Genomic DNA, 57,671 nt, shown 5'->3' with positions numbered 1-57,671 from the left:
ATTTTTTCAAAAGACAGCAAAAGAGCCGGTTCATGGCATCTAGTCATCAACCGGCTCCTCTGCCATGTAATTGCTATTATGACTTTATTACTGATGGATCACTGCGTTCTCCGCAGCTTTCGCGTTCTTCTTCGCTTCCTCGGTGTCGTACAGATGGCAGTATACAAAATGATCGTCACCTACCTGGTACTTCTGCGGAGCCTCCGTCTTGCAGCGCTCCATGCACTTCGGGCAGCGCGTGTGGAATTTACATCCGCTCGGCGGATTCAGTGCAGAGGGGATATTTCCCTCCAGAATGATCCGGTCTTTCTTTGCTTTCGGGTCCGGGATCGGAACAGCGGAAAGAAGTGCCTGGGTATACGGGTGAAGCGGGTTCTGGTACAGACTGTACTTGTCTCCCTCCTCAACAAAATTGCCCAGATACATAACACCCACACGGTCACTGATATGCTCCACAACACTTAAGTCATGAGCAACGAAAATGTAGGTCAGGTTCATATCCCGCTTTAACTGGTTCATGAGGTTTAACACCTGGGACTGGATGGAAACATCCAGCGCGGAAACCGGCTCATCGGCAATGATGAGCTGCGGCTGTACAGCCAGGGCCCTCGCAATGCCGATACGCTGACGCTGTCCGCCGGAAAACTCATGCGGATAACGGTTTGCATGGTAATCATCCAGGCCAACACGGCGTAAAAGCTCTACAACCTTTTGATCGGTCTCCTCACGGGTCTTTGTCAGGCCGTGGATGATGAGCGGCTCTGCCACGATATCACGGACTGACATACGCGGGTTGAGGGACGCGTACGGATCCTGGAATACCATCTGGACTTTTTTTCGGATCGGCCGCATCTGCTTTGGTGTGTATTTTGCGATTTCTTCACCATCCAGCACGATGGAGCCATCCGTCGGCTCGATCAGCTTACAGATACTTTTTCCAAGGGTAGACTTTCCGCATCCGGACTCTCCTACGATTCCGAATACCTCGCCGCGTCTTACCTCAAAATCTACATTATCGACTGCTTTCACATAGGACGGCTCTTTTCCAAGTCCGCCCTTTACCGGGTAATACTGTTTCAGTCCCCGGACAACTAATAAATTGTCTGCCATCAGTCCTTACCCCCTTCCTGCATACAGCGCCAGCAGCGGCTCTGATGCCCGTTTCCAAGATCCGTGAAGCCCGGCTCCTCCTCGCGGCAGCGGTCAAACGCGTATTTGCAGCGCGGCGCGAACTTACAGCCCTTCGGCATGTATTTCGGGTTCGGCACGTTGCCCGGAATGGACTCTAGCTCTTCCACGTGCTCTCCCAGCTTCGGAATGGAATTTAACAGGCCTTCCGTGTACGGATGGGATGGCTTGTCGAAAATGTCGTAAACAGAACCTTTCTCGACCACGCGGCCGCAGTACATAACAACGACCTGATCACACACCTCTGCCACGACACCGAGATCATGGGTGATGAAAAGGATAGAGGTTCCGATTTCTTTTTTCAGCTTGTTCATTAGGTCGAGGATCTGTGCCTGAATCGTTACATCCAGAGCTGTAGTCGGCTCATCGGCAATCAGGATTTCCGGGTTGCATACCAGAGCCATGGCGATCATGACACGCTGGCGCTGTCCGCCGGAAAGCTGGAACGGATACTCCTTCATCATCTTCTCCACGCGCGGAAGTCCGGTCATGCGCAGCATCTCGATGGCTTTCTCCTCAGCCTCTTTCTTGCTGACTTTCTGGTGCATGAGGATGGCTCCATGATCTGGTCGCCGATCTTCATAACCGGGTTTAAGCTGGTCATCGGCTCCTGGAAGATCATGGAGATCTTGCTGCCGCGCAGTTTTCTGCGTTCTTCATTGCCGATGTGTACAATGTCCTTGCCGTCTAAGAGGATCTCGCCCTCCTCAATCTTACCGGTGGTTCCCATTAACAGGCCCATGACAGAAAGGGCAGTTACGCTCTTTCCGCTTCCGGACTCACCTACGATACCGAGGGTGGAACCCTCTTTTAACTCAATGTCAACACCATCCACGGACTTGACAATACCGCTGTCCATGTGGAACCAGGTGTGCATGTTTTTGATTTCCAGAATATTTTTGCCGGAGGCATCTTTCGTTGTCTCCACTTTGATTGTTTCGCTCATATTCCTGCACCTCCTTAATCAGTCAGCTTCGGATCGAGTGCGTCTCTGAGTCCATCGCCCAGCAGGTTGAAGCTGAGTACGGTTAAGAAGATCGCAAGACCCGGGAACAGGGTGATATGCCAGCTGTTCATCATGTAAGTACGTCCGTTGCTTAAAAGCAGGCCCCACTCCGGTGTCGGCGGCTGGGCACCCATGCCTAAGAAACTTAAGGAAGACGCAGTCAGAATGGAAGATCCGATGGACATACTGTACTGCACGATGATGTCCGGGATCGCGCTCGGCAGGATATGGTAGAACAGGATACGCTTATCATCCGCGCCGATGTTCTTTGCTGCCTGTACGAACACGCTGTTCTTGGTTGCCAGGGTGTTGCCTCGTACCAGACGCGCAAATTTCGGAATGTTGAACACCGCTACCGCAATGATTACATTGGTCATGCCGCTGCCAAGGATCGCTACGATCGCGATGGCCAGAATGATACCAGGGAACGCGAACAGCGCGTCACAGATACGCATGATAACGGAATCAATGATACCGCCGTAGTAACCGCCGATCAGGCCCAGGAAAGAGCCGATCACAGCCGCGATGCTGACAGAGAACAGGCCGACACTTAAGGAAATTCCGGTACCGCAGATGATACGGGAGAACAGGTCTCTTCCGAATTCATCGGTTCCGAACCAGTGTGCCGCGGTCGGTGCCTGCATGATCGCGTTGTAATCGAAATCGTTAATCCCATACGGAGCAATGAATTTTGCGGTAAAGGAAAGCACTACTAAAAACAGGATGAAAACCAGAGCCACAATGGCGGTCTTCTGTTTCTTAAATTTGCGGACAAACTCAGAAAGCGGAGTGCTGATGTCCGTTTTTTCATTCAGGTTTTCTTCGGCCTGCTTCATTATTTTCTCTTTTGCCATCTTAAACTCCTCCTTTCTTAGTCAAGCTGGATTTCCGGATTGAGCACAGCATAAAGCACATCTACAATCAGGTTGATCACAACGAAATGTAATGAAAAGATCAGGATCAGGGACTGGATCGCCGGATAGTCACGGTAGTTTACGGACTCAACCAGCAGAGAACCAAGGCCCGGGAACGCGAATACAGACTCGGTTACTACGGAACCGCCAAGCAGGAAACCAAACTGCAGGCCGACTACGGTAACAACGGAGATCATCGCGTTGCGGAACGCATGCTTCCATACAACAACACGCTCTCTTAAGCCCTTTGCGCGCGCAGTACGGATGTAATCATCTTTTAATACTTCTATAATAGAGGATCTGGTAAAGCGGGCAATGATTGCCGCGATACTGGATCCCAGTGCGATCGAAGGTAATACGAGACTCTTCAGTGAATCCGCACCCGTGGTCGGGAACCATTTCAGATTCACGGAAAATACCATGATCAGCATAAAGCCAACCCAGAAAGAAGGAAGCGATATGCCGGACACAGCCAGTGTCATTCCTGTGTAATCCTGCCAGCGGCTTCTGTGTCTTCCGGACCATACGCCGAGAAGCACACCCACGATGGTGCTCCATGCGAGGGCCAGCAGGGTCAGTTTTGCCGTATTGGCATAGCGGTTGGAAACCTCCACCGCAACCGGACGCTTGGTCCGGAGAGATGTACCAAGGTCACCTTTCAGCAGACCCGTTACATATGTAATGTACTGTTCATGAATTGGTTTATCCAGACCCAGTTCTTCTCTAACTACCTGTACATCTTCCAGCGTTGCCTGCGGACCGGCTACCAGACGTGCCGGATCACCCGGGATCAGCCGTACGAAGAAAAATACGAAGGTTACCACAATAATCAGGGTAGGTATCACTCCAATGATTCTTTTACCTATGTACCTTAACATACACTCAACACCTTTCATTCTTTTTGGGGAGTACCCCCTGTTAATCGGATTCTTTTTCCTGCAAAAATGGTCCGGCGGATCAGATTTCCGCCAGACCACCTGTTTTGCAGTATATCATTCTGTCAGATCTGTTTCTTAGCTAAATATGGATTACTTTGCCAGCTTAGCGTTTCTTAAGTTCAGGCAGTTATCCGGGAAGACCTTTGCGTCCACCATCTTTGCGGAGCTGGCCCAGGTGTTGTTGTCGTTTGCCAGACATACAAGCGGGCTCTCCTCCCAGATGATATCCTGGGCTTTTGCGTAAGCCTCAGCTCTCTTGGCATCATCCGCGGTAGATAATGCGTCTTTTAAGAGCTGGTCAACCTCTTCGTTCTCATAGTAGCAGATATTGTAGCTTGCCGGCGGCTCAGATTCGATCGCCATTAACGGACGGATACCCCAGTCAGCATCACCGGTAGACGGGGACCAGCCGATCACATACATATCAACCTCTGCCTCAGAGCCAGGAACATTCACATCCTGGATCTTCTGGTTTACCACCGCGCTCTCAAGAGCGTTGATCTCAACGTCGATGCCGACCTGAGCCAGCTGCTGCTGTAAAAACTCACACTGCTTTAAGTTTGCAGTAGTAGAAGCACACATGATGCTGGTCTTGAAGCCATCCGGATAACCGGCCTCAGCCAGTAAGGATTTCGCCTTCTCGATGTCATATGCATATACATCGTTGCCCTTGTAGAACTGGACGTTCGGTCCGATGATGGAGGTTGCCGGAGTTGCCACACCGTTCTTAACAACTGCGCAGTAAGCATCCTTGTTGATCGCGTAGTTGATGGCCTGACGGACTCTCACATCATTAAACGGTGCTTTCTGGTTGTTCATCATCAGGTAACGTACTACGATACCCTCTTCCTGGCCAACTGCTACATTGCTGTCGCCACGCAGAGTCTCAATGCTCTCGGTCGGAACCGGCCAGATGAACTGAGCGTCGCCGGACTGCAGCATTGCGACACGGGTTGCGTTCTCAGATACCGGCTTGAAGGTAATGGTCTTGAAACCGGCATCCGGGTCTACTAAAGCGGTGCCGCCGCAGATATCTGCGTTATAGCCCCACCAGTCTTTGTTTAAAGCGATGGTAGCGTGCTCACCTGCTACCCACTCTACGAAGGTGTACTGGCCGGTACCAACCGGATTCTTAGCGCACTCCTCGTTGCCCTTTGCGATGACTGCCGGACTCATAACAACACAGGCCGGATGAGCCAGAGTCGGGATAAATGCGCCGAATGGATTTTCCAGGGTTACCTTCACGGTGTAATCATCAACGATCTCGGTCTCTTTTAAAACGTTGCAGAGTAGGGTCGTTCTCTTTAAGCCAAGGTTCTTATCCCCCCAGCGGTCAAAGTTTGCCTTTGCTGCCTCTGCGTTCCACGGAGTACCATCGGAGAACTGGATGCCCTCTCTTAAGTGAATGGTGAACTCGGTAGCGTCGTCGTTTGCTTCGTAGTCGGTAGCCAGCATCGGGATGATCTTCATATCATCATCGAAGCCGAACAGACCATCCATCATCAGTCTCTGAATACCGCCGGATAAGGTATCACTGGTATCCATCGGATCCATGGTAGTAAAGTCTACCAGCATTGCTGCGGTGATGTCGGTATCCTGGGACACGGACTCTCCCTCTGCCAGTTCTACGGCTGCGGTAGTTTCTGCTGCCTGTGACTCACCGGAAGCTGCTGCAGTGGTCTCAGAAGAACCGGAGCCGCCGCACGCGGTCAGTGCACCCATAGCTGCAGTCAGGAGTACAGCCAGAAGCTTTGTTTTTGTCTTCTTCATAAAATGATCCTCCTCTTCTTTTTTTCAAAGGTCTTTACACGTTTTTATGTTCCGCGTATATAAAAAAAGCATGGAACATACTTTCCCTTTTCGTGTATGCACCCTTGCATGGTTTTTATTTTACACTTTATCACATTACATTGTCAAACAGAAAAATGGTTTTTTTGATAAATATCCGCACTTCTTTGTTTTATTAATAGTTTAGGTTGTTTTATGCATTATTATGCATTATAATATGCCTATTAAAACCTTGATTCCAGTGAAAGGAGCATCTGTCATGTCTCACTCCAAACCGTCTGCCACCGTCAATCAGAAAAACAGTGTACTCATCATTTGCCTACATCCCGGCATCCGCCGGGAATTTCAGGACTATCTCTCTGCCCTGCTTGGCGAATATATCAGCTTTCATATCCTGGACCCTTACCAGATCCACGACCCGGCACAGATCCGGGACTATTCCTGCATCCTGTTTGCCAGCAGCCGTACCAGGGAAGCATTTCCCATTCCGGTACCGGAAAACATGACACAGCTTGTCTGCACCCGCACCTTTAACCCGGCTTCTCTCGATCGGATCATCCGGATTCCGCAGGGGGCCTCGGTCTATCTAGTCAATGATACCAAAGAATCTGTTCTGGATATTCTTGGCCAGCTCCAGGATGCCGGCATCACACAGTACCATTTTGTGCCTTTTTACCAGGGCTGCACCAGGACAGATGAATCGATCCAGTATGCCATCACCCTGGGTGAACCAAAGCTGGTCCCGGCCCATGTTCCCAATGTCATCAACATTGGAAACCGGATCATTGATATCTCCACGATCCACGATCTGTGCACCTGCTTTCACCTTCCTTCCAGCCTCACCAATCAGATCACCCGGACTTACGTCAATCGGATCCTTCAGATCCTACAGCTGACCGGAACGCATTACAGCAACTACGTTTTTTCCAAGCAGGTTTTACAGGCAGTGATGAGCAACCTTTCCGTCAGTCTCTGTCTTATGACAGATGAAGGCCGGATCAGCATGCTGAACCGTGCCTTCTGTCAGGACTGGGATATTCCGGAAACCGGATGCATGAACAGCATGTTTTCATCCTGGCTGCCTTCCCAGTATGCTTCCCACAATTTCTGTCAGAGTGCGGACTACCAGCTTGTCAGCCGCAGCGGTCTGCGACGCCAGCTCAGCGTGCTGCATCTTTCATTTCCCGGTCATAAAACGCTGTATCTGTTGAGCAGCCAGCCGGCATCTGCCTCTCCGGATCCGGATATTACCCCCATTGATATCCGTGATCCCTCCTCAGATTTTTACCGGCTTAACAGCGGTTTTGACAGTATCATCTCCGTCTCCGGCCGTGTCCTGAACATGCTGGAATACGCCCGCCGCCTGGCGCTCTACGATTTCCCGGTCCTGATCCAGGGGGAAAACGGAACCCAGAAAAAAAAGATTGCCATAGCCATCCACAAGACTTCCAGCCGCAGACAGAATCCGCTGATCATCTTCAACTCCCTGTATACCGGATTGGAGGCTGAGGAGCATCTGAGGCAGGCTGACAAGGGTACTCTTCTGATCGACGGTGCAGAACGACTTTCGCTCACAACCCAGGATACGCTCATCAGCATCCTGCAAAACACAATGACAGACCTTGATATCCGCATCCTGGCCACCACGAGTCAGGATCTGTATCAGAATGTTCTGGACGGAAGTTTCCGGGAAGAGCTCTTTTTCCTTTTAAATGCGGCCTCCATTGACACCGTCCCGCTTCGTGAACGCCGGGAAGATATTCCCATACTCATGGAACACTTTTTCCGCGAACTGTTTCACGATTCCAATATCCGTCTGAGAGATCTGATTTCTTCCAGTCTGATGAATTTTCTCATGAGCTACGAATATCCGGGGAATATCCAGGAGCTGTTCAACCTGAGCCGGTACTTTTTCTCTCTGTACTCCGCTCACCCACTGGTTCTTTCCCAGCTTCCTTCCTATATCCGGAACCGGGTCAGCCAGCCCTTCAGCGAAAGCAGCGCATTAAGAAATCAGGTGCTGTCTTTGATCGCTGAGACACCGAGAATCGGGCGCGGCGCCATTCTGACAGCCCTGGCCGGAAAAGATATTGCCGTCAGTGAGGGAAAACTGCGCGGACTGTTAAAAGAGCTGGCAGATGACGGGCTTATCCGGGTCGGCAGGACCCGAAGCGGCTGTGAGATCACAGAGCTTGGACTTGCATCTATCCGGCATTGATGTTATACTAACTGTCACATCTGACAAAGAGAGGTATTCTATTATGCTGCCAAAGATCGGAATTACAACCATAAATACCAAAAATCCCACATCCGGCGCACTTCTTTCCACGAACGGCTGGACTTACAACGATGCAGTAACCAAGGGCGGCGGGGTTCCGTTCCTGCTTCCTTCCGTCACAAATGAAGAGCTTTTAGATGCCATGACAGAGGCCTGCGATGGCTTCATCTTCAGCGGCGGTGCAGATATCACCCCCTGCTGCTACGGGGAAATGGCTCATCCGCTGGTAGGTGACACAAGTCTGATGCTGGACCGCAGCCAGATCGGACTGATCCGCCGTGTCATCAAAGCCAGAAAACCGTTTGTGGCTATCTGCAGGGGGCACCAGGTCTTAAATGTGGCCTGTGGCGGAACCCTGTATCAGGATAACAGTCTGCATGGGGAAGGAACCGCAAGACACATGATCCGGGATGACCGTGGTGATGTGAGCCATCAGGTTTCCCTCAAGCCAGGCACTACTCTCTATAACATGTTTGGTGAGCGGATCTGGACCAACAGCTATCATCACCAGAGCGTGAAAAAGCTGGGGGACGGCTTAAAGATTTCCGCGACGGCCGATGACGGCATTGTAGAAGCCATTGAGCTGATCGACTACCCGTACGGCCTCGGCATCCAGTGGCATCCGGAAGCTATGCTCCTGGCTTCTGATGATATGCTCCCGGTCTTCACCGGACTGATTGCGGCAGCCAAAAAAACGGCCGACAAATAATCCTGCTCAAATACCTTCAACGCCAAAAGCGGACTGCAGGCAGAAAAATCGTTTCTCTCATCCTGCAATCCGCTTTTTCTATACAATTTCTGTTGATTGTCTGAACGAATTCGTTACTGTTTCGAATCCTGGTCTTCAAGATACTCCGCCAGACTGTAATAAAGTTCTCCTGCCAGTCCGCGGGTCCGCTCTGCTGCTGTCATGGAATTTAAGATTGCTTCCTGTTCCGCTTCTGCAACGGCAAGAAACGCCCGGTTTATAATCTGCTCCGGAATAGCCTGAATGTGAAGCAGTTCCTCCTCGTCGTTGGATGGGATCCGGTTTGCTGTGGTAAATCCGATCATGACCTCACCGCTTCCATGTCCGGTATAGCCGCCCGTGCGGGCAATGCCTACGCCGGTTCTCCGAAGAATACGCTTCAGCTGACGGCTGGTCAGCGGAAGATCCGTAGCCAGAATACTCATGATAGAACCTTTGTCTTCTTCCGATGCTGCCATATCATCCTTTTCCTGCTTCCAGTCCAGAATCTCTGCACCGACAGCCTCTCCATTTAACACAAAATCCTCTGTTGCTCCAAAATTTGACTGGACCAGCACTCCAATGGTATATTCTGTTTCTCCAATACGGATTACACGGGAAGCAGAGCCAATACCACCCTTCAGGCCATAGCAGAGCGTTCCTGCTCCGGCTCCCACATCTCCCTCTTCAAAATCATCGGAGGCAGACGCAAAGGCACGGCGGACCTCTGCTGTTCCCACTGCCCGCTTTTGAATCTGATTAATGCGGCAGTCATTGCACTCGCCCACTACCGGATTGATGCTCATGGGATCCAGACCATCCTGCTTACACTGTTCCACCACGATATCCACCATGGCATCCCATACCTTTCCTACATTTAAGGTATTCGTCAGGGCAATCGGGGTCTCCAGCGTTCCCAGTTCTTCTATCTGAACCAGTCCGGCACTTTTTCCAAATCCATTGTGAACATAAGCTGCTGCAATATATTTCTTTGCAAATGCATTGTCCCCGCCGGGAAGGACTACCGTCACTCCGGTATGATTTTCTTCTGTTTTTACCGTGCAGTGTCCGACCTTTACCCCAGGCACATCCGTAATCTTATTTCGTTTTCCGGTCTGCAGGCGTCCAGGCACAAGGCCAAAGTCCCGGATTCGTTTTCTCTCCATGTTATTCTTCCTCTCTGCTTTTTATCAGGAACTGCCACAGCAGATCATTTCCCGATTTCACTTAAATATTTATCACGCAGCTTCTGGATCAGTTCCGGATTCTTCATACCGACAGCCCTTTTGTTTAACTCCATGGCACGCATGCTCGGATGGCTGGTACTGGTCACCAGGATCTCATCTGCGGTGTAGAGCTCTTCCAGGGTAAATGCACGCTCCTCTACCGGGATTCCCAGTTCACCGCAATAGCGGATGATGTGCTTTCTCTCAGTTCCCGGAAGAATCAGATTATCTAACGGATGCGTAATGAACACGCCATCCTTCACCATGGAAATATTCGAATGTGAACATTCCGTCACAAAGCCGTCCCGTACAAAAACAGTCTCATTGCAGCCTGCCTCAGATGCCTGCTGGGCTGCCATGACATTCGGGATCAGATTCAAGGTCTTGATATTGCAGTGATAAAAACGGGTATCCGGAATGCTGATCAGCCGGTATTCATCGGACATCTGCACACCGTTCCAAGGCTTGCTGTATACATACAGATTGCTGGAAACTCCCTCTCCCGGGAACAGATGATTGCGCGGAGAGGTTCCTCTGGTCACCTGCCAGTAAAGGAACTGGCAGCTGCTCTCTAACTTCTGAACCAGATCCGTCAGAAGCGCGCCGACTTCTTCTTTTGTATAGGGAAGTTCAATGCGAAGCATGGCTGCACTGTTGAACATGCGGTCCAGATGATCCTGCAGGGCAAAGATCTTATGATCAAATACCATTGCCGCCTCGTAAATTCCATCTCCAAAGTAGAATCCGCGGTCATTAGCCGGAATCATCATATCGTCAATTGCCGTAATTTTTCCATTATAATAAGCAAGGTCCTTCATCTTATCCATACTATTCTTCTCCTTATCTTCCGGCTCATGTCAGCTTTGCTGCACTGTCATTCTTCTACAGTACAGATTGCACTGTCATGAAATCCGCATATGTCTTTGCTGTAAGTATACAATGGAGATTTTTAAAAGTAAATAGTTGTGCCAAACGAACCTTGAAGCTTTACGGGCTTTAGCGGCTCAATGTCAGCGGCAGCGTGCGAACAGCGTAGATTGTGAGAAACATGACCAGAATTGAAGCATAAGTATTATGCTGCATGATGACTCTCCTCTTTGACCGGACGTAACATGGCTGCTGCCGCAGAGATCACGACAACCGCCGCGAGCACTTCTTTTTTTATTTGATATCAGGCCCGAAAGCCCGTTTCATTCTATCTCAGTCCAGACGGCAAGTTAGCCGACCGACCCAAAAAAAGGTCTATTTTTGAGAAAAGCTATAGGTGATAGTGACTTTTTTATCATTTTGTATTATAATTCCTATGGAAACATCGAAAGAAGGATAAACCATGACAAGCAAAGAATTATTATATGTAAAAACGGTAGCAGACGAAAAAAATATATCCCGGGCGGCCAAAAAGCTCTTCATTGCCCAGCCATCCTTAAGCCAGTCGATCCAGAGGATTGAGGATTCCGTTGGCGTACCCTTGTTCAACCGGACAGCCGGAGGACTCACACTGACCTTTGCCGGGGAACGCTATTACCACATGGCTGTCCAGGTATTAAAGATCTATCAGGATTTTGAAATGGAAGTCAGCGACATCAATAACCTGAAAACCGGCAAGATCCATCTGGGAACGACAAATCATTTGGGGACGCTGGCTTTGTCGAAAATTTTGCCTAGATTCTGTGACTTATGCTCTAATATTGAGTTGACCATATCCGAAGAAAATTCTTCCAGATTAGAGCAGATGCTCATGTCAGGTGAACTGGATTTTGCAATTATGCATACACCAGCAGACATTCGAACCCAGCCACAATTCAATTTTGACATTATGAGGCGTGATCCCTTCGTAATTGCGCTTTCTCCGACACACCCGCTGATTGAGAAAGCCGAGCCAAAGGAAGGTTACCCTTATCCAGTTCTGGATGTCCGTCTCCTAAAAAACGAATCATTTCTGATGCTCCACAAATCACAGCGTATTCGTCAGATTACCGATGAAGTACTTCAGTGTGCCGGAATCTTACGCCCCAAAATCCCACTGACACTGCGTAATTTCGAAACCGCTCAGCTCCTTGCAGCACAAGGTCTTGGTGTTACATTTGTACCATTGGAATATTCTCAGATTACATCAGAAGAATATCACCCTACGCTCTTATCCATTGATAATAAGTACCAAGCCTATTGGGATATGTGCATTACTTCTTTGAAAGACGGCTTCCTGTCAAAAGCAGACCAGCTCTTCATTCGCATTGCCAAAGAAGAACTGTCCTGAAGACGGCCTTGCCCGTCTTTTTACTTATTATTTTCCAATTTTGCTTAAATATTTGGTAATCTTTCCATTATAATATGCCAGATTTTTCATTTTCTCCATTGTTTTTTCTTATTTTCAATTTGACATTAAGTATACAATGCGGATTTCCAAAAGTAACTAGTTGTGGTAAACTAGAGGAGAATCATGCAGTAACATGCATCAAAAAAACGTTACACGCAAGAATATAATAGGGAGGCATCATGTTCTATGGAAAAAATCAAAATGACCACACCGCTTGTCGAAATGGATGGCGATGAAATGGCCGCAATTCTTTGGAAAGAAACCAGAGAGAAGCTGGTTCTTCCTTTTGTAGATCTCATGGTCGATTACTACGATCTCAGTATCCGCAACCGTGACCGTACCGACGACCAGGTTACTGTGGACTCCGCCAACGCTGCTAACAAATACGGTGTTTCCGTGAAGTGTGCCACCATCACACCAAACCTGGAGCGTATGCAGGAATATCAGTTAAAGAAAATGTGGAAAAGCCCAAATGCAACCATTCGTTCCATTATGGATGGTACCGTATTTCGCGCCCCAATCCTGATTAAAGGCATTGAACCGTATATCAAGACCTGGACGAAGCCAATCACCCTGGCCCGTCATGCGTATGGCGATCTTTACCGCGCTTCTGAAATGAAAATCGACCAGCCCGGCAAATGTGAACTGGTCTTTACTGCTGAAGACGGAACTGAAACCAGAGAACTGATCCATAACTTTACCTCTCCGGGCATTGCACAGGGTATCCACAATCTTGACGCATCCATTCGCAGCTTTGCGCGCTGCTGCATGACTTACGCGCTGGATGTCAAACAGGATCTAATTTTTTCTGCAAAAGACACCATTTCCAAAGTTTATGACCGGAACTTCCGCGAAATCTTCAAAGACGTCTTTATGAGCGAATTTATGGAAGCCTTTGAGAAAGCCGGAATCACATATCAATACTGCCTAATCGATGACGCAATATCCCGTGCCGTTAAAAATCAAGGCGGCTATGTATGGGCGTGCCAGAACTACGATGGCGATGTCATGAGTGATATGCTTGCAACTGCCTATGGTTCTGCCGCAATGATGACTTCCGTTCTGGTATCCCCAAATGGCAAATACGAGTATGAAGCCGCTCACGGAACCGTACGCCGCCATTACTACCGCTATCTGGAAGGCGGAGTAGCCTCCACGAATCCGCTTGCAATCATTATGGCCTGGGCCAGTGCTCTGGAAAAACGCGGAGAACTGGACCAAAACAAAGAGCTGGAAAACTTTGGCCGCCAGTTAAAAGCAACTGCAATAGAGACCGTCGAAGACGGTATTATGACCGCAGACTTAAAAAATGTCACAACGATCAAAAATCCACGGATTGTAACCGGACTTGTGTTCATTGCAACCGTTCAGGAACGGCTTATGGCACTGTACAAATAACAAAATATCGAATTACAATCAAACAGGAGGCTAATCAAAGAAATAATTAGCCTCCTGTTCCATTCAGATCATCTTACAAATTGAATTTTTGTTTCATCAGATCGATCAGAAAACGCTCTGCCCGCCCGAGATACATATCCTCCTTATACACTGCGTTGACACTCCAAAATTCCGGTGTCACTGAAAAATCATAACAATTGAAACGCTCCATTCCGCCAAGTGCATCTATTGCCCGTTGCGGAACAATTGCCACGCCCAATCCCGCTGCAGCCAATTGAACAGCTGAAATACAGCTGGATAGTTCTATCATAATCTTGGGATCGATGCCATATTGCCGCAACACAAGATCTGTCTTTTTACGAATCGCATGGCCTTTTTTAAGCATAACAAATGGAAGATTTGCCATCTTGCTCAGATTCACGCACCTGTTTTTCCTCTTACCTTCTGTCATATTCAAGACACTCGACTCATCAAGAAACATATCTTCTGTAAGCATGCTTTCTTCCGCCACCAGCAGAAGCTGCTCCCGATAAATAGATTCTGCTTTCAATCCAACCGGAAGTTCTCCCTGGCTGCGTGGAATTACGTAAAAGCTGATATCATCCCGCAGAATTGCCTTAAGAAGTTCATCGGACTTTGCCTCCATCACCTGCAATTCAATTCCAGGATACTGCTTCTTAAATTCCGGGATCACTGCCGGAAGCATATACCAGCCCGTTCGGTTGGCATACCAAAATTAATGCGGCCTTTTTCTCCAAGTCCTGCATCGATCAATTCCTTTCGCAGATTATCACTCATGAGCAGAATCTTTCTTGCTGTCTCCACATATTTCTCTCCAGCATATGTGATCGTAAGAGGTGAAGTTCCACGATCGAATAATTTCACGCCAACATCCTGCTCTACCTTAGAAACAATATGGCTCAAGGAGGGCTGTGATATATAAAGTTTGCGTGCCGCAGCCGTGATACTGCGGCAATCCGCAACCGTTGTGATATAGAGCATTTCGCGAAAATCCATACAATTCCTCCTGATGTATAAGGTTCTTCCCTGTCTTATCGGCTTTATTATATCTGTTTTTTTAGATTTTCGCAATGTTTGCTTAGCTTCGGTAATAATTGATCAGACAACCGGATAACAAAATTTTTCTCTCATCCTCTGTTAAAGTGTCTAATGTACAGAAAATTTCTTTTTTCACATCGCCGGTTACTGCATCCAATAGCTGCACCTTCACCGGATTTTTGCATTCCGAAATGACCTGTTCAACCTCCCGGACAAGCAGATAGCTTCCAACCGGGATTTCCAGCTTTTCTTCTGTTCGCAGAGGAAGAAGTCCCCAGTTGATCAGATTGGAACGGTAGCGCTTGGTTGCGTATTCATTTGCCAGATTCGCAAATCCGCCCAAAACCTTCTGACAGCTTGCCGCCTGTTCTCTGGAAGATCCATCTCCAATCTTGTCGCTGACCATCAGGCTTCCAAAGGTAATGTCCGAAGCTGGGCAGCCGAGTGTTTTTGTGAGTTTTCCAAGTAGAGCATCAAATTCCACATCTCCTGTCTGCACTGAGCGTGCCTGTCCGCTTGCAAACTGTTCTCTCCGCTTTGTTTCCAGTGACCGGATTTTTTTCGCACGCCCTACATAATCCGGATCACGGCTGATCATGGTATATTCCGAAATTTTTTCCGGATTTGACCGGAACGACGACGCCTCACCGGACGGAAGCAGTTCATCGGTAGTAAGCGAACCATGATAAGAGCCTGCTGTCTTTAACAGTAAATGCTTTGTCAATGGCTGCATCTTCGGCCAGTCTGCGATATTTGGCCCCATCGTCAGTTCTACGGTATCGTCACCCTTTTCGAAATTGTTAAATACCTGATTCTCATATATTTTTGCATCGAAATGGTGCTTCAGAGTCCTGTATTCTATATCCAGCTCGGTTGCTGCCGTCAGTTTACCGCCATTTCGCACGGTAGCCGCGATGGAACGGGCATCCATCAGGCAGGCACAGGCCATCTGCCCCTGTCCCGGTTTGGAACCCTCGCGGTTCGGGTAGTTTCTCGTCATATGCCGGATGCTGACCTGATTGTTGGCCGGAACATCCGTCACGCCAAAACACGGACCGCAGATGCACGGACGCAGCGTTGCGCCGCTGACTGCCAGTTCTCCGGCAATGCCCTGCTCCATCAGATCTGCCATAACAGGAAGGCTGGCCGGGTTGATACCCAGATTTAAACCACTTCCCGGAATGCCATAACCCTTTAAAATATCCGCCATAGCCACAATATTTTCAAACAGAGCGCCGCTGCATCCGCTGACCAGGGCCTGATCGACATAAAACTCGCCATTCCTCATATGAGACTGAATGGAGAAGGGCTCACCGTGATTTCCTTTGATCGTATTACCTGCCTCTTCCACCGCCTGGATGATCTCCGGCATCCGCTCTTTAAACTCGCGGATTGGCATGGCATTGCTTGGATGGAAGGGCAGCGCAATCATACATTCTACACTGGAAAGATCAATCTCGATCAGTCCATCATAGTACGCCCCTGTCTCCGGCTGCATTTTGCGGTAAGCGTCGCCGCGTCCATGACCTGTCAGAAATTCTTCCGTCTTTTCATCAGTACACCAGATACTGGAAAGTGCTGCGCTCTCGGTTGTCATGACATCAATTCCCATTCGGTATTCCATGCTCAGATTCAATACCCCGTCTCCGACAAACTCCAATACCTTATTTTTATTAAAGTTGTTCTGGAAGGTTGCCACGATCAGTGCCAGGGCCACATCCTGCGGTCCCACACCAGGTCTTGGTGTTCCGGTCAGCTTCACAGCCAGAACCGGCGGATAAGCAATATCATAAGTACGGCCAAGCAGTTGTTTCGCTACTTCACCGCCGCCCTCTCCAATTCCCATTGTGCCAAGTGCACCATAGCGGGAATGGCTGTCCGAGCCAAGGATCATTCTGCCGCCGCCTGCCATCATCTCACGCATGTACTGATGAAGGACTGCGCGGTATGGTGGGACAAAAATACCGCCATATTTTTTCGCGTTTCCAAGGCCGAATACATGATCATCCTCATTGATCGTTCCGCCCACCGCACAGAGGGTGTGGTGACAGTTTGATAATACATACGGCACTGGGAACTTTTTAATCCCGCTTGCTCTTGCTGTCTGCAGAATGTTTACATAGTTGTTATCCGGCGATACCAATGCATCAAACTTCAATTGAAGCTGATCCATATTATCACTGTGATTATGTGATTTTAATACCTGGTAAGCCATCGTCTTCGTTTTTCCTTCGGCCTGCAATGCTGCATCTTCTGTTGCAGCAAAACTGCCATCAGCAGAAAGCACAACTCCTTGATTTATTAAAGTTACCATTTCCTCATCCTCCGATTTTTGGTTAAAAAACTGCCGCAAAATGCTATTTTGCACACTTTGCGGCATTTTCATTTATCTGGAAAAGCTAACAATTTCTATTTTCGGATATACAGAGTTCCATCCATAATACGACGTGCAGTTCTCTGAACACCTACACTCGGCAATTTCAGTTCTCCATTTTCCTCTTTCAGTTCCGGAACCATGGTCATAATTCCACTCGGATGACCAATGCGTACACTTTCTGCATTGCCAACGCTGCGGAGTAGCTTTTCTACCACAGAGCCCTTCATCGCTGCTGCTACACTGATTGCGCTTGCAGAAGTCAAAGGACACGCTTTATGGCACTTAAATACGGAAATTACTCTTGCACATACATCCATATCTTCTGCATGAACCTCTGCTCCGGAAATATCAGTGTAGGATTTCGGAACAGTCACAAATCCAACCTTCGGTACCGCCGGGCTGTTTTCTGTAGCATCTTTTAAATCCTTTGCAAATCCCATTTTGCAGCACGCAACACCACGGATCTTCTCTAACAGATCAGATACCTCTTTATTTCCATTCACTTCTTCCGGAAGTTCTGTTCCTGTCATACCGATATCTTCCGCCTTTACCAGAACCATTGGATTGGATACATCCAAAATCGTTGCCTCGATTTGACCAAACCCAGGAATATCTAATGTTTCCACACAAGTTCCGGTCGGAAGCAGCTTACCGGTTTTTGCACCTGCCGGATTTAAAAACTTCACGTTCAGCTCCGCAGCTGTTCCATCTACACCGGCAATCGCACAATTTCCCTCCTGTGCAAAGGTCTTTGTCTCTGGATCGATCGGAACCGTCACATCGATGTATTTGTCCGTATTGCGGTTTAACATATGAACCGTGGTAACTGGCTCTGTAATTGCCACCATTCCTTCTTCCACTGCAAACGGTCCTACAGCAGCAGTCATGTTGCCGCAGTTTGATTTATAATCCACCTGATTCTTGCCAACAATGACCTGACCAACCAGATACTCTACATCAATGCCTGGTTCTTCACTTTTCCAGACAATGACAATTTTATTATTGGAAGAAACCGTGCCGCCCATGCCATCAATCTGCTTTGGATCCGGATTTCCCATTGCCTGAAGGAAAATGCTGTCCCACTCGTCCCGGTTTTCAGGAAGATCTTCTTTATGAAACATACAACCCTTGCTGGTACCGCCACGCATAAATACTGTCTTAAACGTTCTCATATTATTTCTCCTCCATTTCTTTTAACTGCTTCTGCAGGTGACGCAGCTGACCTCCGGAAAGAATAACCTCCAGTTCATTGTCAGACAATTCCAGTTTTGCCTTAAAGGAATTTCCCTTTGTCAGATCCTTGATCGTCACTTCTCTTGTTTTCATCTGATCCAGCAGACCATCCACTTCCAGTTCATCCAGCTGGTCCAATTTGTCGTAATCTGCCGGGTCTGCAAATACCATCGGAATAATGCCATGATTGATCAGGTTGCCTTTATGGATGCGCGCAATACTCTTTGCAATTACCATCTTGACGCCCAGATACATCGGGTTGATGGCTGCATGCTCACGGGAAGAACCCTGTCCATAGTTTTCTCCGCCGATAATAATGCTCTTGCCCATTGCCTTTGCGCGGGCCGCAAATTCCGGATCATAGCGATGATAGCAATACTGGCTCATAAGCGGAATGTTCGAACGCATACTGGAAAACTCCGCACTGGCCGGGGTGATATCGTCGGTTGTAATATTATCTACAGTCTTTAAGCTGATCTGTGCTTTTAAATGCTGCTCTGGCGCATCCGGGATTGGAAGTGGCTGGATGTTCGGTCCACGCACGATTTCGACCTTCTTTGCTTCTTCCTCCGGAAGCGGCTCAATGATCATGGAATCATCTACCGGGAACTCCTCCGGTTCTTTTACTTCTGCCAGAATAGCCAGATCACTTCCCAGAATATCCTCCGCGCTTGCAAAGGTACCAGTGATTGCAGTTGCCGCTGCACTCTCCGGGCTTACCAGATAAATTTCCGCGGTCGGATTGCCTGCTCGCCCCTTAAAGTTACGGTTCGAGGTGCGGACTGCAACTCCTTTGGTTGCCGGTGACTGTCCAATCGCACAACATGTCCGCACGCCAGTTCCAGAAGTCTTACACCAGCGTCGAGAAGCATATCAATATAACCGTCACGCATCAGAAGCTTGTAAATCTGTTTTGAGGAGATCGCACAGGTACAGCTCACATCTTCATTCACATGTCTGCCCTTGAATACCAGTGCTGCTTTTGCAATATCTGAATAGCTGGAATTGGTACAGCTTCCGATAAATACCTGCTGCACTTTTTTCTTTTCCACATCCTTTAACGCAATGACATTGTCCGGCTGATGCGGGCAGGCACATAACGGAACCAGTTCGCTTAAGTTCAGCTCCATCTCGCCGTCGTATTCCGCATCCGCATCCGGTAAGATTTCTGTGAAGTCTTCTTCTCTCTTCTCTGCTTTCAGGAATTTTCTTACCTGCTCGTCCGCCGGGAAAATGGAAGTGGTTGCTCCCATCTCCGCGCCCATGTTGGTGATACTGGCACGCTCAGACACGCTTAAGGTGGCTGCGCCCGGTCCCACATACTCAAAGACCTTTCCGAGACCGCCCTTGATGCCGACACGGCGCAGCATTTCCAGAATAACTTCCTTCGCATTGCAGCCAGGCTGTAAATGACCGGTCAGATTCACCTTGATAATCTGCGGCATCTTTAAACGCATGGGAACACCCGTCATTGCCGTTGCGATATCCATGCCGCCGACGCCGATACACAGCATACCGATGGAACCGCCGTGGGGAGTATGGCTGTCGCCTCCCATTAAGAGCTTGCCCGGAGCACCAAACCGAGCTACCTGAACTGCATGGCAGATACCATTACCCGGTCTGGATACATGGACACCATAGCGTTTTGCTACGGACTGCAAATATATATGATCATCCGGAGTTTTGTTGTCCAGATACAATAAGTTATGATCCAGATAGCTGACGCTGCATTCAGTACGGATCCGGTCCAGGCCCACCTGCTCAAAAGCCAGATAAGTCATAACCGCGTTGATATCGTGGGTCAGAGTCTGGTCTACTTTCAGAAGAATTTCCTCTCCCGGAACCATATCAGACGGTGCAGCCAGATGTGTAGATAAAATTTTTTTTGTAATGTTCATCCCCATGTGAATTCTCTCCTTTGCTTTTCCTTTTTTACTTTTTCAGCATTTTTGTAAAAACCTTACCTGTATGATTCATCTCAGCCAGTGTGTACTGCTGTATTTCAATTTTTTTCAGCGCACGCTCTATAACGTCTTCTGCTTCTTCCTGAGAAATAACACAGACTCCATTGACATCTCCGATTACAATATCTCCCGGTTTTACACTGACACCTCCACAACTGACTGGAACATTGATGGATCCCGCACCGCTCTTGGCTGCCGTACCGCAGGTAAGGCCCTTCGCATAGACAGGAAAGCCTGACTCCTCGCAGCCTTCCAGATCCCGGAAAGCTCCATCAATTACGACACCCTCTGCCTTTAAAAGACCTGCACAGATGCTCCGGTGATCCCCCCAATAGGAACAGTCGCAATTACCTTTCCCGGCAATTACCAGCACATCTCCTTCCTGAAGTTCCAAGATCGCATCGGAAACAATACTTCCCTCTCCGCTCGGTACATCGACAGTCACCGCCGGTCCGACAATTTTTTTACTGCCGATCCATGGTTTGATCCGGTAATCCATCGAATGATACAAACCTGCGCCATCGCAGATCTCAGGAGTTGTAAACGTCCGCAAACGCTCAATCAGCTCCCTGGATGGCCTGGTAAATTGTGTATATTTTGTCAATTTATTCATGTGCTATCCCCCTTCTGTATTTTCATTATAAGTCTTGATATTTCATAAGTAAAATACATGATTTCGCATAGATATCATATTCTTTTTTCTATAGAGAAAAGAGGGGCCATAAAAAAACAAACGGACATCTGCATTCTGGTCTATCCGTCAGATTACAAATGTCCGTTTTCCGTTTACTCGATTCCAAGCATTCTTCCCGGGTTTTTCTTTGTCATGACATCAATTTCTTCCTGACTGAATCCACTGTCATACAGATAATCAATATATTCTGCAATGGTATTGTACCATTCTGGATTCTGCATCTGTCCGCCATCTGTAGAAACAATAAAATGCTCACATCCGATTTCTTTCATATGAGCCACATTGTCCGGGAGATTTTTTTTATATACACCGCCACCAATTGGCTGAGCATATACCTTTTCCAAAAGAACATCGTAATCCTTCACGATGCGTTTTTCTTCTTCCAGACTCATACCAACAATGTGGAACTCCGGATGCGTTACAATGATTTTTTTCACGCCTGCATTTCTTGCAGCTTCTACCACAGTAAAAATTTCAGATGGTGAGATATGACCTGTTCCTAAAGCAACGTCATAATCCTTCACTAGCTCAAACACATCCTTTAACGGTTCTACGATTTTTCCATCCTTTACAACAGAGACGAAATGCTCTTTGTTTTCTTTTCTGCAATGATTTTCTGCTGTCATGGTTGGTAAAAAGATTTCCTTCGCACCTAATTTGATGGAAGCTTCTACGGCCCACGGATTGATACCACCAACCGGCAGATTCATAACCAGACTGCCAAACATCTGAAAATCTGAATCCGGATATTTTTCCTGCCGAATCTTATTGACCAATGTTGCGCGGTCTGCTGTAGGTACCATGTGCGATTTAATCACAATTGCTCTCACGCCACGTTCCACTGCAGCTTCCATTAACTGCAGATCATCCAGCTTTCTCTGGCGGATATCCGGTGCAGAATGAATATGCATATCAATAATTCCCGTCAAACGTCCCATAACCTTAGCCTCCGTAATTATGAATTTTATTTTTTTATGTAGCAAAGGCAGGGTCCGCGGATCAGACCACAAACTCTGCCTTTGTTATTTCTTTGTTATTTCTTTTTTAATACAAAACTGTACTTATGCTGCAGCCGCTTTCTTTGTAAAGCCTCCAGCCATCACATAGCTTACTGCACAAATAATGATACCTACAACAGAAGCGATCATGCTTGGTGTGAACATGCATACACCACCCAGGAACATAATCAAACGGATAATCATGTTCATATCTTTCTTCAGATAACCCGCAATGGAAATACCCATAAAGAATACACCAATCACTGCAGTTACCGTGCAGATTACGATATCGCTTACGCCACCATTCAGCATCAGAGCTTCATCATAAGCAAAGGTGAACGGAACCAGGAATGCCGGAATTGCAAGCAGTACGGAAAGGAATCCTGTCTTAAGCCAGTTGGAATCCGCAATACCGGATGCAAGAAATACTGCTGCACAAACCGGAGGTGTAATTGCACCAATCGTGGAGAAGTAGAATACGAACAAGTGCGCCACCAAATCCGGAAGACCGAGTGTGATCAGGGCCGGTGCAAGGATGGATGCTGCGAGAACATATGCTGCTGTCGGCGGAAGACCCATACCAAGGATAAAGCATACTACCATGGAAAGTACCAGACATGGGAACAGATGTCCCTGACCGATGGATACGATCATGGAAGATAATTTTACGCCAAAACCAGTCTGAGAAATCAGCGCGATAGAAATCTGGGCTCCAGCTAACAGGCCTGCCATGCTTAAAATGCTTCCTGCGCCTTCTGTACATACATCCATGCACAGTTTTCCTGTCTTCTTAACAGCATCTGCATCTTTTTGAATAAAGTAGCAGATTGCGGCAGTTGCAACACCAATGATGGTTGCCCAGAAAGCTGCTTTGGTAACTGTATAGCCCATAGCCAGGAATCCAACGAAAACACCAAGCGGGATAAAGATAATTGCAAGCTCAATCTTGCCAAGTTTTGCCTCCACACCTCTACCCTTAATGCCAAGGCGTTTACTGATATAATGAATTGCAACAAAAGCGCCAAGATAATACAGGATTGCAGGCAGCAACGCTGCTTTTGCAATGCTCATATATGGAACGCCAATCAGCTGTGCCATAATGAATGCTGCAGAACCCATGATCGGAGGCATCAACTGACCGCCGCAGGAACCCACTGCACTGATTGCAGCGGACCACTCTTTGTCGTAACCCTCATCCTTCATCATCGGGATGGTAAAGGTACCAGTAGCAACAACGTTTGCCATTGCGGAACCAGAAATCATTCCAAACAGACCAGATGCGATCAGCGCAACCTTGCCAGGACCGCCGGTTGCCTTACCGGTCAGCTTCTGAGCAATGTGAATAAAAGTCTGGGAACCGCCAGTGATAGAAAGAACTGCGCCAAAAATACCGAACATAGCCAGCATACCAGCAGACAGACCAACCATCTGACCCCAGATACCGTTTGTGGTATGATACAGCATCCAGAATACCTGATTAAATGTAAAGTTTTTATGTGCCCAGGTACCAGGGAACAACTGTCCTCTCATTGCATAGAACAGGAAGAAAATAGCCATGATCGGGAATGTAAGACCTACTGCCCGGCGGCTTGCTTCCAGAATCAGAATAACCAGAATAACTGCAAAAACTTTATCTGCAGTGCTGATCCACTGAGACGGATCCCACAGAATCTTGTCATAAATCGTAATCAGATATCCGGTGCAGACCAGGCAGAGAATGCAACATATAATATCATAAATCGGCACATGATCCATTGCTACACCCTTTTTGATCGGCTTGCGGATATAAATCATTCCAAGTACGAAGAACAGGTGCACGCTTCGCTGAACGATATCCGGGAATACGCCAAAACCTGCCGTATAGATCTGAAAAAGCACCAGTGCGACAGACATGAACGTAATGAAGTGTTTCCAGAATCCATTAAGTTTTCTCATGTTATCTCTCCTTAAAGTGGTCGCAGCTCTTAAAAAGAGCTGCGATCATTTATTTTTGGTATCAAATTGCATTACTGAACCGGGACATATTCCTCTGGAATTAACTCTTCTGGTACATCTACGCCAATCTCGGTCAGATACTGAACGGTGCCTGCATGTAACGGAATGGAGGAAGACAGAGTCAGCTCTACAAGATCGTTCTCTGCGCCAACCGGATATGCTGCCTGCCATTTTTCTTTTGCATCTTCGAATACAGCCTTACATACATTGTAACCATCCTGCTGGGAAACTGCGGTAGTGGTCTGACATCCCTGCGGAGTACCAACGGTATGTACGTCATGATCAACACCATCATAGGTGCCTGCCGGAATATCAACTTCAATCAGGTATGGATATTTCTCACGAATCTTTGCGATCTCGTCCTCGGAGAGGTCAATGATATCGATCGGGATAGATGCATCAAGCTGCATAACGTAGGAATCTACCACCGGTCCAAGTTTTACAGTACCAACGATCTCGCGGTTTGCATAAGCATCTGCGGAGTCACTCTGGCTTGCTGTGAAGTAATCCGGTGCACAGTCAAACAGGTCACAGATGTTTTTGAAAATGCTCTCTGCAGAAGTACCGGTACCGCCCGGACAGAACTTCTTACCCTTTAAATCAGCCAGTTTTGTGATTCCGGAGTCTTTGCTCACGCACATCATCTCGCCGGTAACCTCATAGTAGAAAAGCATACGGGAATCTTTGCTCGGCTGTCCTTCAAAGCTTCCGATACCGTTGTAGCTCTCATAGTCAGTAGCAGATACGGAGTTTCCAAGATCTGCGTCACCATTTCTCACTGCCTTGGTAATTGCAACTGCACCCTGTCCTTCAGATACTGTGATCTTGTACTGTGGGAATACGCTCGGGATACCTTCGCCAATGGATACCCAGAACGGATATAATGCAGAGCTTGACGGGCATGCCATAACGGTCCAAAAAACATCTTCTGCTTTTTCACCGCTTGCCGCAGCTGCTTTGGTTTCTGCTGCACCCCCGTTGGCAGCCGGTGCCTGAGTTTCAGACGAGCTGGAGCTTCCTCCACCACATCCGGTCAGAGCTGCTGCTGCCATTGCTGTTGCCATCATAACTGATAATGCTTTTTTCATGTAACATTCCCTCCACATTGTATAATTTGTTTGTTTTTCTTAAAAATTTGTATTTGCAACTTGTGACTTTATTATACTTTTTATGATGAACTTTTTCAAATACATAATTTCTATGAATGGTATAGTCAAAATGATATAAAGAAAACATTAATTTCTTTATTATTCTATATATTAGTCAATCGCAGCATAAAATTTTCAAAATCATACAGAACGAAGTTCCGATACCATCTCAATATTGTGCAGATATTCCATAGTTTCCTCTGCTTTTGTTTCATCCATGACTCGAAGCAAAATACCCTTGATCTTAGCGGTGAGCTGTTGTGTCGTAAGGGGATTATCCGTACTGCCCGAAGCGTCTGGTATGGTTGCCTCATGCCTGCTGCCGTCCTTTAAGTACGCCACGACCCGACATCCCCAATGATCCGGGTAGCGACTGGTAAATGTATCATCCGTAATTACCTTTACATGGCTCAGAAGTTCCTGAACCTTGGGATCATCAATTTTATCCTGTGTAAATTCTTCCAGCGTTACTCTTCCATATAAAAGAGCAGTGGCTACTGTAAATGGTGTTGAGAACTTTGCCTCCACAGCCTTGGTTGGATGAATACTTCCGTCGCTCATACCGCACTGCTTGTTTCCGACCAGATAGGTATATACCTCAATATGATCAATCTGTTCAGGCCGTACTCCATCATGTTCCATCAGATAAAGAGAAGCATCGATGGTGCAATGTGTACTGCGGCAACAAGGATATGGTTTATTATCCATATATTTTACTTCCCAAATGGTTCCAAGGTTTGCAGATACCTTGCTAACATCGTATCCGTTTGACATAGCTGCAAGCATTCCGCCATCTTCTGTTGTTAACACATGTTCCGGTCCTGTCATCCCTGCCTTTGCAAGATACGCACATTTAGCTCCGGTGCATGCTGCAGTTGCAGGATTCAAAATCTTGCAGCTTGCGCCATCACCCAGAAATGCCCAGGTTCCACCAGCTTCCTGCGCTGCCATACCCATGGCATATACAATCTCATCTTCACTCAGATTCAAGAGCTTTGCACATGCTGCTGCAGCACCAATGACACCAGCCGTAGAAGTTGCATGCCATCCCAGATTTCTGTGAGCAGATACCCCTAATGCCATTCCGATTCTGGCTGTGACTTCATACCCACATAATTCTGCAAGCAGAAGTTCCTGCCCGTTCTTTTTTTCATACTCCGCCACACTCCATACTGCAGGCGTGACAACCGTTCCAATGTGTGTTTTAGATCTAGTATGCACATCGTCCATCTCCAGTGTATGCCCTTCCAGAGCATTTAAAAACACAGCCTGAAATAAGGATGTTTTTTCTTTCTGCCCCCAGATGCTCACCGTATGGTCATTGCAAAGATTCGTGAATTCGCGAATGATATTCACATTCTGCTCATTCCTACATGCACCGACTCCAACACCAACTGAGTCAATCAGAACTTTTTTTGTTGTTTCTTTTACATCGTCCGGCACATTTTCCCATTTCAGATCATGCACAAACCTTGCAAGTTCTCTCAATTCTGTCATAGGTAATTCTCCCTTCGTCTGTTTTCATTATTATTGCAAAAAATTGCCATATTGTAAAATATTAAATTTTAATAGTTTTCATTGGTTTTTCCTATATATTCTAGCTATTTTAAACAAAATCATAGTTTTTTCATTATTACTCTTATTGATTTTTAGAATTTTACTTTGTTTATTTTTTCAGATATAATCAAACTAACATTGAATGATTGAGGAGGTTTATTTCATGAAGTACGCATATGTTGGCTGCCGCACCACAAAAGAACGCAACGCCAGAGGAAAAGGTCTGGTTGTGTATGAAATCTCACCAGAAGGACACTGGACTGAAAAACAGTGTCTCTATACCGAAGCAAATCCAAGCTATCAATGTCTGGATCTGGAAAAGAAATATCTTTACAGCGTCCATGGGGATCTAACACTTGCTTCTTCTTATGAAATTAAGGAAGACGGCACTTTAAAACACTTAAATACCATCGATATTGGTGGAAAAAATCCAGTTGATATTACTGTCGATGCAGAAAACAAGCATGTTATCATCGCGACCCTTCAGGGCGGAACCCTTTATACGGTAAAACGCAACTTGGATGGCTCACTTGGAGAAATTGTTTCCACCTTCACTTATGAAGGAAAAGAGGCCGGCAAGGTTTCTACCGTTCACCAGTGTCTTTGGGATCAAAAGAAAAATTACATTTTTGCCTGTGCGCAGGGGCGCGTAAATGGTTATGGCCAAATGCGTGCATTAAAATACAACCATGAAACAGGCGAACTTACGGAAACCGATCGTTTTATGGCAAGAACCTGGGACGAACCGCGACATGCTGCAATGCATCCAAACAATCGCTGGCTGTACATGTGTGAAGAAAAAGGCGACAAGGTTCTCTACTTCCAGTTTGATGAAAATACCGGAAAAATGAAAGCACTTCAGGAATTATCCACGGTTCCTGAAACCATTACTTCCTACTCTGACGCCAGTGAGGTTATAATTGATCCAAGCGGAGAATTTGTCCTTGTCTCCAATCGCTACACAGACAGTATTGCTGTATATCACATTGATACACACACTGGTTATTTAAAAAACACCGGTTTTTATCCTTGCCTTGGAAAAACACCGCGTTTCTTCTGTTTCGCTCCAAACGGAAAATGTTATGTAGCAAACGAGGACAGCGATACCATCATCGAATTTAATTTTGATCCGGTGACTGCTCAGTTGATCCCGACCTTGAATATTATTCCGACCGGAAGCCCGGTTTGTATTACTTTTAAATAAAATATATTTATATTCTTTGCAACGAAGCGGTCTGGCAAAACTACCAGACCGCTTCGTTATATTTTGCACAAAATATGTTTAAAATCAATCTTCAAACTCAATCAGCTTATGATAATTATCTTTCAGCATCCGATCCAAATCTGCCTCTTTCACACCTTTATAGGTCAGGCTCTGCGCAAACATTCTGCTCGTCTCCGGAGCCATGGTTTTTCTTGGATGCCCGGTATCACTTGATATGATCAACTGGTCTGCTCCGCAACATTCGATTACCTCTTTATAAAGGTCCAGAGAAATCGGTGCCGGAATCGGACTAAGCGCATTGCCAGAACAAAACTCCACAAATGCACCAAGATCCACTGCTTCTTTTACCTGTTCTACTGTACATTTTGGTGGATTGAAAAACGGATGTGTCAAAACTACTTTCTTGCATCCAACCTCGCGTGCCGCACGAATCAACTTCATAGCCTCGTCTGCCCCTAAATGACTGGTTCCTATGATTGCATTATGCTGATTCACCAATTCCAATATCTGATAAACCTCCGGGATCAAATTTCCCTGTTCATTCAGAATCGTAATTGGCTTTACCGGATAACTGGTCTTTACATCTGCCCCCTGGTGGCCATATCCTCCCATCAGTCCAGTTGCCTGATAATGTGCCAGTGAGTGATAGGTTGGCATCCAAACCTCAACCGCCCCCATTTTCAACGCCACATCAACTGCTGCAGGATTGATTCCACCCACATTCAGATTCAGAACAATTCCTCCATAAACCCGGATTCCAGGCACCTGATTCTGTGTGTGCCACGCACGAGTCATCGTCGTATCTGCGTGACATTTTAATACAATTGCTTTCATCCCTGCATCCCTACATACCGTTGCAGTTTCCACATCATCAGCAATCCTTGTAAAAATATCCGGCGCGGTATGAATGTGAAGATCACATGCCCCTTTCATGGAAATCATAATGTTTCTCCTCCTTCTATCATATTTGGTATCATATTCACGGCCCGTGGCAGAACAATTACTTTTCTTGGCTTTTTTTTCTCTAATGCCATTTGAATCGCACTCTGCAAATTACCCGCATGTTCCATTTTTACCTGGTGTGCCTCACTTGCGGTCATTCCCTCACTCACCAGAATAATCCGTCCCTTCAGCATACATCTCGCATACATAAATGCTTTGTTACTTCCAATTCCGAACCCTTCCTGCCGATAACGTTCAATCACATCCTGTGGAGAGTCAGCACTTCTCATCCAATCTACAAACATCTGTGGAATTCCATTCTTTGCTTCTGCAACAAGAATAAACGTCGTTTCGCCTGGTACACAGATCATCTCCGGAACTGACAACGCTTTTTGACTTTGCCACAGATCAATGTCTCTTGGTGCCCCACCCGGACTGGTAATAATCAGATCCGCACACCCATGCACATCGATCAAATTCTTTTTTCTGCAAATCTCCACACCTGCTGCATGCGCTTTTTCCAAATTTCCAGCCACTGCTCCTACAATCTGCTTATGCGGATCCTGTATGACATTCAGCATGAATCCGGCATGCACCATGTTTGCTGCCTCTTTCGCCACTTCATGAAATGGATTGCCATTGTAAAATCCAACAGAAGGTTCATAGGGCCGGACTTTCAAAGAATGATGGATTTTTAAAGTTTCGAGGCTGACCACTCCTGGAACAATGCTCTTTCGCCCTCCCGAATAACCAGCAGACTGATGTGGCGAGATCAATCCTGTAGTAATGATAAAATCTGCCTCCGCTACAACACGGTCTAAATAAATGGGAACATCCAGCAATTTTGTTGTTCCTACGTAAATATGCTCTCCATCTTCACAGTCATGAACATGAACCTTAAGCTTTTCTTCCAATCCTCCCAACAATTTATGTAACTGTTTCGAATCCGGGCCTTTATGACTTCCGGTAGCAATCACAATCGTGATATTTTCATCTGCAATTTCTTTTCGTTTCAGTCGTGCCCGAATCCCTTTAACCATCTCTGCATTAGGTCCCGGCCGTGTCTGATCGTTGACAAGAATTACAATATTCTGTCCGCTCGCAACCATGTCTTCCAACTTTGGCGATCCAACTGGATGATCCAGCGCATCTTCAATGCACGCTACAACATCTGTCTCTATTTTTTTCTGTGGAGGATCTATAATCTCCACATTCAGATCATCCGGCAATTCTGCCTCCTGATAATAATTTCCATAAGGTATTTTGATCCAGCTCATTTCACACCTCCCAGTTACTCTGATCAGTCTTGTCTTTTTCTGCACTTTATTTTATACTGTCTTTAGATTCGATACAATCTATATTATCATATAGTTATTATATATATTTTCGATATCGCGGAGGTATTATGGATTTTAAGGAATTAGATTATCTTATTACGCTTGCCGATGAAAAAAACATTTCCAGAGCAGCAGAAAAACTTTTTATGGCTCAATCCAGTCTGAGTCATTTCATCCGTCAATTAGAATCCGAACTCGGGACAACCCTGTTTATCCGCACACCACGGGGAATTATTCCAACCGCATCCGGAGAACAATTCCTTGTGCATGCCCGTAATATGCTGCAGGAATTCCATATCGCTAAAAATGAACTATGCGAGCTAAATCATCTTGTCAAAGGAACTATCCAATTTGGAATCAGCACTTACCGCGGAGTTTATCTTTTACCAGACATTCTACGGCGCTTTCATACACAATATCCCGGCATTTCTGTATCTATCACAGAAAAAACAAGCCGTCAGCTGGAATATGAAATTCTAAACGGAAATCTTGATATGGCACTACTGTCTCTACCATTTACGGTGCTGAAAGAGGAAGATATCATACTCCGGCGTGCTGATGAAGTAAAACTGATTTGCTCTCCCGATCACCCGATATTAAAAATTGCAGAAAAAGATCCCAAATCCGGCATCGTCGGTATTCCGCTTTCTGCGATTGGAAATTATACATTTGTTTTCAGCCCACCCGATATGGCATTGGGTTACACAGCACGCAAATTATTTCACGATTACAACATACATCCCATTGCTTATCCAACGGAGTTATCACCGCTGCTTGCCACTGCTGTTGTCCGAAGTGAGAACGCTCTCGCATTTTCATCCGCAGCACTCAGTCATCTGGCACCGGAACTTATTTATTTACCATTACTCCCTGGAAAACACAATATAGAGCTTGGCATTGTTTTTTCACAGAAAGGAGCTACTTCCAAAGCCTGCCAGATTTTTGGTAAGTATTTTGTAGAATAAAACGGATACCCGCAATCAGCTTCATTTTCTGATTACGGGTATCCGTCTTACTGTGACACAAAACAGAGTGATTGTGCTTTTCCAGCACCTGATAGGTCAGGGTTTGTTTCTTGCCTTCTTCGGCAGAAAGCTTTGCAGCCTCCTCTGCGATTGCGATATGATCGTTATTTACAATGTAATGTTTTCCTTCATGTAAGGTTACCATGCGAATATTCTCCTTTCATTTTCCAAACGAATGTGGACCGGTTTTCCGTTTTCCAAATGCATTTTTTACACATTACGCATACAGTAATGGATTTTGTCGGTGCTTCGGGCTGCATCAGTCTCTGACATAAACCCAGCCGTCCATAATCCGTCTTGCGGTACGGGTCACACCGCCCTTGATGACACGCTCGCCGTCCATCTTGACATCCACTTCTGTCACGCCGCTGGAATGGCCAATCTTAATGATATCCTGATCCGGTGCCGGTTTCGCGATCTCATTGACAATGGTTCCCGGGATTCTTGCTGCTGCCCCGGTTCCGACTGCAACGGTCATCGGATAAGCTTTGTGCAGGGATCCTACGGAAATTGCCCGGCAGCAGATATCCATGGACTCTGCTTTTACTTCGTTTTTATCCATGTCGGTGTAATCCTGCGGCTCGGAAATGATGGAAACCTTCGGTGCGGAGGTAGACTTGGTTCTTGCATCCTCCCAGTTCTCTACAAAGCCACATTTCTGTGCAGCGATGCAGCGGATTCGCTCAATGTGCTCCATCACATCTTTATTCTGGTTTAATTCCACCAGCTCGGTTCCCTTGATTCCCAGATCTTTTGCCCGGATAAATACCATCGGGTTAGAGCAGTCCAGTACGGTCACTTCAATCTCGCCATATCCCGGAACATCGAAGATATCACGCTTGTTTCCGGTCGGGAACAGCTTTCCGGTCTTGGAACCAGCCGGGTCTTCAAAGTACATATCGATGCGGGATCCGGTTCCCGGAACCCCCTTGATGACCTCATCGCCGTGTACCATGGCATGTCCGTCTTCTACCCGCACATGCTCCTCGATGATCTTGTTGGTGTTGGTGTTTAATACTCTTACTACGGTAATCGGCTCAACTGGCTTAACCAGTCCTTCATCAATGGCAAACGGTCCGACTGCAGAAGAGATATTGCCGCAGTTTGCGCTTCCGTCTACACGCGGGATCACGATATCAACCTGTTTGAAGGTGTAGTTGACATCCACATCCTCCCGGTCAGACGGAGAAATGATGGCAATCTTACTGGTTGAGGAAACCGTTCCTCCCATACCATCGATCTGCTTTACATCCGGTGTTCCCATCACCTTCAGAAAGATTTCGTCCCAGAGGTTTTTATCCTCCGGAAGATCCTTCTCATGGAAGAATACTGCCTTGCTTGTGCCGCCGCGCATATACACGCAGGGATATTTTTTCATATACATAACCGACAACTCCTTTCAGATTTCCTACCTGTTTTTTGTTATCTTTACTATACGGCATTTATATCATAATGTAAAATGTCCTGTTTTTATTATTATCAATAACCAGTTGGAATGATCAAAAGGATAACCAGGCATAAATACTTGACCTTGGAACGGTTCCATGGTTTATAATAGAAACAAAAAAATTTTACATAAACGGAGGATTTCAGAGATGAGAAAGAATCACAAGATAAAAGCAGCACTCTTTGCAGGACTTGCAGGAACCATGCTGTTTGGAAGCTGCATGACCGCCTATGCAGCCGGAGTGACCAAAGCTAACGGAAAGCTTTACTACTATCAGGCAGACGGTTCCCTGGCCACCGGCCTGATCCACGATGCTGCTTCTGACAAATATTATTATGGTCTGTCCGATGGCAGCCTTGTAACAGGCTGGCTCCATCTGGATCAGGATTACTATTATATGAGCGATGATGGTTCCCTGTGGACCGGCTGGAGAACTATCTCCGGCTCTCGCTACTACTTCTATCCGGAATCCGGCAAATGCGCACTGAACGTGGCTATGCCAATCGGAGACAGCTGGTACTTATTCGGAACCGACGGCAAGATGCAGACCGGTTTCCAGAATGTCAATGGAAACACCTACTACTTTGATCCGTCTACCGGTGTCATGTATGCAGGAATCACCCGCACCATCAACGGTATTTCCTACACCTTCAATGCAAACGGAACCTGTACCACCCATGTGGATACCGCAAACTCCTTCACCATTGGCGATGAGGCAAATAACCAGAACAAAAAACCAAACAGCCAGACCACACAGGAAACCAGAACCGAGGCGGTTCCCGTGTTGTAACTGCCGGTTCCAGCAGATATTAGATTCCGATAGCAAAAAAAGGAACATCAACGGGCATATCCCGATGACGTTCCTTTTTTATCTTTCTTTTTTATACAGTCCGGTATCTGTTTCTGTCACGCGCTTTCCTGTGTGTCTGCAGTTGTCTCCTGGCCATCTTGTTCTTTCATTTTGCCGATCAGTTTTTTCAGCCCGAACAGGTAATGATCCAGGATCGCCGAAACTATTTCTTCCAGATTTCCGTCCTGGCAGACCTTTAGAAGCTTCTCATGAATCCGGTACTGAATCCCGGTCACATCATTCCGGTTTACAAACAGATTGTAACCGATCACGATATTCCCATAGCTCAAATCTTCCCAGGCTTTTTTTAGCCGCTGAAACGACACCAGATCCATAATCTGTTCATGAAAGCGGTTATCCAGCTCAAACACTTCCAGATAAGCGCTGCAGTCCAGCTGCATCATCTGCTCCAGAATCTGCCGCATCCGCATCAGCGTCTCTTCCGGAAAGGGACTTCCATACAGCTTCACCGCCATCATCTCATAATTTGCCCGCATATAGTAAATTTCATAGATATCTTCCGGTCCGATCTGGCGTACCGAACAGCCGGCATTGCGGGCATATTCTATAAGACCTTCCTCTTCCATCTGGCGCAGGGCCTCACGCACCGGTCCGCGGCTGACACCAAATTCCGAAGCCAGCTCCTGTTCTACAATTCTTTCTCCCGGAACAAGCTCCCCCCGCAGGATCTTCATTCTAATCTCGTCCAGCACGTTTTCTCTTAATGTCCGATAATCCAGTCTGCCCATAATTTCCTTGCTTTCCGCATTTTCCTTTGTGTCTACGCCGTCATATTGTTTGTGTCATTGTACCATAACGCGTTAAACAAGTAAAGTGGAATTCATACATTTTTCACGTCTGAAATTCCACCTTATCTGCTAAAGCAATATGTTATTTTTCTGCCTGCTCACGCTTTGCGATCTGAGGAAGAATCAGACCCAGAGCCGTCAGGATTACCGGGGTGATGACATTCAACGCAAAGGTAAACGGATTCTTATCATACATACCAAGGAGACAGCTGGCCGCAGTTACAAAGAAGCACCAGCCGCCAAAGAACTTGGCTACTGCCTGGTTCTTTACGAAACGATACTCCGCTGGAATGCGGTCGATTGCTCCCCGCAGGGCAATGTAGGCCACAAACACCCAAAGATAACGCATCGGCATACAGACAGAGTTTAGCTTGGTCAGCTGGCGAAGCACCGCTGCAGCACCCGGAACAAAGGACTGTACCAGGATAATGGCACCGGAAAGGACAACTACCATCTTGATACCATTGCTGTGAACACCATACTGATTGGTTTTCTTCAGTGCGGATGGGATAAACTGCTGGGTATTCTCGTTCTCAAGAAGCATACGGAGCGGTGCGTCGATGCTTAATACGAGAACAGCAAACTGGCTGACCACATTGCACAGTGCGTAAATGACCAGGAATGTATCCCCGACATGATAATACTGTCCAAGCTTCTGGAAGGCCCAGTAGGAACCGTTTGCTGCATAGTTGTTGAAGCTTTCCTCGCTGGCATTGATGACAGCAGGATCAAACATGCGGGACATCGCAAGGGTGCCGAGGATCGCGCAGATAACAACCATTCCGGCCAGGGCGATCATGCCTTCGGGAAGCCCTTGCTCGGATTCTCAACCTTGTTTACATACGGTGAGATCTTTTCACATCCGCCCACGGCAAATACTAGGATAGAGATCGATGTCACATATCCTAAATTAAACTGCGGGATAAGTCCTTTCATGGAAAAGTCCGCATGTATATACTCCGCAGCCGGGTTGATAGCCGGTGCTGCCAGCATCATGAGGATATAGAGCAGGGACATTACAAAGGTCGTGGTACCTGCCAGGGTAAGCATTTTCTTAAGCGGATTTAAACCTCTGCTGGCTACATAGCAGCCGATGAGGAATACCACGAGGGTTGCGATCTGTACCATATGCGTCGGCAGGGTATCGTAGGTCTTGGCATTGCGGAACACCGCCCAGCTTAACGCCTTTAAACCGCCGCTGGATTTACTTGCAATGTAGGTGATGTGGCATGCCCAGTAGGTCCAGCCTGCATAGTAGGCAAGCTTTGCATTCGTGGTCTCATGGAGCCAGCCGCTGACACCGCCTCCGGTCTTCTTAAAGGCAGATCCAAGTTCTCCCACCATAAGGGCATACGGAATAAAATACAGTGCAAACATCAAAAGCCAGCTGAAAATAACCTGGACACCGTTGAAATAAACAAATCCGTTTACAATGTTCCCAAAACCCCATACAGTCGAGAATGCCATAAGAGCAAGCGTACCCCATGTAATCTTGTTTTTGTCTGACATGATTCTTCTCCTTTTCATATTTATTCGATTTATTTTATCGTTTTATTTCGGAATTGTAAATAGTTAATTGTCGATTGTTGACAATTTATGTGGGACAATGAAACGTTATCTGTCTTATAAGGATCATATTTTTAGTTTTTACACCAAAAAAGAGCCTGACCATTTCTCCCCTGGGCCAGGCTCTTCTCTTTCTTTTGTTCTGTTTTTTATCTGCAAATACTCCCTATATTTCCAGACCAGGAGGCTTCCTGCTCTCCTATGACGCCGCGTCCTTCTTTAAAAATCCCAGGATCACACAGCCCACTGCGGAACCGACAGCCACCGCCGCCAGATACATAAACGGATTGCCGATTGTCGGCAGGACAAACATGCCGCCGTGCGGTGCCCTGAGCGTACATCCGAATGCCATGGACAGACCTCCTGCCACTGCTGCTCCGATCGCACAGGACGGAATCACACGAAGCGGATCCTGAGCTGCGAACGGAATGGCACCCTCTGTAATGAAGGAAAGTCCCATCACGTAGTTTACAATGCCGGACTGGCGTTCTTTCTCGGTAAATTTCTTCTTGAAAAAGGTGGTGCACAGGCAATGGCGATCGGAGGAACCATACCGCCTGCCATAACAGAGGCCATCACCTCAAAGTTGCCCTCTGCCAGCTGTGCCGTTCCAAATACATAGGCTGCCTTGTTGAACGGACCGCCCATATCGATGGACATCATGCCGCCGAGCAGCATTCCGAGCAGAATACGGCTGGTACCACCCATTCCGTTTAAGAAGGCAGTAAGCGCATCATTGATCATGCCCATATATGGGTTGATAAAGGTGGTCACCACTGCTGCCAGGAAAATACCGATAACCGGATACAGAAGGACCGGCTTAATGCCCTCTAAGGATTTCGGCAGCTTCGAGAACAGCTTTCTTAAACCGAGCACCAGATAACCGCCTGCAAAGCCTGCAAACAATGCTCCTAAAAATCCGGCGTTCACATCGCCGCCTGCCGGGTTTGCGAATGTGCATCCCATCTTCGCGATCAGGCCAGCCACCAGGCCGACTGCAAGGCCAGGACGGTCTGCAATGCTCATGGCAATGAAACCGGCAAGGATCGGAAGCATCATACCGAAGGCCTGCTCACCGATGGTCTTTAAGTATGCTGCAAGCGGTGTATTCTTACCAAAGTTGGAAGGATCAATCGAATAATCATCAAGCAGGAAGGCCAGCGCGATCAGGATTCCGCCGCCGATCACGAACGGAAGCATATGAGATACGCCATTCATCAGGTGCTTATAAATCGTACGTCCGATGCTGTCCTTTCCTTCATCAGAAGTGCTGCTTTCGCTGCCATCCTCCTGATGGTGGTAAACCGGAACACTGCCGCTTACCGCGCGGTTGATCAGCTCCTCTGCCTTATGAATACCATCTGCGACCGGGACCTGGATCACAGGTTTTCCGTTGAAACGCGCCATGCCGACATTCTTGTCCGCGGCCACGATGATAGCCTCAGCAGAGTCGATCTCGGCCTTTGTCAGCACGTTCTGGGCACCACCGGATCCGTCAGTCTCCACCTTAATGGAAACTCCAAGCTTCTTTGCCATATTTTCCAGGCTCTCTGCAGCCATATAGGTGTGGGCAATGCCGGTCGGACAGGCGGTAACTGCCAGAACACGATAACCTGCAGCTTTCTTTTTTTCTTCGTTTTCTTTCTTTTCCTCTGCACCAAATTTAGCGGTCTCCGCATCATCAATCACCTTTAAAAAGGCCTCCTTGGATTCCGCCTTTAACAGTCCTTCCATGAAGTCCGGATTCATCAGCAGTGTGGAAAGTCTGGAAAGTGCTTCCAAATGCACATCCGCGCCCTCCGCCGGTGCCGCGATCATAAACAGGATATTTGCCAAAGAACCGTCAAACGCCTCATAATCAACACCTGCCGGCACCACCATAGCTGCCAGTCCAGGCTCCTTTACTGCCTCCACCTTGCATGCGGAATTGCAATGCCGCCGCCAATGCCGGTACTGCCAAGTGCTTCTCTTGCAAGGATTCCTTCCTTATATCCGGCCTTGTCCTTCAGCCGTCCTCCGGCCGCCATGAGATCTACCAGCTTGTCAATCGCTTCTTCTTTTGTGGATACAGATACATTCAGTCCAATACTTTCCTGCTTCAGCAATTCTGTAATTCGCATCTTTTTCTCCCCCTATTTTTTATTCAGCTGCGTGAACAGTTCCATGATTTTTTCCCGGCTGCCGATTCCATGCGAAAAGGCAGTCGCTCCTCCGCTGGCCGTGCCAAGCTTTAAGGCATAACCATAATCTCCTGTTTTCAGGTATCCTGCCAGAAAACCGGCTACCATGGAATCCCCTGCTCCTACGGAATTTACTACAGTTCCGTGGCAGACACCCTCTCTGTAAACAGCTCCGTCTTCTGTCAGGAGCACTGCCCCGTCCCCGGCCATAGACACCAGAACATTGCGGGCGCCTGATGCCTGCAGCTCTTTTGCACCTTCCAGGACTTCTTCTTTTGTGGAAAGTGTTCTGCCAAGCATTGCCTCCAGCTCATGGTTATTCGGCTTGATCAGAAACGGATGAAGCGGAAGCACCTCCATCAGAAGCGCTTTCTCCGCATCCACCACGATCTGAATGCCGCGGCCCTGAAGACGTTCCATGATCTCCTTGTAAATGCTGCTGCGGATACTGGACGGGATGCTTCCGGAAAGCACCAGAATATCTCCGGCTTTCAGCTCGTTCAGCTGTTCGAACAAAAGCTCCACATTCGTTCCGGTGATGTCCGGCCCCATGCCGTTGATCTCGGTCTCCTCATCTGATTTCATCTTCACGTTGATGCGTGACAGACCTTCCTTTACGCGGATAAAGTCAGAATGAAAACCGGCTTTCTGACATCGCCTCACAATCTCCTCTCCGGTAAATCCGGCTACAAACCCAAGAGCTGTGCTCTCATAGCCCAGGTTTGCAAGCAGCGCTGAAACATTAATGCCCTTCCCTCCGCAGACCATGGTTTCTTCCTTTGTCCGGTTGATCTGGCCCAGTGCAAAATGATCCACAGCGATCACATAGTCCAGAGCCGGATTAAAGGTTACTGTGTAAATCATATATCATCTCTCCTTAGTTTTAAGAAAATATATTTCTTATCGTTGAATCAATCATAATATGATTTTTTATTTTCGTCAATAGTGTTTTTCGTGAAACTCATTTTCACGCCAATTTTCAGCATTTAACACAAAAAGATGGTCTCCATATACAGGAATACCATCTTTCTTTTGTGTAATATATCTATGCTATTCTTTCCGTTTTTCCATCTGTTTATCCGCAGAAATTGCTTTTTCATGCCGGCGCACATGACCGGCTGCCGTCGCATGCCTGCCATCAGGAGAAGATACAGAATTTCCATGACTGCCGTAGCCGCAACACGGGAAAACCAGAACTCCTCGGTAAAGAGCTTTTCCCGGGTGGCCGTGATGATGCGGTAGTCTGCCATCTGTGCCAGCGGAGACTCCGGGTTGTTGGTGATCAGAATGACCGCAGCACCATTTTCTTGCGCGCCTTGCGCAAGAATCTGCAGACGGTTGGAGGTACCAGAGTTGGAAATGATAAGCACCACATCCTCCGGCCCCAGATTAAACGCATAAGCCGTCTGTGCTTCCCAGATTGTTTCTGCCACTGCCGTAATTCCAAGCTGGCTGAATTTGAACGCTCCGTCCAGCGCCACCGGGAGCGTGTTACCCACCGCTGCCAGCTGTACAAGCCGTGCATGCTCCAGCTTTTGTAAAATTGCTTCCAGATTGTCTGTGTCCATCATCCGGACTGTTTCGGTCAGTTCCGCCACCTTATTCGCCAGAATGTTCTTTAACGACTGGTCCAGATCATGACGGTCAATCTCATTGGTGACCTCTTGTTCCCGGTGTGCCTCCTCCAGAAGTTCCCGGGTCAGCGCCAGTTTCAGATCCTGGAATCCCTTAAACCCACAGCGGCGGCAGAAGCGGGACACCGTAGCGTCGCTGGTCTGGCTGGCCCTGGCCAGCTCTCCCACCGTCATTCCGGCTGCCTCTGCCTTATGCTCGATCAGAAAATCTGCAATCTTCTTCTCTGCCTCAAAAAAGCTGTCATAAGCCGAACAGATCACAGAGGTTGCATTTCGTGCTTCATTCATTCCATCCACTTCCAATTTCATGTAAATTTGTTTCTTATCTAATACTATAACACAGGCCGTAGAAAAAAGGAACGAAAAATAACGCAGAAAACCTGCCGAAAAAATCGGCAGGCTTTCTTAAGAAGGAATATGAACACGAAGACTCGAATTATTTGATCTTATCGATGGTCTCTAACAGGTAATCGGTAAACTCTGCTGCGCTTGCGCCATCCACATCGGTGGTAACCACCTTCTTACGCTCGGTAATGGTGCAGATATCCAGAGCCTTCTCCAGAATCTCTTTGCGGTCAGCGTAACCGATATGCGCCATCAGCATGCCGGCTGCGCGAATCAGGGAACACGGATCTGCGTAATCGCCTCTGCCATGGTTGATCAGGAACGGAGCAGTTCCATGGATTGCCTCAAACATCGCATACTTGTTGCCCAGGTTGGAGGAGGAAGCGGTTCCCAGACCTCCCTGATGCTCTGCAGCTACATCGGTTACGATATCGCCATACAGGTTCGGCAGAACTACAACCTCGATGCCCTTGTTGAACTCCGGATCCAGCATCTTTGCACACATTGCATCAACCAGACGCTCCTGGATCTCGATTTCCGGATATTCCTCACCAACCTTGCGGACAGCCTTGATAAAGTTGCCATCAGCCAACTTCACAATGTTTGCCTTGGTTACGATAGTCACGTTCTTTTTGCCGTTCTTTCTTGCGAACTCGAAAGCAGCTCTTGCGATACGCTCACTTCCCTGTTTGGTCTGTACCTTGAAGTCAACCGCCAGGTCATCATTTACCTGAATGCCCTTGTTGCCCCAGATGTACTCACCCTCAATGTTCTCACGGAAGAAGGTCCAGTCAATGTTCTTGTCCGGAATCTTAATCGGACGGACTGCTGCGAACAGCTCGAGGCCACGGCGCAGCAGGCTGTTTGCGGATACCAGGTTCGGCCACGGCTCGCCGGCACGCGGGGTAACCATAGGTCCTTTGATGAGGACATTGCATTTTTTGATCTCTTCGAATACATCATCCGGAAGGCTCTGCAGCTTTGCGGCACGGTTCTCAATGGTCATGCCCTCAATCTCGCGGATCTCAATACGGCCGCTTGCGATTTCCGGTGCCAGCAGATCATTTAATACGCGAAGTGCCTGCTTCATAATGATCGGACCAATGCCATCGCCCGGGAGTACACCAATCACGATCTTCTTAAGCTTATCGAAGTCGGTCACCTCGTTATCTGCTTTCATACGCTCAATGCGCTCAAACTCGGACTGGATCAGCTCCCCGAATTTTTCCTGTGCAGCTTTTACGTTCTCTACATTCTTCTCCATGATTTTCCCTCCATGAATGCTCGTTGTTTGTTATGGCTTTATCTTAACATGGAGTTATTCATAGGTAAAATACATAAATCAACATATCTCATATAGGAATTTTGCATGATGTGTGGTAAACTAAACTATAGAACTATACAAACTATAGCATGGCCATACACTGCTGTCGCACCATATGCCAGCCATATCATCCCAGAATATCCGGAGGTTTCTCCATGACACAGAACGAACTTCTCTATATGCTTACCATTGCAGAACATGGAACTATCACAAGAGCCGCGCAGGAGCTTTTTATCTCCCAGCCCTCCCTCAGCGAATCTTTAAATAAAGTCGAGCAGGAATTTGGCACCCTGATCTTTTCGCGTACCCAGGAAGGCCTGGTTCCTACAGCGTTCGGAGAGCGTTATCTGAAAACAGCCAGAAACATCCTGGAGCGCTATAAAAAGCTCGAAACCGATCTGGATGAATACCGCCAGATGCGTAAAGGAAGCCTGACCTTTGGCATTCCCTTCAATCTTGGCGCCTATCTTCTCCCGAGGATCCTTCCTGCTTTCCAACAGATCTATCCGGATATTACCGTCCAGTTTAAGGAAAACAACTCCACGGAACTAGACAAACTGATGCTGTCCGGAAAACTTGATTTTTCTGTCATGCACTACGAAACACCCAATGAAGCCATCCACTATGATCTGTTAGCCGAAGATGACTTCTATCTGGTCATGCCGCTTACGCTTGCCCATAAATACCAATTTCCAGACTACCGCACTTTAAGCATCTACGATCTGAAAACGTTGGAACAAGAACCTTTCCTCATGGTAGCAAGCAGACAAAAGCTGCGGCAGGTAGCAGACTCGATTCTGTCCCAGCTCTCCATCAAACCCAATATCCGCTATACCACAAAAAATATGGAAACAGCCAAACGCCTGGCTGCTTCCGGTATGGGGATCACCTTTCTCCCGCATTCTTATTTGAATCTTTTTTCCGGTGTTGAAAACCTCGCCTGCTATCCACTGGATCCGTCATTAAACGCATCCTGGAAGCTGGTCATCGGTTACCCGGACGGACGCCCGCTTTCCCGGTGTGCAAAAGAATTTATCCGTTTTCTAAAAGAAAAAATCCAGCCAGACGAAGTGTAATACTTCGCCGGTTGGATTTTTTTTACAGATATCGGCTTTTCAATCATTTGATGAACTGTTACCAGCATCTATTTTTGCTATATCATCCTATTTTTCTTTTAACTCATCATACATGGAAAGAATCTCTCCCGCCGCCTGAAGGTACAATTCTCCCTCCTGCGTCGGCCGCAGCCCCTCTGGAGTCCGCTTAAAAAGGATAATATCCATATCTTCCTCCACACGGTGCACCGCACGACTTAAGGAAGAAGGATTCTTCCGAAGCAGAACCGCTGCTTTTTGGATACTTCCTGCCTCCGCGATGCATTTCATATAGCGAAGTTCTTTCTCATTCATACACTTTTCCCCAATTCGATCCTGCCCTTCAAACAAGATTTCTGTGCAGACTAGTTATCTGATCTGGAAAAGGCATTCTTCATCTGACTGCTCAGTTCAAACAGAACCTTATCCAGGGTGTCTGCCGTCTTTTTCTTTAACATCTGTGCGATCTCCCGGTTTGCATCTTCCCGCAGGATCCGGCGTTCCTGTGCATCCTCAGTCTGCTCCAGGAGCTCATCATATTTATGCAGAATTGCATACGCATCCGACTGAACCGCCAGCTGGTAACGCTCCACATGGACAATGGATTTTCCGTAGGAAGCATCGGTCATGGCTGCGATCAGGCGGCTGTTCCAGTAAAAGTTATCAGTAGAAACTTCTTTGGTTGTATTGGCAAGATACTCCGGTGTCTCCGAAACACGTGCATAAAACGGCACCAGTACATTGAATGCGTTTGAGGCAAAGGCCAGCCACTGGATTACAGCCGCATCCTCCGGCTGATCCGGGCGCATCTGGATCACAGCCACAAAGTCATTTCGATTAATGCCAACCGCACGGTATTTGCCGCGCTCCGAAAGATCTCCGCTATGGACATACGGATCATACCGTGTGCCCTGATAATGGGTGGAAAGCACGTATTTAACATCCTCCACGGTCAGCTTTTTCTCCGGCACCAGGCTCCATGGGATATCATCCGACTCTGGGCCATACTCGGCATCTACCCCATCCCAGGTAAAGGTATGTGGATTCAGGCAGCGCTCAATGTACCATGCGCGCGGCGTATTATAAACATGATCGGAATCCGTATGGCTTCCAAATGCATCGCGCGGGCAAAAGATACTTTCCTCATCTAGTCTCAGGTCCAGATGATTTTTTGCAATAAATTCTCTCAAATCCGCAGAGCAAAGATGTTCCCTTTTCGCACCAAACGCATCTTCCAGATCAAATTCATCCATACCAAACTGATTCGGCATCACCACATACCGATCATCCGGAACTTTCTTTGCGATCCAGTGATGCCCTCCAATCGTCTCCAGCCACCAGATCTCATCCTGATCCTGGAATGCAATGCCATTCTTCTCATAGGTTCCGTAGGTCTCCAGAAGACTTCCTAGGCGAAGCACACCTTCCCTAGCACTGTTGATGTAAGGAAGCACCAGATATACAATATCTTCCTCACCGATGCCGCCCGGAACTTCGTCTTTTCCGTCCTCCGCAGGCTGGTATTCCACCAGAGGATCTGCGCCAAGCACCCGGGGATTGGACGTGATGGTCTCAGTGGCAGTCATAGCCACGTTCTTTTCATTCACGCCGCTGGCCGCCCAGATTCCCTTTCCCTTCACCGCGTTCGGCACTGCCGTAAACTGGTACGGATGATCCGGAAGTTCCACTTCCACATGGGACAATACTGAGCAATAGCTACGCTTCTGGTCCTCCGGATGGATCACCACAAATTTTTTCGGGGTGAAATGACCGGATCCGGAATCATCGTTCCGGGCGATCATGGTGGATCCGTCATAAGATGCATGTTTTCCTACAAGAATTGTTGTACAAGCCATGTTTATATCCTCCCTTGACGTCAATTTTTCTATGTAACAATCTTACCGCAGGATACAGAAAAAAACAATGAAAAGACCCGGATAAATCATTTCTGACTTACCAGGGTCCATCGTTAAATTTAATTTTCTGATTTCATTGCAGCAAGCGCATGTAAAATCATGTATTCCGCCTGCTCATATTCCCCTTTTCTCTGCACCGTAAATCCGTGATTGCTGTGGAAAAATCTTCTTGCATAAACCGGAACTCCTTCCTTTAAAAGGCGTCCCGCAAATACCTCTGTTTCATCACAGAACACATCATTGTCACAATAGATTAAAACTGTAGGAGGCATTTTCTGAATCTGCGCATCCGTTGCAAATGCAGGGCTGCAGTATACCTCATGGGCATCTTCTGGATTCACATACATCTTATTATAAAAATCAGACTTCCATGCCGGAATGCGTGGGTTACTGTCCCCATTACGCTTTTCGATCGCAGGAGTTGCCATATCCAGACCAGGATAATCCAGAATCTGTAAAGACGGAACGAATGCTCCTTTGTCAATCGCCATCAAAACACTAGCAAGCGTCAGGTTTCCACCGGCACTGTGTCCTCCCATAGCAATCCAATTCCGGTCAATATGCAGTTCTTCTGCATGTTCCGCAAAATACTGAAGCACCTCATAACATGCATAAACCTGACCAGGATAACGCATCGCTGGAGACGGAATATAATCAATGTCTGCTATGATACATCCGCTTCTGCTTCCAAAGTTTCTGCAGAACACGATATCCTGATCTCTCCGTCCTTTGATAAACCCACCGCCGTGGACATTAATAAACAGCGCACTTTTCTTTGTTTCCGGCTGATCCTGATACATATGTACCAGAGTCTTTCCGACCGAAGTTTCAATTTCCATATTCCATTCTTTTCTTACATGAAACTGGTTCAATGCTTCCTGACCGAGCGTTTTCCCCGCACCAGAATTGATGATTTCTTCCGCTAGCTTCTGTTCTTCCTGCGATACGTTTAATTCTTTCCATATCTGACTCATTGTTACCCTCCACCTTTCTGCAACTCCAATACCTGATTTTCTTCTGTTTTACAGGAAGAATGAGAAGAAAAATGATGCAATGATCAGCACGATTCCACCGCCTACACGGCTGGAAAGCTGTGCGTAGCTGATCAGATCCAGTCTGTGTGCTGCACCGAGTACTGCGATATCGCCTGATCCACCGCGGTTTGCCATGCAAAGACCGGCTGTAACTGCTGCATCAATCGGATAAAATCCAACCAGTTTGCCAACCAGGGCACTGCCAAGGATGGCTCCTAATACGACTACAAATGCAATCAGCAGATTGGCCGGACTGCAGGCAGATGCCAGCTCTGCCAGGTCAAAATCCACACCCATGCTAACCATGCACATCAGACCAACAACCGATACCATAAAGCCCTGCATATTTTTGGCAGCTGCACGGATATTCGCTGGTACAATGCCAAGTGATGCTAAAATTACCACAAAGATAATGCTGTACGCAAATGTATGGATCTGTGCACCAAGAACAGTCGGAAGAAGCACCTTACTGAATAAACGGCCAACCGCATAAATCGTACCACATAAAAGCAATGCCCCTGTATAATCGACCCGGTCATTTTCTGTTAACGACAGAATTTTTATTCTCTTCCCAGCTGCTTCTTCAGATACCGCAGCTGTCCGCCGCAGGAAATCACCTCTAGCTCACTGTCAGAAAGCTCCAGACGCGCCTTGAATGTCACACCCTTTGTATTGTTGCGCACTTCCACCTCTTTCGTCTGCATCTGCTCTAACAGTCCGTTGATTTCCAGTTCGTCTCCCTGCTCGATCTTGTCGTAATCTGCCGGATTCTCAAAGATCATCGGGATAATGCCATGATTGATCAAGTTGCCCTTGTGGATACGCGCAATGCTCTTTGCGATCACGGCACGTACGCCTAAGTACATCGGGTTGATGGCTGCGTGTTCGCGGGAAGATCCCTGACCATAGTTCTCGCCGCCGATGATGATGCTCTGTCCCATCTCTTTTGCCCTTGCCGCAAACTCTGGATCATAGCGGTGATAACAGTACTGGCTCATAAGCGGGATGTTGGAACGCATGCTGGAGAACTCGGCGCTGGCCGGGGTAATATCATCGGTTGTGATGTTATCCACGGTCTTTAAGCTGACCGGAACACATAGATGCTCAGTTGGCTGCTCCGGGACCGGAAGAAATTTGATATTCGGTCCTTTTACGACTTCGACCTTCTTTGCATCTTCTTCCGGAAGAGGCTTGATAATCATGGAATCATCCACCGGATAAACTTCCGGCTCATGAATCGCTGCCAGTTTTGCAACATCTTCACCAAGAATATCTTCTGCGGTTGCAAAGGTTCCAAGAATGGCAGTTGCTGCCGCACTCTCCGGACTTACCAGATAAATCTCCGCAGTCGGGTTACCGGCGCGTCCCTTGAAGTTCCGGTTGGAGGTTCGCACAGCCACGCCCTTGGTAGCCGGTGACTGGCCGATCGCGCAGCACGGGCCGCAGGCGGTCTCCAGGATCCGCACACCGGCATCGATCAGCATCTCCAGATATCCGTCACGCAGCAGCTGCTTATATACCTGTTTGGAAGAAACCGCGCAAGTGCAGCTCACATCCTCATTGACATGTCTGCCCTGTAATACCAGCGCAACTTTCGCGATATCGGAATAACTTGCATTCGTACAGCTTCCGATGAATACCTGCTGTACTTTTTTCTTCTCCGCATCCTTTAACGGCATCACATTATCTGGCTGATGCGGGCAAGCGATCAGCGGTTCCAGCTCATCCAGGTTGAGCTCCATCTCGCCATCGTATTCGGCATCTGCATCCGGAATCATCTCCACATACTGGTCTTCCCGGCCCTGTGCCTCATAAATTTGCGCACCTGCTCATCTGCCGGGAAAATGGAAGTGGTCGCGCCCATCTCCGCGCCCATGTTCGTGATAGTCGCACGCTCTGCAACCTCCAAACCTGCAGCACCCTCTCCTACATACTCAAATACTTTTCCAAGGCCGCCCTTGATGCCAACCCGGCGAAGCATCTCCAAGATAATCTCCTTGGCGTTGCAGCCGGTTTTAAGTGGCCTTTTAAATTAACCTTGATGATCTGCGGCATTTTCAGACGCATCGGAACACCGGTCATTGCCGTTGCCACGTCCATACCACCCACGCCGATGCACAGCATGCCGATGGAACCACCGTGCGGTGTATGGCTGTCACCACCCATGCTCAGCTTGCCCGGAACACCAAATCTCGCTACATGTACCGCATGGCAGATTCCGTTGCCCGGTCTGGAAACATGCACACCATAACGCTTTGCCACAGACTGCAGATAAATGTGGTCATCCGGCGTCTTGTTATCCAGATATAACAGGTTGTGGTCCAGATAGCTCACGCTGGTCTCCACCTGCGTCCGGTCCAGACCAATGGCCTCAAACGCCAGATACGTCATCACCGCATTGATGTCATGTGTCAAAGTCTGATCCACCTTTACATAGATCTCATCGCCCGGATTCATGGCAGACGGCTTTGCCAGATGACTCTCCAGGATTTTTCTTGTCAGATTCTTTCCCATGAAAAAAGTACCCTCCTTAAATGACTCTGGTTACTGTTCATACAACCGCAAACAGTAACTGATTCTCAACTTCTGAGTTCATTATAAGTGGGTACTGATTATAAGTAAAATTTCATTTTGCAAATGAAGCCCATAGCTTTTTCTTATGAGCCTGCATGGTCTCCCGTGCGATGTCCAGAAGTGCCTGTTCCACTTCCCCGATATAGCAGCCTTCCCGGTACAATACCATGACCGGCCACTGAACCGGTGTAACGGAAAGATGATAAACCTCCGCCTCCATGCCACCTTCCATCAGTTCCAGCGTAATCTCCGGAATGATTGCCACGCCAAGCCCCTGGGCTGCCAGGCGGTAGGACAACATATTGCTGTGCGATTCAAAAAAGATATTCGGTTTTTTCTCTGCATGCGCGTACAGGACATCCACGCAGGAACGCAACGCATGGCCCTTTTTTAACGTGATGAGCGGCAATTTTGCCACCTCACGCCAGTTCACCACCTTCCTTTCCCGGTCCAGAAAGCAGTTTTCGGAAAGATGGCCTTGCGCAGCCACTAAAACCAGTTCTTCCTGCACAATTTCCACCTGCACCACGTCTTTGATCGGATTCCAGTACGGAAGAAACACAAAATCCACATTACCTGCTTTCAAGTCCGCGATCAGCTGGTTTCCTGGACCCGTAGAAACCTCTACATCAATGCCTGGATAACGGTCCTTTAACGGTTTTAAAATGAGCGGCAGCATATACACGATCCGTTCACTCGGAAACCCGATCCGCAGACGACCTGTCATATGATGGGTGATATCCCGAAGTTCCCGGTTCATCTCTTCCATCTGTCCCAGGATCACGTTCGCGCGTTTTACATACTGTTCCCCTGCATAGGTCAGCTTCAGCGGATTCGTAGATCGGTCAAACAGCTTCACTCCCAGATCCTCCTCTACCTTACTGATGTAATTGCTGAGTGCCGGCTGACTGATGAAAAGCTTCGCCGCCGCTTTCGTAAAGCTTCCGCATTCCGCCACCTGGTTCACGTAGGTGAATTGTCTCAGTTCCATGGAAATCCTCCATTTTTCTTAAAAAATCTTTCTTGTCCTTCTGTTGCTATTGTACCTGTTGTCTGCGATCCTGTCATGCATTTTCTCCATCTCCCGCTCATTTTTTCATAAATCATTTCCACACGCTGTTTTTCTGCGCAACGCAAAACGGAGCTGCCCTTCCAGACAGCCCCGCTTTGTTCTTACACTTACATAAGGAGTTTTATAGTAGCAGATAAGCCGTAAAACGGTGGGAATCTTATCTGTTTCTATCGTTTCATTCTTTCGTCTATTGTTTCTTCCGCCATCTGTATCAGATGAGGAATCCTTGCTGATTATTTGTTTCTGTTAAAGTTGATGAGACAGCCTGCCTTTACGATCTTGCGCTCGTTCTCTGTCATCGGCTGGATATAGAGATGAATCTCTTCTGCCTTGCCGTTCTTGATGACATATGCCGGAATATCGGTTAAGTCGCCCTCTAATGCGGTGCGCATATTCGGGATGTAGATGTAATCATCTACATCGAACATGGTCGGCTCGCCCTTTAAATGGAACGGAAGCATACCCCAGTTCATGCAGTTGGAACGATAACGCTTGGTTGCGTATTCCTGGGTGATGTTTGCAAGAGCGCCCAGGACTCTCTGACAGGAAGCAGCCTGCTCACGGGCAGAACCATCACCAGGCTTATTTGCGTAGATGGTGGAACCAATCTCAACATCTTCCGCTTTTACCTGTTCCTGACCCGGAATGGTATTGACAACCTTCATTACCTCAGCGATCTCAGCGTTTACAGTACCTGCAAGACGTTCCTGCTCCATAGCCTGAACTGCCTTCGCACGGCCAACATACTCCGGATCACGTCTGGACAGGGTAAACTCAGCCAGTCCTAACGGATTAGATCGGAAGGAAGAAGTCTCACCGGACGGAATCAGCTCATCGGTGGTGGTTACTTCGTCCAGGATCTTGGAGGAAACCTTTAAAAGGATATTCTCAGAAAGTGCCTCCATCTCCGGCCAGTCTTTGATGTTCGGACCAAAGCGCAGCTCAGAATCTTCCTCTGCCTTGTTGTAACCGTTGTATACTCTTGCCTTGTAAGCGCGATCCTCGTAATTATACTCCGGAATATCGCCCCAGCAGTCCATAGTCTCTGCTGAAGTCAGCTTACCGCCATTTGCTGCGGTTGCCGCAATGGAACGTGCATCCATAAGGGCAACTGCGGACATCTGTCCGTTACCCGGCTTGGAACCTTCGCGGTTCGGGAAGTTTCTGGTGGTATGACGGATGGAAAGTGCATTGTTTGCCGGAGTATCGCCAGCGCCGAAGCACGGTCCGCAGAAAGCGGATCGGATGATTGCGCCTGCATCCATCAGGTCTGCTAACAGACCCTTGCGGTCCAGATCGGTGTAAACCGGCTGGGAAGACGGATATACGGACAGGTAGAACTCGCCATCTCCGATATTTTTGCCCTTTAATGCATGGGCAGCCTCTACCACGTTGGTGTAGTTGCCGCCTGCACAGCCTGCGATGATACCCTGCTGTACCTGAAGTTTACCATCTTTGGTAATTTTGTCAAGTAAGGTAAAGTGTGCTCTTCCCTCTGCAATCTGGTCAGCTGCCTTCTCGGTCTCGCGCAGAATGTCTTCGAGATTCTCATACAGGTAATCAATCTCAAAAGCATTAGACGGATGGAACGGCAGTGCGATCATCGGCTTGATGGTGCTCAAGTCGATCTCTACGCAGCCATCGTAGTAAGCAACTGCTTCCGGATTCAGCTCCTTGAATTCATCACCGCGGTGATGCTTCTCCAGGAATGCCCTGGTATCATCGTCCGTTCTCCAGATGGAAGACAGGCAAGTGGTCTCGGTGGTCATAACATCCACACCGTTACGGTAGTCCGTTGTCATGGAAGAAACGCCAGGTCCGACGAACTCCATTACTTTATTCTTTACATAACCATTCTTGTAAACAGCGCCGCAGATAGCCAGTGCAATATCGTGCGGTCCAACGAACGGCTGCGGTTTTCCGGTCAGGTAAATAGCGATAACGCCCGGGTAAGCAACATCGTAGGTCTGCTTTAACAGCTGCTTGGACAGCTCACCGCCGCCCTCACCGATTGCCATGGTACCAAGGGCACCGTAACGGGTATGGGAGTCAGAGCCCAAGATCATCTTACCGCCGCCTGCAAAGCACTCGCGCATGTACTGATGACATACTGCTACGTGTGGCGGAACGAAAAGGCCGCCATACTTCTTTGCCGCAGAAAGGCCAAAATAGTGATCGTCATCATTGATGGTTCCGCCAACTGCACATAAAGAGTTATGGCAGCAGGTTAAAACGTAAGGAAGCGGGAACTTTTCCATTCCTGATGCCCGGGCGGTCTGGATAATACCAACAAAGGTAATATCGTGAGAAACCATTGCATCAAATTTAATCTGAAGCTTATCCATGGTATCGGACTGATTGTGCGCTTTCATGATGCCATAAGCAATGGTACCTTTCTTAGCCTCCTCTTTTGCAACCGCTCTTCCGGTCATCTGCTCAACCTTTGCAGCCTCTGCCTCCGGAAGCAGGGTCTCACCGTTTATGAGATAAACTCCGCCATCGTGTAACTTAACCATACGAACTCTCCTCCTGTAACTGTGTGGTTTATTGTGTTAAAGCCTTTTGATTCTGAATCCATTCTGATTCGTTTCCGGCTTTATTTCCTTTGATGGCTTAATTATGCATCTTTTTTCAGTATTTGTAAAATACTATATATAATATAAAAGCCATAGGAATTTCCTATGCCATTGTTTGGCCTGACTGCAGGTTTTCTGTTATCTGAATGCCTGGCCTGTGCTTCTGGTCTGTCAATCCAGTTTTGATCTGCCTAATGATTCTCCAGCCAGCACTTCAGGTCACGCATCTTCATAAGCGCATCCCGCCTTCCAATGTCATACACCTGCTGCAGTTTCTCCGGGCTGCGCTCCAGCCGTCCGATCTTAAGCGGCTCATCCGGACGCAGCACAAAAATCTCACCCATTTTCTCCAGCTCTTCAATCTGCCGCAAACTCTCATTATAGCGCTCATGCCTGTGAGACAGCGCCTCCACAAAGGCCGGATACTTCCGATAGCGGATTTTCGCCATAGCCAGCTGCTCCGGTTCCTTCTGGTATCCCTTCGGCCGGGTCAGGATCACCACATTCTTTGTGAATCCCATCTCCCTGAACTTCATCAGAGGAATGCTATCCGTGCAGCCGCCATCCAACAGCTTCATCCCTTCTGTCTTCACCAGTCTGGAAACGTATGGAAGGGAGGCCGATGCCCGGATCACATCAATCTGCTTTTTCATATCTGTAATGCGGATATACTCCGGCTTTCCAGTCTCCACATTGCTGCAGACTGCATAAAACTCCGTTTTAGAACGGTTGAAGGCAACGTAATCGTAAAGATCCAGCTTCTCCGGCAGATCGTGATAGCAAAACTGCACCTCCGCAATGTCTCCGGTTCGGAGCAGATTACGCATGCTGATAAACCGGTTATCCCGGATATATTTCTTATAATAACGGATGTTCCGGCCTCTTTGCCCGGACACAAAACTGGAACCATGGATAGCTCCGGCCGAAACTCCGATCACTCCGTCAAAGGAAAGTCCCTGATCCAGAAAAACATCCAGAATACCGTCAGTATACATCCCACGCATCCCGCCGCCCTCTAATACCAGGCCGGTTTTTACGGTGTTTTCAGTAATGTCTGCACCGTTGATGCTGCCTGTGCCTTTGATGCTGCCTGTGCCTTTGATGCTGCCTGTGCCTTTGATGCTGCCTGTGTCATTCATGCTGCTCATAGATTCTCACTCCATTCTTTTGCCGCGGCCATGCGGGCCTCATACTGACTGTAGAAGTCCCGTCTGGTGTCATAGGGAAGCAGATAAAACCGCTGCAAAATATACATGCTGACGGATTTTGCGAGATCAGGGGATGGTGTTTCGTTTGCGCCATCTGCGCTTGCTTTCGCCGCAGTTTTTCCATCCAACTCTGCGCCGATACGAATCCGCAGCTGTTTCAAAAACGCATGCCAGTCCGCAATATAGGCATCATACCGCTCCATATCCGGCGTATCCATCCACTTGCGGATCTTCACCTTGCTGCGATTTGGTTTTTCGCATTCATGAATCTGCAGAATGTAGCGAAATCCGTCCTCTTCATAATACCGCCCCAAAGGGAACAGCCTGCAGATGCCTGGACGATACGGATGAATACTGCATCGCCCGGCGTCATTCAAAAAGGTACACTGTTCCGAATCCCCCGCCAGCTTCAGATTTGGCAGGATGATTCCGTCCACCACATTCAGTTCCAGATGCCCTGCTAAAAGCTCCTGCAGCGAAACGCCTAAACCACCCGTCAGCCGCCAGACATCATAGGGATCCAGCACAATCGTGTTTCCCATTCCACGGCAACAGGACGAACAACCCGCACAGTCATTGCAGCCCAACTTCGCCATATCATTCAACCCATATAATTTGCCGTCTGAAATCTCCTCCAGACTTACATTTCTAAGCACTCCAAGTTTCCTCCCGATTTTGTTTTTCTGCTGCCAATGCTTTCCATTGACTCATTTCATAATTTCCGGTCTGCCGCGCCACAGTTTCACAAAGCAGATTCCGCTCCTGCTATATGCTGTACCGCTAATTGTTCTCATCCAGTAATTCCCAATAACGCTCAACCAGAATTCCTTTGTATTCATCCAAATGACTCTGATTTTCCCGTATCAGCGCAGTCAGGACACGCACAGCTTCCTGCACCGCCGCCTCCAGACTCTCTCCATTTAATAGTTTTCCAGTCATAACTGTAGAAAAAATATCTCCGCTTCCGGCAACCCGGACAGGAAGAAAGGTAAACGGCACACGGAAATACTGTCCGCTTTTGTGGTCATACCCGCAAACCAGATGTTCATCCGTTTCAGAATCATGCGCGCTGGTAATGACCACCGATTTCCCGGATAACTTGTGCAGCCCGTCAACGAGTTCCCGCAGTTCTGCCGCTGAGGCCCGTTCCCTGCCCGGGCAGATTCCCGTCAGAAAGCCAGCCTCGGTCATATTCGGAACCATCACATCCGAGTAGCTGACCAGCTTTCTCATGGCCGCAACCCGCTCCATGCCGATTCCGTTATAAAGCTTTCCGCCATCTGCCATGATCGGATCTACCATGACCAGACAGCCATTGTCCACGCTCTGTGTCTCACTCCTCCTCGGCTTCCTGCTGCGAATATAATCTCCGATCAGTTCCACCTGCTCCTCCGAAAGTACAAATCCAGTACAGATGCAGTCCGGATCAAAGCCAAGCTCATCCCACACTTTTATGGTATCCCGCATGTAGTCCGTCATGTCCTGAATCCGGAACTTTCCAAAATCAAGCGTATTGGAAACCACCGCAGTGGGTACCTGATAAGGGAAATGTCCCATACGCGAAAATAGCGGCACCATGGCGGCCAGAGCTACCTTACCATAACCTGGAAGGTCGTTAAAAATAACAATCCGTTTCCCATTTAAATATTTTCCTCTCTGCGGATCTTTTCAAGAAGCCCGCTGCATCCAGCCATAACATCAGCAAACGTCGCATCAAAATCCCCCGTATACCACGGATCCGCCACATCACGCCCACTGCCTGCAAATGTCAACAGCTTAAAAATCTTCTGTTCTTTATCCGCCCCGCCTGCAATCCGGGTCATGTTCCGGATATTTGCCGTATCCATGCCGATGAGATAATCATAATACCGGTAATCCTCCGCCGTCATCTGACGCGCATGATGCGGGATCAGCGGAATATGCTCCCGACGCAGCTTATCTACGGTGCCGTAATGCGGCGGATTACCGATTTCCTCACGGCTGGTTGCCGCGGAATTGATTTCAAATTGGGATGCCAGGCCAGCCTGAGTGGCCAGGTAGGTGAACACGCTCTCGGCCATTGTGGAACGGCAGATATTGCCGTGGCAAACAAATAATACTTTAATCATCTTTTTATATCTCCATTTAAATCTTGTATTTCTTCTCAAACGCTTGATATTTCAGGGTTTTCCGACTTTTGAGTTTTCCTTTCTTTTCAAGGTATCTTCTCAAATCTTCTCATATTTTCTTATGCTTTTCCCTGCAATCTTGGTAAATCCATTGGTAAAGCAAGCGTCCTTACCAACGGGCTTTTTTAACTATTCGCTATCCGATATACTTCTTCCTTTGCATCATCAAAATTCACATGGGTGTAAGTGTTCAAGGTTACACTGATGTCTGCGTGACCCATGATATACTGCAAGGTTTTCGGATTCATCCCGGATTTTGCCATATTAGAGCAAAAGGTGTGCCTGCATACATGAGGGGTAACTTTCGGCATCTGGATACGGTAAATCCTGTTGTATTTCTGAATGATATGCTCCAGATACTTTTCCCAGTGAAGGGCAACCATCGGCATATCGTTTTTATCCAGAAACAAAAATCCTGCATATCCTTCCACCATCGGTTCAACTTTTGGTGTCTTGCGGTTGGCAATGATTCTGCGAAAACACGCTGCGACAGCTTCCGTCATCGGCACATAGCGGATGCCTTTGTCAGTTTTTGGTTCTTCAATTACATACTGCATCTGTGCAGTACGCTGTAACTGATGGTCTACCTTGATACGCATTTCTCCAAACTCGATTTCTGAAACCGTCAGTCCACAGAACTCTGAGATACGAAGCCCTGTGTGAAAAAGAATATAGATTGCATCATAGTATCTGCTAAAATGTTTATCTTCCTGAATAAACTTTAGCAAATCTCTCTGCTGCTTTCGGGTAATCGCTTCTCTGGTAACAGAATCATTGACAATGACGGATGCAAGCTCAAATTCAAATGGATTTTTACGAAGCAAATCATCGTCTACCGCCATCTGAAATGCTGGTCTGAGGACTCCCCGGATAGAATGAATGGAACTGTATCCCCGCCCATCAATTTGTTGGAGCTTAATCAACCATGCCTTGGCGTCTGACAAACGCACCTTATCAATTCGCAGATTCCCAAAACTCTCTTTTTTCAGCATATTGATGACTGTTTTATATCCGGCAACCGTATTGTGACGAACTCCTGTTTTCAATGAAACATACTTTTCTACCAGTTCCAAAACAGTATAGTTGCCTCCGTTGGTTACGATACGGTCAAACAAATCCGCTTCAATCTGTTTTTCTTTCTCACGCAGGGAAGGCTCCCGCTTCTTCCCTTTTGGCATTGGGTCATTCTTGTCCAAACGCCAACTGTATACATTTTTCTCTTTTCCGTCCTCATCAATATAGCGGAACCGATACCTCCCATCTTTACGCTGGTACTCGCCCTCTCGCAAAATCCGATTACGGTTATCTCGTCTTTTCTCACTCATCGTGAACTCTCCTTTCAAAAAAAGAGAGCCAGACTTGCACTCTTATCATAGCACAAATCCAGCTCTCCGCATAGTTATATCATGTGAAATCGGTAAATCTGTCAGCTCTGTTTACACAGCAGTAGCCTGATCCAGATACCTCTCAAATTTCTCACGCTTAATGAGGGCACGATTGCCGTTCATCACATAAAAATCCTCATTGGGATGTGTGTCAATAAGCGTTCTCAATTTTCCTTCGCCGATATGATAATATCTGGCTGCTTCCTCAATGGTAAGCGTATATCTACGCCACACCGGAATATCCGAGTAATTTTTTCCTTCAATATTCAGCTTATTATTCGCCATAGGCAGTTATCCTCCATACATGAAAATAGCCAGACAGAGGGTGGCGGCAACGAAGTCCGGCAACGGGCTTCAAAAGACCTTGCAAACAATCTCAATCTGGCGATGGTTACTATTTATACTTTTGTTTTATTTTTCTGTTGTTTTGGTTGTTATAAGGGAGAAAAGCCCGGAAATAAGGTTTTTTCCCCGACAACCGGCTCGGCAACGGGATAGCAACAGGGGGTGCAACGGGCTGTCATTTTCAGAATGGAAGCTCCATCTGTTCTGTGATCTCCACAAAACCGTCCATTGTTTTTTCAGACGGGTTGCATAAGTCCGTTGCCGGGTTTTCACGCTCCCAGCCCTTTTGTCTGCCATATTCGGAAAACATTCTTGGGTTTTGGAAGTACCGCCAGCGGTCAATGCACTGGTTCATAATCTCGTTGATTTCCCGGATTTCCCATTGCTTCGGCTCGTCAAAAGCATGGTTCAAGGCTTCCTTATAGAGCTGCTTGGAGCAGACCATGCTCCCGGTGTACTTATCAAGATACGCCTGTATCATCCCGGCTTTGGTGTCCTCCGGCATAAAATCCCGCTGGTGTTCTTTGAGATACCGCTGCATGGCGGGGCTGAAAGCCAGCTTGAACCTGCCGCTTCGATAAATCTCCATCGCTTCTGCCCACATCTGCCCGATATAGGCTCTGGAAGCAGCTTCGTCCTCCAAAATGTGAACCTCCGCCTGCTCCGGGTACACCATGACCGGGATAAAACGGCGGTTGCCTGAACGGTCAAGGGGCAGGAAGTCAAGGGCATTGGAAGTGCCGCCAAACACGCACTGACGGGGGCGGTCTGCCGGGTGGGTTTCATAGGGTATCTTGTAGACCTCTTTCT

The 57,671-nt window shown here is 47.6% G+C and carries 45 protein-coding genes and 5 pseudogenes; 8 read left to right on the top strand and 42 right to left on the bottom strand.

All coding sequences use genetic code 11. The features are described 5' to 3' along the window. Nucleotides 1-87: 87 nt before the first annotated feature. The 5 genes and pseudogenes from DXA97_RS09115 to DXA97_RS09095 all read right to left on the bottom strand — a co-directional run bounded on the left by DXA97_RS09115 (nucleotide 88) and on the right by DXA97_RS09095 (nucleotide 5,816). A complete protein-coding gene (locus tag DXA97_RS09115; protein WP_118719673.1) occupies nucleotides 88-1,110 on the bottom strand; it encodes a dipeptide ABC transporter ATP-binding protein in 1,023 nt (340 codons plus the stop codon). Continuing rightward, nucleotides 1,110-2,134 (bottom strand): annotated as a pseudogene (locus DXA97_RS09110) (ABC transporter ATP-binding protein). The gene DXA97_RS09115 and the pseudogene DXA97_RS09110 overlap by 1 nt, the downstream one beginning before the upstream one ends. Nucleotides 2,135-2,148: 14 nt before the next feature. Beyond that, the gene (locus tag DXA97_RS09105; RefSeq protein ID WP_118719779.1) at nucleotides 2,149-3,030 is read right to left on the bottom strand and encodes an ABC transporter permease subunit; all 882 of its coding nucleotides are present in this window, start codon (nucleotides 3,028-3,030) and stop codon (nucleotides 2,149-2,151) included. Nucleotides 3,031-3,065: 35 nt separating this feature from the next. Beyond that, entirely contained in the window at nucleotides 3,066-3,986 is a 921-nt protein-coding gene (locus tag DXA97_RS09100; protein WP_118543091.1) for an ABC transporter permease subunit, read from the bottom strand. Between the two features lie 150 nt (nucleotides 3,987-4,136). After that, nucleotides 4,137-5,816, bottom strand: coding sequence for a glutathione ABC transporter substrate-binding protein (locus DXA97_RS09095; RefSeq protein ID WP_118719671.1), 1,680 nt, complete (start codon nucleotides 5,814-5,816; stop codon nucleotides 4,137-4,139). Between the two features lie 277 nt (nucleotides 5,817-6,093). Here DXA97_RS09095 and DXA97_RS09090 point away from each other — a divergent pair, with 277 nt between their 5' ends. Together DXA97_RS09090 and DXA97_RS09085 are read left to right on the top strand one after the other, a co-directional pair. After that, nucleotides 6,094-8,052 carry a sigma 54-interacting transcriptional regulator gene (locus tag DXA97_RS09090; RefSeq protein ID WP_118719669.1) on the top strand — a complete coding sequence of 653 codons (1,959 nt, stop codon included), beginning with the start codon at nucleotides 6,094-6,096 and terminating at the stop codon, nucleotides 8,050-8,052. Between the two features lie 43 nt (nucleotides 8,053-8,095). Continuing rightward, on the top strand, nucleotides 8,096-8,821 hold the full coding sequence (locus DXA97_RS09085) for a gamma-glutamyl-gamma-aminobutyrate hydrolase family protein (protein WP_182436849.1): 726 nt from the start codon (nucleotides 8,096-8,098) through the stop codon (nucleotides 8,819-8,821). Nucleotides 8,822-8,934: 113 nt separating this feature from the next. On the opposite strand, the gene DXA97_RS09080 is transcribed toward DXA97_RS09085, so the two are convergent. Together DXA97_RS09080 and DXA97_RS09075 are read right to left on the bottom strand one after the other, a co-directional pair. Continuing rightward, a complete protein-coding gene (locus DXA97_RS09080) occupies nucleotides 8,935-10,005 on the bottom strand; it encodes a P1 family peptidase (RefSeq protein ID WP_118719665.1) in 1,071 nt (356 codons plus the stop codon). Between the two features lie 44 nt (nucleotides 10,006-10,049). Next, nucleotides 10,050-10,883, bottom strand: coding sequence for an aminotransferase class IV (locus DXA97_RS09075; protein WP_118719777.1), 834 nt, complete (start codon nucleotides 10,881-10,883; stop codon nucleotides 10,050-10,052). A gap of 512 nt (nucleotides 10,884-11,395) precedes the next feature. On the opposite strand from DXA97_RS09075, the gene DXA97_RS09070 reads away from it, so the two are divergent. Together DXA97_RS09070 and DXA97_RS09065 are read left to right on the top strand one after the other, a co-directional pair. After that, nucleotides 11,396-12,322, top strand: a complete 927-nt coding sequence (locus DXA97_RS09070; protein ID WP_118719663.1) for a LysR family transcriptional regulator — start codon at nucleotides 11,396-11,398, stop codon at nucleotides 12,320-12,322. Nucleotides 12,323-12,568: 246 nt separating this feature from the next. After that, a complete protein-coding gene (locus DXA97_RS09065) occupies nucleotides 12,569-13,780 on the top strand; it encodes an NADP-dependent isocitrate dehydrogenase (protein ID WP_118719661.1) in 1,212 nt (403 codons plus the stop codon). A gap of 73 nt (nucleotides 13,781-13,853) precedes the next feature. Here the strand turns inward: DXA97_RS09065 and DXA97_RS09060 are convergent, their stop codons facing one another. The 11 genes and pseudogenes from DXA97_RS09060 to DXA97_RS09015 all read right to left on the bottom strand — a co-directional run bounded on the left by DXA97_RS09060 (nucleotide 13,854) and on the right by DXA97_RS09015 (nucleotide 26,745). After that, a complete protein-coding gene (locus DXA97_RS09060) occupies nucleotides 13,854-14,486 on the bottom strand; it encodes a LysR family transcriptional regulator substrate-binding protein (protein ID WP_118719659.1) in 633 nt (210 codons plus the stop codon). Beyond that, a complete protein-coding gene (locus DXA97_RS09055; RefSeq protein WP_118719657.1) occupies nucleotides 14,471-14,797 on the bottom strand; it encodes a LysR family transcriptional regulator in 327 nt (108 codons plus the stop codon). Before DXA97_RS09055 ends, DXA97_RS09060 begins: the two co-directional genes overlap by 16 nt. 82 nt (nucleotides 14,798-14,879) lie before the next feature. Then, nucleotides 14,880-17,153 (bottom strand): hydratase, encoded by a 2,274-nt coding sequence (locus DXA97_RS09050; protein ID WP_118719655.1) that lies wholly within the window; start codon nucleotides 17,151-17,153, stop codon nucleotides 14,880-14,882. Between the two features lie 95 nt (nucleotides 17,154-17,248). Beyond that, nucleotides 17,249-18,388: a PrpF domain-containing protein gene (locus DXA97_RS09045; protein ID WP_118719653.1), complete on the bottom strand. Its 1,140-nt coding sequence runs from the start codon at nucleotides 18,386-18,388 to the stop codon at nucleotides 17,249-17,251. Nucleotide 18,389: 1 nt separating this feature from the next. Then, nucleotides 18,390-18,779: a hypothetical protein gene (locus DXA97_RS20840; protein WP_347561545.1), complete on the bottom strand. Its 390-nt coding sequence runs from the start codon at nucleotides 18,777-18,779 to the stop codon at nucleotides 18,390-18,392. A gap of 411 nt (nucleotides 18,780-19,190) precedes the next feature. Continuing rightward, nucleotides 19,191-20,296 (bottom strand): annotated as a pseudogene (locus DXA97_RS20835) (aconitase family protein); the annotation flags it as partial. Nucleotides 20,297-20,381: 85 nt separating this feature from the next. Further along, a complete protein-coding gene (locus DXA97_RS09035; protein ID WP_118719651.1) occupies nucleotides 20,382-21,026 on the bottom strand; it encodes an RraA family protein in 645 nt (214 codons plus the stop codon). A 173-nt stretch (nucleotides 21,027-21,199) separates the two neighbouring features. Then, entirely contained in the window at nucleotides 21,200-22,045 is an 846-nt protein-coding gene (locus DXA97_RS09030) for a DUF6282 family protein (RefSeq protein ID WP_118719649.1), read from the bottom strand. A 123-nt stretch (nucleotides 22,046-22,168) separates the two neighbouring features. Then, on the bottom strand, nucleotides 22,169-24,040 hold the full coding sequence (locus DXA97_RS09025) for a TRAP transporter fused permease subunit (RefSeq protein WP_118719647.1): 1,872 nt from the start codon (nucleotides 24,038-24,040) through the stop codon (nucleotides 22,169-22,171). A 71-nt stretch (nucleotides 24,041-24,111) separates the two neighbouring features. Then, the gene (locus tag DXA97_RS09020) at nucleotides 24,112-25,188 is read right to left on the bottom strand and encodes a TAXI family TRAP transporter solute-binding subunit (RefSeq protein WP_182436848.1); all 1,077 of its coding nucleotides are present in this window, start codon (nucleotides 25,186-25,188) and stop codon (nucleotides 24,112-24,114) included. Between the two features lie 201 nt (nucleotides 25,189-25,389). Beyond that, nucleotides 25,390-26,745 carry an MmgE/PrpD family protein gene (locus tag DXA97_RS09015; RefSeq protein WP_118719643.1) on the bottom strand — a complete coding sequence of 452 codons (1,356 nt, stop codon included), beginning with the start codon at nucleotides 26,743-26,745 and terminating at the stop codon, nucleotides 25,390-25,392. A gap of 202 nt (nucleotides 26,746-26,947) precedes the next feature. On the opposite strand from DXA97_RS09015, the gene DXA97_RS09010 reads away from it, so the two are divergent. Beyond that, nucleotides 26,948-28,009: a beta-propeller fold lactonase family protein gene (locus tag DXA97_RS09010; RefSeq protein WP_118719641.1), complete on the top strand. Its 1,062-nt coding sequence runs from the start codon at nucleotides 26,948-26,950 to the stop codon at nucleotides 28,007-28,009. 84 nt (nucleotides 28,010-28,093) lie between these two features. Here DXA97_RS09010 and DXA97_RS09005 read toward each other — a convergent pair whose 3' ends face one another. Together DXA97_RS09005 and larA are read right to left on the bottom strand one after the other, a co-directional pair. Beyond that, on the bottom strand, nucleotides 28,094-28,972 hold the full coding sequence (locus tag DXA97_RS09005) for a DUF6282 family protein (RefSeq protein ID WP_118719639.1): 879 nt from the start codon (nucleotides 28,970-28,972) through the stop codon (nucleotides 28,094-28,096). Next, nucleotides 28,969-30,249, bottom strand: coding sequence for a nickel-dependent lactate racemase (gene larA / locus DXA97_RS09000; RefSeq protein WP_118719637.1), 1,281 nt, complete (start codon nucleotides 30,247-30,249; stop codon nucleotides 28,969-28,971). The genes DXA97_RS09005 and larA overlap by 4 nt, the downstream gene beginning before the upstream one ends. Before the next feature lie 128 nt (nucleotides 30,250-30,377). On the opposite strand from larA, the gene DXA97_RS08995 reads away from it, so the two are divergent. Further along, nucleotides 30,378-31,274 (top strand): LysR family transcriptional regulator, encoded by an 897-nt coding sequence (locus DXA97_RS08995; protein ID WP_118719635.1) that lies wholly within the window; start codon nucleotides 30,378-30,380, stop codon nucleotides 31,272-31,274. On the opposite strand, the gene DXA97_RS08990 is transcribed toward DXA97_RS08995, so the two are convergent. Continuing rightward, nucleotides 31,228-31,479, bottom strand: a complete 252-nt coding sequence (locus DXA97_RS08990; RefSeq protein ID WP_118719633.1) for a hypothetical protein — start codon at nucleotides 31,477-31,479, stop codon at nucleotides 31,228-31,230. The two genes, DXA97_RS08995 and DXA97_RS08990, sit on opposite strands and share 47 nt — an antisense overlap. A gap of 114 nt (nucleotides 31,480-31,593) precedes the next feature. Beyond that, on the bottom strand, nucleotides 31,594-32,718 hold the full coding sequence (locus tag DXA97_RS08985) for a PrpF domain-containing protein (RefSeq protein ID WP_118719631.1): 1,125 nt from the start codon (nucleotides 32,716-32,718) through the stop codon (nucleotides 31,594-31,596). Between the two features lie 211 nt (nucleotides 32,719-32,929). Between DXA97_RS08985 and DXA97_RS08980 the strand changes: the two genes are divergently transcribed. Next, a complete protein-coding gene (locus tag DXA97_RS08980) occupies nucleotides 32,930-33,571 on the top strand; it encodes a hypothetical protein (RefSeq protein ID WP_182436846.1) in 642 nt (213 codons plus the stop codon). Nucleotides 33,572-33,687: 116 nt separating this feature from the next. Here DXA97_RS08980 and DXA97_RS08975 read toward each other — a convergent pair whose 3' ends face one another. The 6 genes and pseudogenes from DXA97_RS08975 to DXA97_RS08950 all read right to left on the bottom strand — a co-directional run bounded on the left by DXA97_RS08975 (nucleotide 33,688) and on the right by DXA97_RS08950 (nucleotide 41,429). Beyond that, nucleotides 33,688-34,380, bottom strand: coding sequence for a GntR family transcriptional regulator (locus DXA97_RS08975; RefSeq protein ID WP_118719627.1), 693 nt, complete (start codon nucleotides 34,378-34,380; stop codon nucleotides 33,688-33,690). Between the two features lie 142 nt (nucleotides 34,381-34,522). Continuing rightward, nucleotides 34,523-35,949 (bottom strand): annotated as a pseudogene (locus DXA97_RS08970) (amino acid permease). A gap of 256 nt (nucleotides 35,950-36,205) precedes the next feature. Then, a pseudogene (locus tag DXA97_RS08965) lies at nucleotides 36,206-38,126 on the bottom strand (fructose-specific PTS transporter subunit EIIC). A 12-nt stretch (nucleotides 38,127-38,138) separates the two neighbouring features. Beyond that, nucleotides 38,139-39,050, bottom strand: a complete 912-nt coding sequence (gene pfkB, locus DXA97_RS08960) for a 1-phosphofructokinase (RefSeq protein WP_118719625.1) — start codon at nucleotides 39,048-39,050, stop codon at nucleotides 38,139-38,141. Nucleotides 39,051-39,172: 122 nt separating this feature from the next. Further along, nucleotides 39,173-40,108, bottom strand: coding sequence for a MurR/RpiR family transcriptional regulator (locus DXA97_RS08955; protein WP_347561534.1), 936 nt, complete (start codon nucleotides 40,106-40,108; stop codon nucleotides 39,173-39,175). A 148-nt stretch (nucleotides 40,109-40,256) separates the two neighbouring features. Further along, complete coding sequence (locus tag DXA97_RS08950; RefSeq protein ID WP_118719623.1) at nucleotides 40,257-41,429, bottom strand: isocitrate/isopropylmalate family dehydrogenase; 1,173 nt, start codon at nucleotides 41,427-41,429, stop codon at nucleotides 40,257-40,259. A 215-nt stretch (nucleotides 41,430-41,644) separates the two neighbouring features. Between DXA97_RS08950 and DXA97_RS08945 the strand changes: the two genes are divergently transcribed. After that, nucleotides 41,645-42,565, top strand: coding sequence for a LysR family transcriptional regulator (locus DXA97_RS08945; RefSeq protein WP_182436845.1), 921 nt, complete (start codon nucleotides 41,645-41,647; stop codon nucleotides 42,563-42,565). An 87-nt stretch (nucleotides 42,566-42,652) separates the two neighbouring features. On the opposite strand, the gene DXA97_RS08940 is transcribed toward DXA97_RS08945, so the two are convergent. The 14 genes and pseudogenes from DXA97_RS08940 to DXA97_RS08870 all read right to left on the bottom strand — a co-directional run. Next, on the bottom strand, nucleotides 42,653-42,898 hold the full coding sequence (locus tag DXA97_RS08940) for a LysR family transcriptional regulator (RefSeq protein WP_118719619.1): 246 nt from the start codon (nucleotides 42,896-42,898) through the stop codon (nucleotides 42,653-42,655). Nucleotides 42,899-42,948: 50 nt separating this feature from the next. Continuing rightward, nucleotides 42,949-44,439: a C69 family dipeptidase gene (locus DXA97_RS08935; RefSeq protein WP_118719617.1), complete on the bottom strand. Its 1,491-nt coding sequence runs from the start codon at nucleotides 44,437-44,439 to the stop codon at nucleotides 42,949-42,951. Between the two features lie 119 nt (nucleotides 44,440-44,558). Further along, complete coding sequence (locus DXA97_RS08930) at nucleotides 44,559-45,473, bottom strand: alpha/beta hydrolase (RefSeq protein ID WP_118719615.1); 915 nt, start codon at nucleotides 45,471-45,473, stop codon at nucleotides 44,559-44,561. A 48-nt stretch (nucleotides 45,474-45,521) separates the two neighbouring features. Next, nucleotides 45,522-46,088, bottom strand: coding sequence for a 2-hydroxycarboxylate transporter family protein (locus DXA97_RS08925; RefSeq protein ID WP_279221153.1), 567 nt, complete (start codon nucleotides 46,086-46,088; stop codon nucleotides 45,522-45,524). 5 nt (nucleotides 46,089-46,093) lie between these two features. Then, nucleotides 46,094-48,047, bottom strand: a pseudogene (locus DXA97_RS08920) (aconitate hydratase). A 112-nt stretch (nucleotides 48,048-48,159) separates the two neighbouring features. Continuing rightward, nucleotides 48,160-49,098, bottom strand: a complete 939-nt coding sequence (locus tag DXA97_RS08915; protein WP_118719611.1) for a LysR family transcriptional regulator — start codon at nucleotides 49,096-49,098, stop codon at nucleotides 48,160-48,162. Nucleotides 49,099-49,412: 314 nt separating this feature from the next. Further along, nucleotides 49,413-51,695: a hydratase gene (locus tag DXA97_RS08910; protein WP_118719609.1), complete on the bottom strand. Its 2,283-nt coding sequence runs from the start codon at nucleotides 51,693-51,695 to the stop codon at nucleotides 49,413-49,415. A 251-nt stretch (nucleotides 51,696-51,946) separates the two neighbouring features. After that, nucleotides 51,947-52,903: a patatin family protein gene (locus tag DXA97_RS08905; protein WP_279221149.1), complete on the bottom strand. Its 957-nt coding sequence runs from the start codon at nucleotides 52,901-52,903 to the stop codon at nucleotides 51,947-51,949. Further along, a complete protein-coding gene (locus DXA97_RS08900; protein WP_118719607.1) occupies nucleotides 52,900-53,619 on the bottom strand; it encodes a YkgJ family cysteine cluster protein in 720 nt (239 codons plus the stop codon). Before DXA97_RS08900 ends, DXA97_RS08905 begins: the two co-directional genes overlap by 4 nt. A 124-nt stretch (nucleotides 53,620-53,743) precedes the next feature. Beyond that, nucleotides 53,744-54,541: a PfkB family carbohydrate kinase gene (locus DXA97_RS08895; protein WP_118719605.1), complete on the bottom strand. Its 798-nt coding sequence runs from the start codon at nucleotides 54,539-54,541 to the stop codon at nucleotides 53,744-53,746. Between the two features lie 62 nt (nucleotides 54,542-54,603). After that, nucleotides 54,604-55,071: a low molecular weight protein-tyrosine-phosphatase gene (locus tag DXA97_RS08890; RefSeq protein WP_118719603.1), complete on the bottom strand. Its 468-nt coding sequence runs from the start codon at nucleotides 55,069-55,071 to the stop codon at nucleotides 54,604-54,606. A 185-nt stretch (nucleotides 55,072-55,256) separates the two neighbouring features. Next, nucleotides 55,257-56,456, bottom strand: a complete 1,200-nt coding sequence (locus DXA97_RS08885) for a site-specific integrase (RefSeq protein ID WP_008703747.1) — start codon at nucleotides 56,454-56,456, stop codon at nucleotides 55,257-55,259. A gap of 111 nt (nucleotides 56,457-56,567) precedes the next feature. Next, nucleotides 56,568-56,801 (bottom strand): excisionase, encoded by a 234-nt coding sequence (locus DXA97_RS08880; RefSeq protein ID WP_008703749.1) that lies wholly within the window; start codon nucleotides 56,799-56,801, stop codon nucleotides 56,568-56,570. Between the two features lie 241 nt (nucleotides 56,802-57,042). Further along, nucleotides 57,043-57,671: virulence-associated E family protein (locus tag DXA97_RS08870; RefSeq protein WP_243107601.1), on the bottom strand; the 629-nt coding region annotated here is incomplete at its 5' end.

The sequence above is a fragment of the Clostridium sp. OF09-36 genome (genome assembly GCF_003481985.1).
In the GTDB taxonomy this organism is placed as follows: domain Bacteria; phylum Bacillota; class Clostridia; order Lachnospirales; family Lachnospiraceae; genus Brotaphodocola.
Note: the sequence above shows the minus strand (reverse complement) of the source record. Positions and strands in the feature narration are given on the sequence as shown.

Bases quoted from the DNA above. Each gene is read 5' to 3' on its own strand.
- DXA97_RS09115 (WP_118719673.1), bottom strand. From the start codon at position 1,110: ATGGCAGACAATTTATTAGTTGTCCGGGGACTGAAACAGTATTACCCG.
- DXA97_RS09085 (WP_182436849.1), top strand. From the start codon at position 8,096: ATGCTGCCAAAGATCGGAATTACAACCATAAATACCAAAAATCCCACA.
- DXA97_RS08950 (WP_118719623.1), bottom strand. From the start codon at position 41,429: ATGGAGAAGAATGTAGAGAACGTAAAAGCTGCACAGGAAAAATTCGGG.
- DXA97_RS09010 (WP_118719641.1), top strand. From the start codon at position 26,948: ATGATTGAGGAGGTTTATTTCATGAAGTACGCATATGTTGGCTGCCGC.
- DXA97_RS08895 (WP_118719605.1), bottom strand. From the start codon at position 54,541: ATGGTGCCGCTATTTTCGCGTATGGGACATTTCCCTTATCAGGTACCC.
- DXA97_RS08945 (WP_182436845.1), top strand. From the start codon at position 41,645: ATGACACAGAACGAACTTCTCTATATGCTTACCATTGCAGAACATGGA.
- DXA97_RS09065 (WP_118719661.1), top strand. From the start codon at position 12,569: ATGGAAAAAATCAAAATGACCACACCGCTTGTCGAAATGGATGGCGAT.
- DXA97_RS09060 (WP_118719659.1), bottom strand. From the start codon at position 14,486: ATGCTTCCGGCAGTGATCCCGGAATTTAAGAAGCAGTATCCTGGAATT.
- DXA97_RS08935 (WP_118719617.1), bottom strand. From the start codon at position 44,439: ATGGCTTGTACAACAATTCTTGTAGGAAAACATGCATCTTATGACGGA.
- DXA97_RS09005 (WP_118719639.1), bottom strand. From the start codon at position 28,972: ATGATTTCCATGAAAGGGGCATGTGATCTTCACATTCATACCGCGCCG.
- DXA97_RS09080 (WP_118719665.1), bottom strand. From the start codon at position 10,005: ATGGAGAGAAAACGAATCCGGGACTTTGGCCTTGTGCCTGGACGCCTG.
- DXA97_RS08915 (WP_118719611.1), bottom strand. From the start codon at position 49,098: ATGGAACTGAGACAATTCACCTACGTGAACCAGGTGGCGGAATGCGGA.
- DXA97_RS09100 (WP_118543091.1), bottom strand. From the start codon at position 3,986: ATGTTAAGGTACATAGGTAAAAGAATCATTGGAGTGATACCTACCCTG.
- DXA97_RS08905 (WP_279221149.1), bottom strand. From the start codon at position 52,903: ATGAGCAGCATGAATGACACAGGCAGCATCAAAGGCACAGGCAGCATC.
- DXA97_RS08985 (WP_118719631.1), bottom strand. From the start codon at position 32,718: ATGTATATGAAAAAATATCCCTGCGTGTATATGCGCGGCGGCACAAGC.
- DXA97_RS09045 (WP_118719653.1), bottom strand. From the start codon at position 18,388: ATGAGAACGTTTAAGACAGTATTTATGCGTGGCGGTACCAGCAAGGGT.
- DXA97_RS08975 (WP_118719627.1), bottom strand. From the start codon at position 34,380: ATGGGCAGACTGGATTATCGGACATTAAGAGAAAACGTGCTGGACGAG.
- larA (WP_118719637.1), bottom strand. From the start codon at position 30,249: ATGAGCTGGATCAAAATACCTTATGGAAATTATTATCAGGAGGCAGAA.
- DXA97_RS09025 (WP_118719647.1), bottom strand. From the start codon at position 24,040: ATGAGAAAACTTAATGGATTCTGGAAACACTTCATTACGTTCATGTCT.
- DXA97_RS09105 (WP_118719779.1), bottom strand. From the start codon at position 3,030: ATGAAGCAGGCCGAAGAAAACCTGAATGAAAAAACGGACATCAGCACT.
- DXA97_RS09095 (WP_118719671.1), bottom strand. From the start codon at position 5,816: ATGAAGAAGACAAAAACAAAGCTTCTGGCTGTACTCCTGACTGCAGCT.
- DXA97_RS08885 (WP_008703747.1), bottom strand. From the start codon at position 56,456: ATGAGTGAGAAAAGACGAGATAACCGTAATCGGATTTTGCGAGAGGGC.
- DXA97_RS09030 (WP_118719649.1), bottom strand. From the start codon at position 22,045: ATGGGACGTTTGACGGGAATTATTGATATGCATATTCATTCTGCACCG.
- DXA97_RS09075 (WP_118719777.1), bottom strand. From the start codon at position 10,883: ATGAAGGACCTTGCTTATTATAATGGAAAAATTACGGCAATTGACGAT.
- DXA97_RS09070 (WP_118719663.1), top strand. From the start codon at position 11,396: ATGACAAGCAAAGAATTATTATATGTAAAAACGGTAGCAGACGAAAAA.
- DXA97_RS09050 (WP_118719655.1), bottom strand. From the start codon at position 17,153: ATGGTAACTTTAATAAATCAAGGAGTTGTGCTTTCTGCTGATGGCAGT.
- DXA97_RS08930 (WP_118719615.1), bottom strand. From the start codon at position 45,473: ATGAGTCAGATATGGAAAGAATTAAACGTATCGCAGGAAGAACAGAAG.
- DXA97_RS20840 (WP_347561545.1), bottom strand. From the start codon at position 18,779: ATGGGCAAGAGCATTATTATCGGCGGAGAAAACTATGGACAGGGTTCT.
- DXA97_RS09035 (WP_118719651.1), bottom strand. From the start codon at position 21,026: ATGAATAAATTGACAAAATATACACAATTTACCAGGCCATCCAGGGAG.
- DXA97_RS08880 (WP_008703749.1), bottom strand. From the start codon at position 56,801: ATGGCGAATAATAAGCTGAATATTGAAGGAAAAAATTACTCGGATATT.
- DXA97_RS08955 (WP_347561534.1), bottom strand. From the start codon at position 40,108: ATGAATGAAGCACGAAATGCAACCTCTGTGATCTGTTCGGCTTATGAC.
- DXA97_RS08990 (WP_118719633.1), bottom strand. From the start codon at position 31,479: ATGGTAACCTTACATGAAGGAAAACATTACATTGTAAATAACGATCAT.
- pfkB (WP_118719625.1), bottom strand. From the start codon at position 39,050: ATGATTTACACAGTAACCTTTAATCCGGCTCTGGACTATGTGATCGCT.
- DXA97_RS09090 (WP_118719669.1), top strand. From the start codon at position 6,094: ATGTCTCACTCCAAACCGTCTGCCACCGTCAATCAGAAAAACAGTGTA.
- DXA97_RS08980 (WP_182436846.1), top strand. From the start codon at position 32,930: ATGAGAAAGAATCACAAGATAAAAGCAGCACTCTTTGCAGGACTTGCA.
- DXA97_RS08890 (WP_118719603.1), bottom strand. From the start codon at position 55,071: ATGATTAAAGTATTATTTGTTTGCCACGGCAATATCTGCCGTTCCACA.
- DXA97_RS09055 (WP_118719657.1), bottom strand. From the start codon at position 14,797: ATGGATTTTCGCGAAATGCTCTATATCACAACGGTTGCGGATTGCCGC.
- DXA97_RS08940 (WP_118719619.1), bottom strand. From the start codon at position 42,898: ATGAATGAGAAAGAACTTCGCTATATGAAATGCATCGCGGAGGCAGGA.
- DXA97_RS08910 (WP_118719609.1), bottom strand. From the start codon at position 51,695: ATGGTTAAGTTACACGATGGCGGAGTTTATCTCATAAACGGTGAGACC.
- DXA97_RS08995 (WP_118719635.1), top strand. From the start codon at position 30,378: ATGGATTTTAAGGAATTAGATTATCTTATTACGCTTGCCGATGAAAAA.
- DXA97_RS09020 (WP_182436848.1), bottom strand. From the start codon at position 25,188: ATGAAAAAAGCATTATCAGTTATGATGGCAACAGCAATGGCAGCAGCA.
- DXA97_RS09015 (WP_118719643.1), bottom strand. From the start codon at position 26,745: ATGACAGAATTGAGAGAACTTGCAAGGTTTGTGCATGATCTGAAATGG.